This is a genomic window from Mesorhizobium sp. B2-4-2 (genome assembly GCF_006442845.1).
Taxonomy (GTDB): domain Bacteria; phylum Pseudomonadota; class Alphaproteobacteria; order Rhizobiales; family Rhizobiaceae; genus Mesorhizobium.
On sequence record NZ_VFVM01000002.1, the window covers coordinates 1 to 56,666 of the forward strand.

Annotated in this window: 52 protein-coding genes and 1 pseudogene (1 of these 53 running past the window's edge); 30 read left to right on the top strand and 23 right to left on the bottom strand. The window is 63.7% G+C overall.

What is annotated here, in order from left to right; translation table 11 throughout:
- Positions 1–426: 426 nt before the first annotated feature.
- The 11 genes and pseudogenes from phnE (FJ942_RS03650) to phnG all read right to left on the bottom strand — a co-directional run bounded on the left by phnE (FJ942_RS03650) (position 427) and on the right by phnG (position 10,227).
- Positions 427–1,785, bottom strand: a complete 1,359-nt coding sequence (gene phnE / locus FJ942_RS03650; protein WP_140513797.1) for a phosphonate ABC transporter, permease protein PhnE — start codon at positions 1,783–1,785, stop codon at positions 427–429.
- Positions 1,786–1,787: 2 nt separating this feature from the next.
- The gene (gene phnE, locus FJ942_RS03655; protein ID WP_140558348.1) at positions 1,788–2,744 is read right to left on the bottom strand and encodes a phosphonate ABC transporter, permease protein PhnE; all 957 of its coding nucleotides are present in this window, start codon (positions 2,742–2,744) and stop codon (positions 1,788–1,790) included.
- A gap of 58 nt (positions 2,745–2,802) precedes the next feature.
- Positions 2,803–3,711 carry a phosphonate ABC transporter substrate-binding protein gene (gene phnD, locus FJ942_RS03660; protein WP_140500369.1) on the bottom strand — a complete coding sequence of 303 codons (909 nt, stop codon included), beginning with the start codon at positions 3,709–3,711 and terminating at the stop codon, positions 2,803–2,805.
- Positions 3,712–3,802: 91 nt separating this feature from the next.
- The gene (gene phnC, locus FJ942_RS03665) at positions 3,803–4,651 is read right to left on the bottom strand and encodes a phosphonate ABC transporter ATP-binding protein (RefSeq protein ID WP_140500368.1); all 849 of its coding nucleotides are present in this window, start codon (positions 4,649–4,651) and stop codon (positions 3,803–3,805) included.
- Positions 4,652–4,912: 261 nt separating this feature from the next.
- A complete protein-coding gene (locus tag FJ942_RS03670; RefSeq protein ID WP_140522574.1) occupies positions 4,913–5,530 on the bottom strand; it encodes a DapH/DapD/GlmU-related protein in 618 nt (205 codons plus the stop codon).
- On the bottom strand, positions 5,527–6,234 hold the full coding sequence (gene phnL / locus FJ942_RS03675) for a phosphonate C-P lyase system protein PhnL (RefSeq protein ID WP_140566017.1): 708 nt from the start codon (positions 6,232–6,234) through the stop codon (positions 5,527–5,529). Before phnL ends, FJ942_RS03670 begins: the two co-directional genes overlap by 4 nt.
- 65 nt (positions 6,235–6,299) lie before the next feature.
- Positions 6,300–7,076: a phosphonate C-P lyase system protein PhnK gene (phnK, locus tag FJ942_RS03680; RefSeq protein WP_056577906.1), complete on the bottom strand. Its 777-nt coding sequence runs from the start codon at positions 7,074–7,076 to the stop codon at positions 6,300–6,302.
- A gap of 128 nt (positions 7,077–7,204) precedes the next feature.
- Positions 7,205–8,044, bottom strand: a pseudogene (locus FJ942_RS03685) (alpha-D-ribose 1-methylphosphonate 5-phosphate C-P-lyase PhnJ); the annotation flags it as partial.
- Positions 8,041–9,153: a carbon-phosphorus lyase complex subunit PhnI gene (locus FJ942_RS03690; protein WP_140522570.1), complete on the bottom strand. Its 1,113-nt coding sequence runs from the start codon at positions 9,151–9,153 to the stop codon at positions 8,041–8,043. The pseudogene FJ942_RS03685 and the gene FJ942_RS03690, both read right to left, overlap by 4 nt.
- Before the next feature lies 1 nt (position 9,154).
- Positions 9,155–9,766, bottom strand: a complete 612-nt coding sequence (phnH, locus tag FJ942_RS03695; protein WP_140500314.1) for a phosphonate C-P lyase system protein PhnH — start codon at positions 9,764–9,766, stop codon at positions 9,155–9,157.
- Positions 9,766–10,227 carry a phosphonate C-P lyase system protein PhnG gene (phnG, locus tag FJ942_RS03700; RefSeq protein ID WP_140566022.1) on the bottom strand — a complete coding sequence of 154 codons (462 nt, stop codon included), beginning with the start codon at positions 10,225–10,227 and terminating at the stop codon, positions 9,766–9,768. Before phnG ends, phnH begins: the two co-directional genes overlap by 1 nt.
- Positions 10,228–10,343: 116 nt before the next feature.
- On the opposite strand from phnG, the gene phnF reads away from it, so the two are divergent.
- On the top strand, positions 10,344–11,093 hold the full coding sequence (phnF, locus tag FJ942_RS03705; protein ID WP_140897237.1) for a phosphonate metabolism transcriptional regulator PhnF: 750 nt from the start codon (positions 10,344–10,346) through the stop codon (positions 11,091–11,093).
- Positions 11,094–11,216: 123 nt separating this feature from the next.
- Here phnF and FJ942_RS03710 read toward each other — a convergent pair whose 3' ends face one another.
- From FJ942_RS03710 to FJ942_RS03735, 6 genes are all read right to left on the bottom strand, one after another.
- Positions 11,217–12,236 (bottom strand): zinc-binding alcohol dehydrogenase family protein, encoded by a 1,020-nt coding sequence (locus tag FJ942_RS03710; RefSeq protein WP_140897238.1) that lies wholly within the window; start codon positions 12,234–12,236, stop codon positions 11,217–11,219.
- A 61-nt stretch (positions 12,237–12,297) separates the two neighbouring features.
- Positions 12,298–13,266: an ABC transporter permease gene (locus tag FJ942_RS03715; RefSeq protein WP_140500307.1), complete on the bottom strand. Its 969-nt coding sequence runs from the start codon at positions 13,264–13,266 to the stop codon at positions 12,298–12,300.
- Complete coding sequence (locus FJ942_RS03720; RefSeq protein ID WP_140657254.1) at positions 13,263–14,816, bottom strand: sugar ABC transporter ATP-binding protein; 1,554 nt, start codon at positions 14,814–14,816, stop codon at positions 13,263–13,265. The genes FJ942_RS03715 and FJ942_RS03720 overlap by 4 nt, the downstream gene beginning before the upstream one ends.
- Before the next feature lie 62 nt (positions 14,817–14,878).
- Positions 14,879–15,874: an ABC transporter substrate-binding protein gene (locus FJ942_RS03725; protein ID WP_140513786.1), complete on the bottom strand. Its 996-nt coding sequence runs from the start codon at positions 15,872–15,874 to the stop codon at positions 14,879–14,881.
- A 336-nt stretch (positions 15,875–16,210) separates the two neighbouring features.
- A complete protein-coding gene (locus tag FJ942_RS03730; RefSeq protein ID WP_140522562.1) occupies positions 16,211–17,209 on the bottom strand; it encodes an aldo/keto reductase in 999 nt (332 codons plus the stop codon).
- A gap of 112 nt (positions 17,210–17,321) precedes the next feature.
- Positions 17,322–18,827 carry an altronate dehydratase family protein gene (locus tag FJ942_RS03735; RefSeq protein ID WP_140584124.1) on the bottom strand — a complete coding sequence of 502 codons (1,506 nt, stop codon included), beginning with the start codon at positions 18,825–18,827 and terminating at the stop codon, positions 17,322–17,324.
- A 253-nt stretch (positions 18,828–19,080) separates the two neighbouring features.
- Here FJ942_RS03735 and FJ942_RS03740 point away from each other — a divergent pair, with 253 nt between their 5' ends.
- The 6 genes from FJ942_RS03740 to gndA all read left to right on the top strand — a co-directional run bounded on the left by FJ942_RS03740 (position 19,081) and on the right by gndA (position 24,932).
- The gene (locus tag FJ942_RS03740) at positions 19,081–19,983 is read left to right on the top strand and encodes a GntR family transcriptional regulator (RefSeq protein WP_140513783.1); all 903 of its coding nucleotides are present in this window, start codon (positions 19,081–19,083) and stop codon (positions 19,981–19,983) included.
- A gap of 138 nt (positions 19,984–20,121) precedes the next feature.
- Complete coding sequence (locus FJ942_RS03745; RefSeq protein WP_140549462.1) at positions 20,122–20,478, top strand: DUF2946 family protein; 357 nt, start codon at positions 20,122–20,124, stop codon at positions 20,476–20,478.
- Between the two features lie 102 nt (positions 20,479–20,580).
- Entirely contained in the window at positions 20,581–21,123 is a 543-nt protein-coding gene (locus tag FJ942_RS03750) for a copper chaperone PCu(A)C (RefSeq protein ID WP_140816805.1), read from the top strand.
- A 38-nt stretch (positions 21,124–21,161) separates the two neighbouring features.
- The gene (locus tag FJ942_RS03755; RefSeq protein WP_140897239.1) at positions 21,162–21,680 is read left to right on the top strand and encodes a YcnI family protein; all 519 of its coding nucleotides are present in this window, start codon (positions 21,162–21,164) and stop codon (positions 21,678–21,680) included.
- 53 nt (positions 21,681–21,733) lie between these two features.
- Positions 21,734–23,368 (top strand): copper resistance CopC/CopD family protein, encoded by a 1,635-nt coding sequence (locus FJ942_RS03760; protein ID WP_140897240.1) that lies wholly within the window; start codon positions 21,734–21,736, stop codon positions 23,366–23,368.
- A gap of 115 nt (positions 23,369–23,483) precedes the next feature.
- On the top strand, positions 23,484–24,932 hold the full coding sequence (gndA, locus tag FJ942_RS03765; RefSeq protein WP_281405950.1) for an NADP-dependent phosphogluconate dehydrogenase: 1,449 nt from the start codon (positions 23,484–23,486) through the stop codon (positions 24,930–24,932).
- A gap of 102 nt (positions 24,933–25,034) precedes the next feature.
- Here gndA and FJ942_RS03770 read toward each other — a convergent pair whose 3' ends face one another.
- The gene (locus FJ942_RS03770) at positions 25,035–26,078 is read right to left on the bottom strand and encodes a LacI family transcriptional regulator (RefSeq protein ID WP_140500287.1); all 1,044 of its coding nucleotides are present in this window, start codon (positions 26,076–26,078) and stop codon (positions 25,035–25,037) included.
- A gap of 403 nt (positions 26,079–26,481) precedes the next feature.
- Here FJ942_RS03770 and FJ942_RS03775 point away from each other — a divergent pair, with 403 nt between their 5' ends.
- From FJ942_RS03775 to FJ942_RS03810, 8 genes are all read left to right on the top strand, one after another.
- The gene (locus FJ942_RS03775) at positions 26,482–27,720 is read left to right on the top strand and encodes an ABC transporter substrate-binding protein (RefSeq protein WP_140558365.1); all 1,239 of its coding nucleotides are present in this window, start codon (positions 26,482–26,484) and stop codon (positions 27,718–27,720) included.
- 94 nt (positions 27,721–27,814) lie between these two features.
- On the top strand, positions 27,815–28,708 hold the full coding sequence (locus FJ942_RS03780; protein ID WP_140500283.1) for a sugar ABC transporter permease: 894 nt from the start codon (positions 27,815–27,817) through the stop codon (positions 28,706–28,708).
- Positions 28,701–29,636, top strand: coding sequence for a carbohydrate ABC transporter permease (locus tag FJ942_RS03785; RefSeq protein ID WP_140897241.1), 936 nt, complete (start codon positions 28,701–28,703; stop codon positions 29,634–29,636). Before FJ942_RS03780 ends, FJ942_RS03785 begins: the two co-directional genes overlap by 8 nt.
- Complete coding sequence (gene ugpC / locus FJ942_RS03790; protein ID WP_181169805.1) at positions 29,636–30,736, top strand: sn-glycerol-3-phosphate ABC transporter ATP-binding protein UgpC; 1,101 nt, start codon at positions 29,636–29,638, stop codon at positions 30,734–30,736. Before FJ942_RS03785 ends, ugpC begins: the two co-directional genes overlap by 1 nt.
- Positions 30,737–30,775: 39 nt before the next feature.
- Positions 30,776–31,522, top strand: a complete 747-nt coding sequence (locus FJ942_RS03795) for a sugar phosphate isomerase/epimerase (protein ID WP_140584132.1) — start codon at positions 30,776–30,778, stop codon at positions 31,520–31,522.
- A gap of 11 nt (positions 31,523–31,533) precedes the next feature.
- On the top strand, positions 31,534–32,676 hold the full coding sequence (locus FJ942_RS03800) for a Gfo/Idh/MocA family oxidoreductase (protein ID WP_140897242.1): 1,143 nt from the start codon (positions 31,534–31,536) through the stop codon (positions 32,674–32,676).
- 134 nt (positions 32,677–32,810) lie between these two features.
- Complete coding sequence (gene mgrA, locus FJ942_RS03805) at positions 32,811–33,857, top strand: L-glyceraldehyde 3-phosphate reductase (protein WP_140657272.1); 1,047 nt, start codon at positions 32,811–32,813, stop codon at positions 33,855–33,857.
- Positions 33,858–34,040: 183 nt separating this feature from the next.
- Positions 34,041–34,445, top strand: a complete 405-nt coding sequence (locus tag FJ942_RS03810) for a Fur family transcriptional regulator (RefSeq protein ID WP_140500273.1) — start codon at positions 34,041–34,043, stop codon at positions 34,443–34,445.
- A 39-nt stretch (positions 34,446–34,484) separates the two neighbouring features.
- Here FJ942_RS03810 and polA read toward each other — a convergent pair whose 3' ends face one another.
- The gene (polA, locus tag FJ942_RS03815; RefSeq protein ID WP_181169822.1) at positions 34,485–37,436 is read right to left on the bottom strand and encodes a DNA polymerase I; all 2,952 of its coding nucleotides are present in this window, start codon (positions 37,434–37,436) and stop codon (positions 34,485–34,487) included.
- Between the two features lie 474 nt (positions 37,437–37,910).
- Between polA and FJ942_RS03820 the strand changes: the two genes are divergently transcribed.
- The 8 genes from FJ942_RS03820 to FJ942_RS03855 all read left to right on the top strand — a co-directional run bounded on the left by FJ942_RS03820 (position 37,911) and on the right by FJ942_RS03855 (position 45,433).
- Positions 37,911–39,293 (top strand): M20/M25/M40 family metallo-hydrolase, encoded by a 1,383-nt coding sequence (locus tag FJ942_RS03820; protein WP_140897244.1) that lies wholly within the window; start codon positions 37,911–37,913, stop codon positions 39,291–39,293.
- A gap of 148 nt (positions 39,294–39,441) precedes the next feature.
- Positions 39,442–40,062 carry a ribonuclease D gene (locus tag FJ942_RS03825; RefSeq protein ID WP_140500266.1) on the top strand — a complete coding sequence of 207 codons (621 nt, stop codon included), beginning with the start codon at positions 39,442–39,444 and terminating at the stop codon, positions 40,060–40,062.
- A gap of 83 nt (positions 40,063–40,145) precedes the next feature.
- Positions 40,146–40,349: a hypothetical protein gene (locus FJ942_RS03830; RefSeq protein ID WP_140522542.1), complete on the top strand. Its 204-nt coding sequence runs from the start codon at positions 40,146–40,148 to the stop codon at positions 40,347–40,349.
- 110 nt (positions 40,350–40,459) lie between these two features.
- On the top strand, positions 40,460–40,714 hold the full coding sequence (locus FJ942_RS03835; protein WP_140500262.1) for a GlsB/YeaQ/YmgE family stress response membrane protein: 255 nt from the start codon (positions 40,460–40,462) through the stop codon (positions 40,712–40,714).
- A gap of 23 nt (positions 40,715–40,737) precedes the next feature.
- Entirely contained in the window at positions 40,738–40,884 is a 147-nt protein-coding gene (locus FJ942_RS03840) for a hypothetical protein (RefSeq protein ID WP_140500260.1), read from the top strand.
- Positions 40,885–41,069: 185 nt separating this feature from the next.
- Positions 41,070–42,146, top strand: coding sequence for a type I restriction enzyme HsdR N-terminal domain-containing protein (locus FJ942_RS03845; protein ID WP_140558373.1), 1,077 nt, complete (start codon positions 41,070–41,072; stop codon positions 42,144–42,146).
- A 219-nt stretch (positions 42,147–42,365) separates the two neighbouring features.
- On the top strand, positions 42,366–44,630 hold the full coding sequence (locus FJ942_RS03850) for a transglycosylase domain-containing protein (protein ID WP_140897245.1): 2,265 nt from the start codon (positions 42,366–42,368) through the stop codon (positions 44,628–44,630).
- A 50-nt stretch (positions 44,631–44,680) separates the two neighbouring features.
- The gene (locus tag FJ942_RS03855) at positions 44,681–45,433 is read left to right on the top strand and encodes an SDR family oxidoreductase (RefSeq protein WP_140500256.1); all 753 of its coding nucleotides are present in this window, start codon (positions 44,681–44,683) and stop codon (positions 45,431–45,433) included.
- 27 nt (positions 45,434–45,460) lie between these two features.
- Here FJ942_RS03855 and FJ942_RS03860 read toward each other — a convergent pair whose 3' ends face one another.
- The gene (locus FJ942_RS03860) at positions 45,461–46,381 is read right to left on the bottom strand and encodes a zinc-binding dehydrogenase (protein WP_140897246.1); all 921 of its coding nucleotides are present in this window, start codon (positions 46,379–46,381) and stop codon (positions 45,461–45,463) included.
- Between the two features lie 143 nt (positions 46,382–46,524).
- Between FJ942_RS03860 and FJ942_RS03865 the strand changes: the two genes are divergently transcribed.
- Positions 46,525–47,334 carry a helix-turn-helix transcriptional regulator gene (locus FJ942_RS03865; RefSeq protein ID WP_140897247.1) on the top strand — a complete coding sequence of 270 codons (810 nt, stop codon included), beginning with the start codon at positions 46,525–46,527 and terminating at the stop codon, positions 47,332–47,334.
- 90 nt (positions 47,335–47,424) lie between these two features.
- Positions 47,425–47,862 (top strand): VOC family protein, encoded by a 438-nt coding sequence (locus tag FJ942_RS03870; protein WP_140657282.1) that lies wholly within the window; start codon positions 47,425–47,427, stop codon positions 47,860–47,862.
- A gap of 134 nt (positions 47,863–47,996) precedes the next feature.
- Here FJ942_RS03870 and FJ942_RS03875 read toward each other — a convergent pair whose 3' ends face one another.
- Together FJ942_RS03875 and FJ942_RS03880 are read right to left on the bottom strand one after the other, a co-directional pair.
- Positions 47,997–49,781, bottom strand: coding sequence for a cation:proton antiporter (locus FJ942_RS03875; protein WP_140897248.1), 1,785 nt, complete (start codon positions 49,779–49,781; stop codon positions 47,997–47,999).
- 215 nt (positions 49,782–49,996) lie between these two features.
- Positions 49,997–50,446 (bottom strand): host attachment family protein, encoded by a 450-nt coding sequence (locus FJ942_RS03880; RefSeq protein WP_140513765.1) that lies wholly within the window; start codon positions 50,444–50,446, stop codon positions 49,997–49,999.
- A 432-nt stretch (positions 50,447–50,878) separates the two neighbouring features.
- On the opposite strand from FJ942_RS03880, the gene cysG reads away from it, so the two are divergent.
- The 5 genes from cysG (at position 50,879) to FJ942_RS03905 (ending at position 55,767) form a co-directional block, all read left to right on the top strand.
- Positions 50,879–52,324: a siroheme synthase CysG gene (gene cysG, locus FJ942_RS03885; RefSeq protein WP_140897249.1), complete on the top strand. Its 1,446-nt coding sequence runs from the start codon at positions 50,879–50,881 to the stop codon at positions 52,322–52,324.
- Complete coding sequence (locus FJ942_RS03890; protein ID WP_140500242.1) at positions 52,321–52,614, top strand: DUF2849 domain-containing protein; 294 nt, start codon at positions 52,321–52,323, stop codon at positions 52,612–52,614. Before cysG ends, FJ942_RS03890 begins: the two co-directional genes overlap by 4 nt.
- A 48-nt stretch (positions 52,615–52,662) precedes the next feature.
- The gene (locus FJ942_RS03895) at positions 52,663–54,333 is read left to right on the top strand and encodes a nitrite/sulfite reductase (RefSeq protein WP_140513763.1); all 1,671 of its coding nucleotides are present in this window, start codon (positions 52,663–52,665) and stop codon (positions 54,331–54,333) included.
- Positions 54,308–55,072 carry a phosphoadenylyl-sulfate reductase gene (locus FJ942_RS03900; protein WP_140500238.1) on the top strand — a complete coding sequence of 255 codons (765 nt, stop codon included), beginning with the start codon at positions 54,308–54,310 and terminating at the stop codon, positions 55,070–55,072. The genes FJ942_RS03895 and FJ942_RS03900 overlap by 26 nt, the downstream gene beginning before the upstream one ends.
- Positions 55,073–55,233: 161 nt before the next feature.
- The gene (locus FJ942_RS03905) at positions 55,234–55,767 is read left to right on the top strand and encodes a DUF934 domain-containing protein (RefSeq protein ID WP_140500236.1); all 534 of its coding nucleotides are present in this window, start codon (positions 55,234–55,236) and stop codon (positions 55,765–55,767) included.
- A 107-nt stretch (positions 55,768–55,874) separates the two neighbouring features.
- On the opposite strand, the gene FJ942_RS03910 is transcribed toward FJ942_RS03905, so the two are convergent.
- A protein-coding gene (locus FJ942_RS03910; RefSeq protein ID WP_140897250.1) for a fatty acid desaturase crosses the window boundary here: on the bottom strand, positions 55,875–56,666 show its 3' portion. It continues 231 nt past the right edge of the window; 792 of the gene's 1,023 nt are visible here — the last part of the coding sequence; its start codon lies beyond the right edge, outside the window; its stop codon occupies positions 55,875–55,877.

Here is a 56,666-nt window from a genome sequence, read left to right on the forward strand (position 1 = left end):
ATCCAGCCAGCATCTTGAATCACAAACATCCGGTTTTGGGAATCCTACGATTCTCCCAAAATAGGAAATGCTCTAGGTGCCTTGGTCGGGCGATAGTGACGCGAACAAGACCTGCGTCGGCGACCCTTGGCGCAAGGCGAGACGATGATTGCGCCTGGCCCATTTTCCATACGTTCGCGGCGGTTGCCAGGTGGTTCCCCCACTCCGTCTCGGCTTCGCCGAGCCACCTCTTCCCCCTCCGGAGGGAGAGGAAAGGGCCCCGGTGGCTCGGGATAGAAAGAAGCCTCCGCCTAGGATCGGCCAGGACGGCCTGGCGCCATTCCTCTCCCCCGTCGATCGGGGGAGAGGTGTCGAGCGCAGCTCGACGGAGTGGGGGTCGATCCTTGGCGCGGCACCATACGATGCCCGTGCTTATGCGTCACAAGGTTAGCCCTGCTCGGCCTGCAACCTGTTGTAGTCGTGAATCGTCCGGCTCAGCCTGCGGCGCAGGAAATTGGAAATGTTGTCGAAGATGAAGACCACGACCAGCGTCAGCAGCACCATGTAGAAGACGTTGGCCCAGTTCGAATTGGTGCGCATCGCTTCCCACAGTTTCAGACCGATGCCGCCGGCGCCGACGGCGCCGATAATGGTTGCGCCCCTGGTGTTGGATTCCCACTGATAGAGCGTCTGGCTGATGAACACCGGCACCACTTCCGGCAGTACGCCGTAGCGCTGCACCAGAAGACGGTTGGCGCCTGTCGACACAACACCTTCGCGCGGCTTGTCATCGATGTTCTCCAGCGCCTCGGAATAGGTTTTGCCGAGCGTGCCGATCTCGGTGAAGAAGATCGCGGCGCTGCCGGCCAGCGGACCCGGTCCGAAGGCGCGCGTGAAGAACAGTGCCCAGATCAGCATATCGATGGAGCGCATGAAGTCGAAGAAGCGCTTGAGCAGCTGATTTACCAGCCGGTTGGGGGTGATGTTGCGGGCGGCGAAGAAGGCGAGCGGGAAGGCGACGATGCCGCCGAGCGCGGTGCCGAGAAAGGCCATGACGATGGTCTGCAACAGCTTTGTCCAGACATCGCCATGCTGCCACTGCGCATTGTTCCAGATGTTGTTGCCGGCGAGCGCCAGATTGGAGGTACCCGCTTTCAGCTCGGGGCCCGACGTGATCAGTGACACCACCTCGCCGGCGGATTTTCCGAAGAAGGGCGAGCGTGTGTCGAAGACGAAGTTCGCCCAGCCGAGAAAGCGCTTGCGGATCCTGACGCGATCGGGGGCGACGCGGACCTCGCCGGCGAAGCCCATGTCGGCGACGACCTCATCCTCATGCACGGTGACCCAGTCGGGAACAGGTCCCGAGACCAGCGGCTTGCCGCTGTCCAGCGCCACCGCCACGCTCGTCCCAGCGGCGACGATCGTTGCTCGTGCCTTGTCGAAGGTGACCGACTTCGCCGTGCCGTCGATCAGGACCGTCACCGAACCGTCGGCGTTGGTCTTGACCCAATCCGGGTGGGGATTGGGGCCGAGTACAGAAAAGCGGGGGTATTTGGCCGTTATCTGCGGCTCGTCGAGGCGGAAGATCGGCTGCACGTCGTAACTGATCCACTGGGTCAGGAACAGCGGCAGCCGCTCCCAATGCGATTCCCGCAGCACTTGCGGCAGATTGAAGAACCACAGCGCGTAGAGCAGGTAGAGCAAGATGCCGCCAAGCAGCAGCAGCGGCCCGAAACGCTTGTGGAACGGCCGGCGGAACACTTGCGGGAAGCGTTCCTCGATCGACTGGATTTCGGCGGCGGTCATGATCAGGCGCTCATCACAAAGGCCTGTTCGCCGACCAGCTTGCGGCGCAGCCAGGCGGAGAACTGGTCGACGATGAAGATGGTCGTGAACAGGAGCAGCACCAAGGCTATCGTCTTGGCGCCGAAGCCGCGCGAGATCGACAGCTTCAGCTCCTCGCCGATGCCGCCGCCGCCGACCGCGCCCATGATGGTGGAGATGCGCACGTTGATCTCGATCCTGAGCAGCGTATAGGACATGAAATTGGGCAGCACCTGCGGCAGGCCGGCAAAGCGTACCCGTTCGAACCAGTTGGCGCCGACGGCCCGCAGGCCTTCCTCGGCGCGCATGTCGATGTTCTCGTTGATCTCATAGAACAGCTTGCCCAACGCGCCGATCGAATGCAGACCGATGGCGATGATGGCGGCGATCGGACCTATCGAGACGATGGCCGCGAACAGGCCGGCGATGACGATCTCGGGAAAAGCCCGCAGCAGTTCCATGAAGCGCTTGACGACAAGCCGCAGCAGCGGATGCGGCGTCAGGTTGCGCGCCGCGATGAAGGAGAACGGCACGGCGAAGACGAAACCAATTGATGTCGAGACCAGCGCCACGTTAAGCGTGGTCAGCATCAGCTCGAAATATTCGGGGATGTAGAAGCCGCCCCAGACATAGGCGCGGCCGAGCGGAAAGTTGAATTCCTGCGTGCCGGTGTCATGCGGGGAGGCGATGTCGAACAGCGCCCGCCAGACATCGTTCCAGTCCTTGGGAACGAGCCAGCTCAGGAAATCCAGTATGTGCGGAAGCCGGTCGAAGAAGTGTCCGGCATTGGCATCGTCGGCGAACCACATGGTGCCGCCGAGTGCGACCAACAGCAGGCCGACGCCGATGGCGGTGTAGAGCCGGCGCAAGGAGGTCTGGCGACGCCAGGCGTCGGCCATCTGGTGCGTGGCGCCGGAAGGAGCTGTCAGGGAAAGGGTCATGGTCGGAGATGCAAGAAGGGCGGCGTTTTCTCGACGCCGCCCTTCCTGACTTCTGCCTTTAGCCGCCGATGGCTGCCTTACGGGCTTCGACGATGACGTTATAGAAATCCGCCTTCACCGGAACGTAGCCGGTAAAATCACCGCCTTCGACGCCTTCGAAGCAAGCCTTGTCCTTCTTGGGCAGGTCGGTGAAGAAGGCCGCCAGCTTGGCCGTCATCTCGTCGCCGAGCGCCGTGCGCACGACCAGCGGACCGTTCGGGATCAGGCCCGAGCGCCAGACCTCGACGAAGTCGTTGGGGTCGACGGCGCCCTTGGCGACTTCCTTGTGGAAGGTGCCGGAGGTGTAGCCGTCCTTGAAGTCGCCGATGCCGGAGGAATCGTCCACGGCCACGTCGACCTTGCCGTCTCGCACGGCGAGCACATTGTTCTCATGGCCGCCATTGAACTGGGTCGAGGCGAAGAAGGTCTCGTTCGACGCGCCCGTGTCCTTCGGAATCTGCGTCAGCGGGATCAGGTAGCCGGAGGTCGAATCCGGATCGGCGTAACCGAGCTTCTTGCCCTTGGCCGACTTGATGTCGGTGATGCCGGAGGACTTCAGCGCCAGGCCGATCGAATAGTAGCCGGTCGCGCCGTCGGTCTGCTGGGTGGTGAGGATCGGGGTTACCGCCTTGGGATCCTTGAGGACGACGCTGGCATAGCCGGAAGCGCCGAGTTCGGCAAAGTCGAGCGTGCCGCCGAGCAGGCCCTGGATGACGCCGTCATAGTCGGCGGCCGGGAACAGCGAGACCTTCTCGAAGCCGAATTCAGCCTTCAGGTGATCGGCCAGGCACTGGTAGTTGCGCAGCCGGTCGGTTTCGTTCTCGCCGCCGAGGATGCCGACGCGGAATTCCTTCATATCGGCGGCATGCGCCGCGCCGGTGGCCATTGCAAGCACCGAAACGGCGCTGAAAACCATTTTCCTGAACATCTGATTTCTCTCCTGTAGGTTCCGGCCCCGCGCCGGCGGCGTTGGTGATTTTGACGGGTGCCCTGACGCGGGCTGGCGATCCAGGTCGCTCTCAGTAACCCGGGAATGCGGGTTCGAGCGGTCCGGCGGATGCGGCGATCTTTTGCTTGAAGGCAACGCTGGTCGAGGTGATGGCCTCGGATATCTCGCCGCCATTGCTGTCGGCGCCATAGACGAGACGGACGGCCTCGCGGTTAAGCTCCTCCGGCGGCCCGTCGAACACGACCTTGCCCGCGGCCATGCCGATGATGCGGTTGCAATAGGTGCGGGCGGTGTCCAGCGTGTGCAGGTTGGTGACCACGGTGATGCCCTCGCGCAAATTGATGTCCTGCAGCGAATCCATCACCACCTTGGCATTGAGCGGGTCGAGCGAAGCGATCGGTTCGTCGGCCAGGATCACCCGGGGCTGCTGCATCATGGCGCGGGCAATGGCGACACGCTGCTGCTGGCCGCCCGACAAGGTGCCGGCGGGCTGCAGCGCGGTACGGGCGATGTCGAGCCGCTCGAGGGCCGCGACCGCCTGCGCACATTCGGTTCGCGAGAACATGCCGAAAAGGTTCGACAGGGTCGGACGATGGTTCAGCCGGCCGAGCAGCACATTGGTCAGCACGTCGAGGCGCGGCACAAGGTTGAATTGCTGGAAGATCATGGCGCAGTCGCGCTGCCAGCGCCTGAGCGGCGAACCGCGCAATTGCGAGACCTCGGCTCCGTCGAAGAAAATCGATCCATGGCTGGGATCGATGAGGCGGTTGATCATACGCAGAAGGGTCGACTTGCCGGCGCCGGAACGGCCGATGACGCCGACCATCTGACCCTGCGGGATCGAGATGCTGACATCGTTAACGGCGGTGTTCTTGCCAAATCGTCGGGTGACGCCGCGGATTTCGAGCGTGGCTGACATGGTGCGTTCCCGTCCAGTCGCGGTTGAAGGTCCTGTTGACCCTCGCTAGCGCAGCGCCATGAACCTGCGGTGTCGGATTGATGTCAGTTTTGTTACCACCCACAGCCGTGTCGTGCGCGATCAGGCCAGGACCAATCAGTTCCTCGAAGTGCTTCCATGTCCCTGAAGCTGCGGAAGGCAGGCGGCTCGAGAAGACAGCCCCCTGCCCGAACTCTGTGTAAGGGATGCGAATAGTGAGCAGCCCTATTCCATTCACCACCGTCATCCACCGTATTTTTCCAGGAAAGCTTCGGCCTCGAGCTGACGGAAATCGTCGAGTGCGGCGCGCAGCCTCGCATGGTCCCAATCCCACCAGGCCAGCGCCTGGTAGCGCTCGGCGGTGCGGCGGTCGAAGCGCTCGCGGACCGGCTTTGCCGGCACGCCGGCGACGATGGTGTAGGGAGCGACATCCTTCGATACCACCGCTCCGGCGCCGACGGCGGCGCCATCGCCGACGGTGATGCCGGGCAGGACTGTCGAGCCATGGCCAAGCCATGTGTCGTGGCCGATTGTGACGCGCCTGGCGCGGCGCTCAGCGAAAAATTCGCTCTCGTGTTCGGCATCGTCCCAATAGTCCGATGCGCGGTAGGTGAAGTGGTGCAGCGTCGGTCGCCAGGTCGGGTGGTTGGTGGCGTTGATGCGCACGCTTGCCGCGATGTTGGAGAATTTGCCGATCGTCGCACACCAGACGGCGCAGTCCTGCATCATGTAGGAATAGTCGCCGAGTTCGCTTTCCGAAACCCGACAGCGGTCGGCGATTTCGGTCCACCGGCCAAGCGTCGAATTCTCCACATCCGCCGTCGGGTGGACCAGCGGCGTCTCCGACAATTTCCTGCTCATGCGGCGAGCTTTCCCGGGGCGAAGGCGGTGACGTCGATGATGCGGTCGGCCACCGCTTCGCGCACATCATGGTCGTGGAAGATGCCGAGCAGGGCGACGCCTGCCGCCTTCTTGGCGGCGATGAGTTCGATCACCACCTCGCGGTTCCTGGCATCGAGCGAAGCTGTCGGCTCGTCGAGCAGCAGGATCGGGTGCCCGGTGATGAAGCCGCGCGCGATGTTGACGCGCTGCTGCTCGCCGCCGGAGAAGGTCGCCGGCGGCAATGCCCAGAGTTTTTCCGGCAGATTAAGCTGCGCCAGCAGGGCGCGCGCCTTGCTTCTTGCTGCTTCGCGATCCTCGCCGCGCTCCACCAGCGGCTCAGCGACGACGTCGAGCGCCGATACGCGGGGCACGGTGCGCAGGAACTGGCTGACATAGCCGATGGTCTGGCGGCGCACGGCAAGCACGGTGCGCGGGCTGGCGCTGGCGAGATCGATGAGCCCGTCTTCGTGCGTGACGATGATCTGGCCTTCGTCGACGGCGTAATTGCCGTAGAGCATCTTCAGGATCGAGCTCTTGCCGGCCCCGGACGGGCCGCCGAGCACGGTGCATTCACCGGCGCGGATCGAGAAGGAGACACCGGCGACGACAGGCAGTTTGATGCCGTCGCGCAGATGCATGGTGAAGCTCTTGGCGAGATCGGAGACAACGAGAGGCGTCGGCATCAGAAGGTACTCCAATCGTTATTCGTTTGCGGGCAGGACAGAGGGGGGGTGACTTGGCGCCATCGTCAAACCTGCAGAATCGAGGAAACAAGCAATTGCGTGTACGGCGCGCGCGGGTCGTCGAGCACACGGTCGGTGAGGCCGCTTTCGACGACGCGGCCGTCTTTCATCACCATCATGCGCTGGGACAAAAGCCGCGCCACCGCGAGGTCGTGGGTGACGACGATGGCGGCGAGGCCGAGATCGGTGACGAGGCCGCGCAAGAGATCGAGCAGGCGCGCCTGCACCGAGACGTCGAGGCCGCCTGTCGGTTCATCCATGAACACCAGCCGCGGGCCGGTGACGAGGTTGCGGGCAATCTGCAGGCGCTGGCGCATGCCGCCGGAAAAGGCGCGGGGCTCGTCGTCGATGCGATCTTCCTCGATCTCGACGCGCGACAGCCAGTCGACGGCGGTGGCGCGGATCTTGCCGTAGTGGCGGTCGCCCACCGCCATCAAGCGTTCGCCGACATTGGCGCCGGCCGACACCGTCATGCGCAAGCCGTCGGCCGGATTCTGGTGGACAAAGCCCCAGTCGGTGCGCATCAGGAAGCGGCGCTCGGCCTCGCTCATGCGGTAGAGTTCGCGGAACTGGCCGTCGCGCATGCGGTAGCTGGCGGTGCCGGATGAGGGCAGCAGCCGCGTCGACAGGCAGTTGAGCAATGTCGTCTTGCCGGAGCCGGATTCGCCCACGACAGCCAGGACTTCGCCCGGCCACAGATCGAAGGTGACGTTGTCGCAGCCGACGCGCGAGCCGTAGAATTTCGAGAGCGCCGAAACGCGCAGCAAGGGTTCGTCGGTCATTGTATCTCCTTACCCTCCCCCTTGTGGGGAGGGTCGGCGCGCAGCGCCGGGGTGGGGGCTGCCGATGGGTCGCTACCCCCACCCGCGCCTTCGGCGCGACCTCCCCACAAGGGGGAGGTAGGGGTGCTGCGCCGCTTCTCGCAGTGGTCGGTGTCGGAGCAGACGAACATGTGGCCGCCGTGATCATCGAGGATGACCTCGTCGAGATAGACGTTCTCGGCTCCGCATAGCGCGCAGGGCTGGTCGAAGGTCTGCACCTCGAACGGATGATCCTCGAAGTCGAGGCTGACCACATCAGTGAAGGGCGGCAGCGCATAGATGCGCTTCTCGCGGCCGGCGCCGAACAGCTGCAAAGCCGGCGAGCGGTGCATCTTGGGATTGTCGAATTTCGGCGTCGGCGACGGGTCCATCACATAGCGGCCCTCAACCTTCACCGGATAGGCGTAGGTGGTGGCGATGCGGCCGTGCTTGGCGATGTCCTCGTAGAGCTTCACATGCATGAGGCCGTATTCCTCCAGCGCATGCATCTTGCGCGTTTCGGTCTCGCGCGGCTCGAGGAAGCGCAGGGGCTCGGGGATCGGCACCTGATAGACCAGCACCTGGCCCGCGGCGAGCGGATGTTCGGGAATGCGATGGCGGGTCTGGATGATGCTGGCGCTGGCCGTGTCGGTCGTCACCGCGACATTGGCGACCTTCTTGAAGAAGGCGCGGATCGAGACCGCATTGGTGGTGTCGTCGGCGCCCTGGTCGATGACCTTCAGCACATCGTCGGGGCCGATGATCGAAGCGGTAACCTGGACGCCGCCGGTGCCCCAGCCATAGGGCATCGGCATTTCGCGCGAGGCGAACGGCACCTGATAGCCGGGAATGGCGATGCCCTTGAGGATCGCGCGGCGGATCATCCGCTTGGTCTGTTCGTCGAGATAAGCGAAGTTATAGGCGGCGATGTCGGTCGGTTGCGCGCTCATTCCGCGGCCTCTTTCTTCTCTTCAATCTTGCTGGGATTTTCGCGAGCGTCGTACTCGGCGCGCATGCGGCGCACGAGGTCGAGTTCGGCCTGGAAGTCGACATAATGCGGCAGCTTCAGATGTTCGACGAAGCCGGTCGCCTGGACGTTGTCGGAGTGCGAGATGACGAATTCCTCGTCCTGGGCGGCGGCGACAATGTCCTCGCCGAGTTCGCTTGCACGAAGAGCGCGGTCGCAGAGTGCCATGGCCATCGCCTTGCGCTCGCTCTGGCCGAAGACCAGGCCATAGCCGCGGGTGAATTGCGGTGGTGCCTTTGCCGAGCCCTTGAACTGATTGACCATCTGGCATTCGGTGACGCGCACCGTGCCGAGCGGCACGGCGAAAGGCAGTTCGGGCACGTCGAGCTCCAGCTCGACCTCGCCGATGCGGATCTCGCCGACGAAGGGATGGTTGCGGGCATAGCCGCGCTGCGTGGAATAGCCGAGCGCCAGCAGGAACCCCTCGTCGCCGCGCGACAGCGCCTGCAGGCGGATGTCGCGAGCCATCGGGAACTCCAGCGGCTCGCGGGTGATGTCGCCGGGGACATGGTCCTGAGGCATGTCTCCGTCCGGCTCGATCAGCCCATCGCGAGCGAGGATCGCCGAGACGCGCGGCATTGCCTGCGCTTCCGTCTCGCGCCGCAAGGGCGCGGCGACATCGGCGCCGGCGGCAAGCTCGGGATCGAGCAGCCGGTGCGTGTAGTCGAAGGTGGGCCCAAGCAACTGGCCGCCGGGCAGGTCCTTGTAGGTCGCCGAAACGCGGCGTTCGACCAGCATGGTGGCGGTGTCGATGGCATTTGTATAGCCAAAGCGCGGCAGCGTGGTGCGGTAGGCCCGCACCAGGAAGATCGCCTCGATCATGTCGCCGCGCGCCTGCACGATAGCGAGTGCGGCGAGTTCGCGATCGTAAAGCGAGCCTTCGCTCATCACCCGGTCGACGCCGAGCGCCAGCTGTTCGACGATCTGGTCGAGGCGCAGTGCCGGTACCGAGCGGTCACCGCGCCGACGGTCGGCGAGCAGGCTGTGGGCGTTGGCGATTGCAGCTTCGCCGCCTTTTACCGCGACATACATGCTAGGCCTCCGTCGTCTTGATGCGTGTCGTACGCGGCAGGCAGGCGAGGCTGTCATGTGCCGCCAGGATGATGTCGACGCCGCGCGGAAAGCGGTTGATGTTCTGCTTCCACTGCTCGATGAAATGACGCGGCATGCGGGCCGGCGCGATCGTCGCCGTCTTCTCGATGCCAGGACCTTCGAGCAGCAGCGGCGTGCCTGACGTGAGATCGCCGACCTGCAGGATCAATGTGGTCGAGCGGTCGGGATAGTCCTGCGTGCCTTGCGAGAAACCGTCGAGCGCCATCATCTCGGCCGGCGAGGCCACAAACGCGAAATGCGCGTCGGCCGGGGTGTTGGCCAGCGGCGCACCGCTGTGAAAGCCGAGCCAGGACATGACCGCTGCCGAGGCATGCAGGGCCGGGTCGAGCCAGAGCGGCGTGTCATTGTCGCACAATGCCAGCGCAACCGCGCCCGATGTCGCCGAAAGCGGCGCCGGCGGGCGGGCCAGGGCCGGCAAGGGTTGCACGCTGCCCGGCCGCGCCATTGCGTCCATGACGGCGCGAAACACCGTCTGGGCGTTGAACACCGGATCGGCGAACCCGCCCTCGATCGATTGCGCTGCGATATCCATCAATCTTCTCCGCGAACCATGGTGAAGAAATCCACCTTCGTTGCCGCCGTTTCGGCGCGGCGCCTTTCTCGTGCCGTGGTCAAGGCAGCCCGCAGCGGCGCGAGAAGGCCCGTTTCGACCGCCTCTCGGTGGGCGGGGTCCTGCCACAGCGCGTCGGCGATGGCCGCCAGCTTCGCCTTCTGCTTGTCGCGGCCGAGCGCATAGCAATGGCCGACCTGTCCGGACGGCAGGCGCACTGTGGCGCGGGTCACGGTGGCCTCGCCGACATTGAACGGCGCGCCGCCGCCGCCGATGCGGCCGCGCATGGTAACCAGGCCGGTCTCGGGACCGCGCAGCAGTTCGACCTCGGCAGGCAGGCCGGATTCGTTCCAGAGGCGAACGATGTCGTCGCCGCTGGACTGCGCCAGGGTTGCCATGGCCGCCTTGCGTTCGGCCTGGTCGCGCGCTTCCTGTCCTCGCATGAGCAACATCCTTGCTTCTAATTTGTCTATTGATATAGACAACCATACGAATTATACCCATTACCTAACGCGAGTCCATGACGGGTGCGTGACAGGGGCCGGCCAGGGGCGAAACCGTGAACGGAAAACACGTAGCTGACGGTATCGAGCGGCGCAGCGGCGTCTCGTTGTGGCGCCAGATCGCCGACCGAATCCTGCAATCGATCGCTGCCGGCGATTTTGCCGAGAATGCCGCGCTGCCGCCGGAGGTGGCGCTGGCCGAGCGCTATGGCGTCAACCGTCACACGGTGCGCAGCGCCATCGCGGCGCTCGTGCAAGACGGGGTACTGCGGGCCGAGCAGGGGCGCGGCACTTTCGTGCTGTCGCGCAAGCGGCTGTCCTATCCGATCGGCGCGCGCACGCGATTTTCAACCGGCTTGCAGGGCCAGGCGTCGGAGCGGCATATCGTGCTGCTGGCCTCATCGGTCGAGCCCGCCAGCCGGCGCGTCGCCGAAGCCCTGGGCGTTGCCAGGGGATCGGATGTGATTCGCCTGGAGACGCGCGGCGAGGCCGATGGGAAGCCGGTGTCGCGCGCTTCCGGCTGGTTCGACGCCAGGCGCTTCGCCGGCATCGATGTGGCCATGGCCGAGACCGGGTCGATCACCGCATCGCTCAAGCGTTTCGGCATAGACGATTATCTCAGGCAATCGACGGTGCTGTCGGCGCGTCACGCCGATGCTTCCGAGCTTGCCGACCTCGATCTGCAGCCGGGCGGCATCGTGCTGGTCACGGTGGCCGTCAACATGACGCCGGACGGCCGGCCGATCCAATTCGCCGAGGCGCGCTTCCCGGCGGAGCGGGTGGAGCTGAAACTGTCGGCGCTGTAGGCGTGTCGGCCTAACGCTGGAATCAGACCAGCCCGGTCGCGCGCACTTGTCAGCGGCTTGGCGTTTGGGGGTCGACCTGCGCGGGGGTGTGGTCAATTCGGGCCGGGTTCACGGCCTGCCATGTTATGCCCCTACCTCGATCACGGCCTTGATCAGCCCGGATTTCTCATGCGCCCAGCGGGCGAGGTCACGTGGCGTGTGGGCAAGCGTGGTGCGGTGGGTGACGAGCTTGGCCAGCGGCACCGCGCCATCGCGGATCGAAGCGGCGACGTGGTCGAAATCGGCCCACAAGGCATTGCGGCTGCCGACAAGCGTCATCTCGCGCTTGTGGAATTCGGGGTCGGAAAAGGCGATGTCGTCCTTGACGACGCTGACCAGCACCAATGTCCCGCCATGCGCGACATGAGCGAAGGCCGACTGCACCGAGCCGGTGTTGCCGGTGGCGTCGAAGACCACGTCGAAGCCTTCGCCTGATGTCGCTTCGCTGACCAGATCGGATGCCGCGCCGCGCGACCCGTCGAGGGTCTTGAAGCCGAGTTCATTGGCGGCGAAGCCGAGCCTTTCGCTGATCATGTCGAGCAGCGTCACGTCGAGCCCGGCGATGCGGGCGAAGATGGCGGTGCCGAGCCCGATCGGTCCGGCGCCGATGACGAGCGTCCGTGCGCCGGGATCGGCACGCGAGCGCCGCACCGCATGGGCGCCGATGGCCAGGAATTCGACGGCCGCGGCATCGGCCAACGACAGGCCGTTGGCTGGATAGAGGTTTTGTTCCGGGACAAGGATCTGTTCGCACATGGCGCCGTCGCGATGCACGCCGAGCACTTCGATCCGGACACAGCAATTGGGTTTACCGTGCCGGCAGGCGATGCATTTGCCGCACGCCAGATAGGGATTGATGATGACCGGCTCGCCCGTGGCAAGACCAACGCCTTCGCCCGCCTCGACGATGGTCCCCGACACTTCATGGCCCATGATGCGGGGGTAGGCGAGGAAGGGATGCTTGCCCTCGAAGATGTGGTAGTCGGTGCCGCAGATGCCGACATGGCTGACCGCCACCAGCGCCCAGCCGGGAGGCGGCGAGCCAGCCGCGGGACGGTCTTCCACGACAAGGTCGCCGGGCGAACGGCAGACAACGGCTTTCATGCTTCAATCCAGTCGGTTCATGGAATCGCCGGCCGATTTTCGACCCGGCCGGCGATCGATTTTACTTGCCACCTCGGCGGCGCAGGCCGTCGAAGTAGACGATGACGATGATCAACATGCCGGTGATGACGCGCTGCCAGAACGTGTTGACGTTGAGCAGGTTGGCGCCGTTGTTGATGGTGGAGAGGATGAACGAGCCGATCAGCGGCCCGTGCACCGAACCGATGGCGCCGAATAGCGACGTGCCGCCGATCACCGACGAGGCGATGGCCTGCAGCTCGTAGGTGTCGCCCTGCGTCGGATTGCCGATGCCGATGCGGGACGCGAGCAGCACACCGACGAAGGCCGCGCACAGGCCGGACAGCACATAGGCCATGTAGATCGTGCGCGGCACGTTGACGCCGGAGAGGCGCGCGGCTTCCGCGTTCGAGCCGACGGAGAAGAGATAGCGTCCCCATCGCGTGTGATGCAGGAAGACGTAGGAGGGCAGGGCAACCACGATCACCATCCAGAACAGATAGGGGATCCCCAGCAGCGAACCGCGCGAAAACGCCTGGAACGCGTCGCTGTTGATCGATATCGAATTGCCATTGGTCATCAGGAGACCGATGCCGCGCAGCGAAGTCATGGTCGCCAGCGTGATGATGAAGGGCGGCAGGCCCATCCTGACGATGCCGAAACCGTGGAACAGGCCAATGGCGACTCCGACCAGCAGCGTCGCCAGTACCGCGATCCAGACCGGCCAGCCGGCATTGATCAGCAGCGCGACGATGACGGTGGCGAAGCCGACGATGGCGCCGACGGAAAGGTCGATGCCGCCGGTGATGATGACGAAGGTCTGGCCGACGGCCAGGATGGCGATCAGGGAACCCTGGCGCAGCAGGTTGGTGATGTTGAGCGCCGAGGCGAAGGACGGCGTCGCGACCGCCAGGATGACCCACATCAGAAGCAGCAGGCCAAGCAGCGTCAGCCCGAACAGGGCATTGTAGTTGCGCTTCGGCTTTTCGGCAGGGATCGCCTCGGTGCTCATGTCTGTCCTCCCGTCTTTTCTTGTTTCTCGGCCAGGGCCTGGCTCAGAATGTCCTCGTGATCGGCGGTGCGGAAACCATGCGTGGCCACCAGCTTGCCGCGCCTGAACACATGCAGCGTGTCAGCCAGTTCGTAGACCTCAGGCAGATAGGACGAGATCAGGATGATGCCCGCGCCCTTGGACAACAGCACACTGAACAGCCGGTAGATCTCGGCCTTGGTGCCGACATCGACGCCCACCGTCGGCTCGTCGAAGATGAACAGTTTGGCGCCGTGCGCCAGCCACTTGCCGATGACGATCTTCTGCTGGTTGCCGCCGGACAGGCTGGAGGCCAGCGCGCCGCGCGTCGGCGTCTTGATCCTGAGGTCGGCGATCTGCCGGTCCGCCTCGGCCTTCTCCTGCGCAGACGAGATCAGCAGATTTTTCGATATGCGCTTGTAGATCGGCAAATTGAGGTTCAATGCGACCGGCAGGTTGAGGCACAGGCCCTGGTCGCGGCGGCTTTCCGGTGCCAGCGCCATGCCGAGCTTGATGGCGTCGTGCTCGGAGTTGACCTGCACCTCCTTGCCTTCCCACAACACTTGGCCGGCCGATTTGCGGTGGCGGCCGTAGAGGGTGGTGACGAATTCGCTGCGGCCGGCTCCGATCAGGCCGTAGAGCCCGACGATCTCGCCCGCGCGCACCGACAGAGAGACATTCTCGAAACCCTTGCCGGACAGATTCCGCGCCTCGGCGATGACGGCGCCCGGCGTGAAATGCTCCTTGTGATAGATCTGCTCGATCGAGCGGTTGATCATCAGCTTGACCAGCTCCGGCTCATTGGTCTCGGCGATGTTGCGGGTGCCGACCAGCGTGCCGTCACGCAGCACCGAGACGCGGTCGGCGAGCTCGAACACCTCCTCCATGCGATGGCTGATGTAGATGATGGTGACGCCTTCACCCTTCAGGCGGCGGATCAGCGTGAACAGCTGGTCGGCCTCCTTGCGGGTGAGGTACGCGGTGGGCTCGTCGAAAATCAGGAATTTGGTGCCGCGCACGGTGGCGCGGGCGGCGGCGATCAGCTGCTGCTGGCCGATGGTGAGATCGCCGAGCACGACATGCGCCGGCAGGTCGAAGCCGAGACCGTCGATGATCTTCTGCGCTTCCCTGACCATGGCTCGTTGCTGGAGGATGCCGAAGCGCGAGTTCTCCTCGCCGAGGAACATGTTGGCGGCGACGGTCAGGTGCCGGCAGAGCACGACTTCCTGGTGCACGGCGTTGATGCCGAGCGCCATGGCTTCGTGCGGCGTCGCCAGGGCAGCCGGCTTGCCTTCCCACACAACCTCTCCGGAGGTGCGCGGGATGACGCCGGTCAGAAGTTTGATCAGGGTCGACTTGCCGGCACCGTTCTCGCCGACGATGGCGTGGATCTCTCCCGCCTTGAAGGCCAGGGTCACAGGCTTCAGCGCATGCGTGCCGGGATAGCGCTTTTCCAGACCCTGCAGCTCGAGGATGGTCCTACCGGGCTCCAGCACGGGGGCCGGATGCAGTTCCTGCGCGGTCGGCGTCATGGCAATCCTCCCTGTTGTTTCCGGGGCGCAGAGGCCCCGGAAACAGTTGCGCGTGCCGATGCTCAGTTGAGCTTCGGGTTGAGCAGCGCGTCGATCTTGGGATCCTTCATGTTGGCCTTGGTGACCAGGTTGGCGCCGGTGTCGACATTGGTCTCGACCTTTTCGCCCTTGGAGGCGGCAAGTGCGGTCTTGATGCCGTCATAGCCCATCCGGTAGGGATCCTGGACGACGAGGGCGGAAATGACGCCGTCGTTGAGGAACTTGATCAGCTTCTCGTCGCTGTCGAAGCCGACCAGCGCCAGCTTGCCGCCGAGGCTGTTTTCGGCGACAGCCTGCCCGACGCCCTGCGCCATGATCAGGTTGGAAGCGAAAATTCCCTTGAGGTTCGGATTGGCCGTGATCAGGTCGGTGGCGATATTGAGGCCGGTGGTGGCCTGGCCGTCGGCATATTTGTCGGCGACCAGCTTCAGGCCTGGATACTTCGCCTTGAGCTGTTCGATGAAGCCCTGCTTGCGCTGTTCGAGCGAGCCGGCACCAGGCGTGTTGGTGATCAGGGCAACGTCGCCCTCGATCTTGCCGCCATTGGCTTCGCCGATGGCCGCTGCGAGGCCGTCAGCGGCAACGCGGCCGCCCTGGACGTTGTCGGTGGTCAGGAAGGAGGTGAAGGCCTTGGAGTCGGCGCCGGAATCGATGCCGATAACCTTGACCTTGGCGGCGGCTTCGTCGATCGGCTTGCCGAGCGCCTTGAACTCGGTCGGCGAGATGACGATCGCCGCCGGATTGCTGGCGACGGCGTTTTCGAGGATCGAGATCTGGCCGTTGACGTCAGTTTCTGCCTGGGCGCCGAGCTCCGGCACGTTGACGCCGAGATCCTTGCCGGCCTTGCGGGCCCCGGCCAGAACGATCTGCCAGTAGAAGGACGTGGTATCCTTGACGATGATCGGAATGGTCACGTCCGCCGCCGAAACCGGCGCCGAGTGCATGACGCCGGCAAGCATCGACGCGGCCGCCAGCGCCATGACTGCGCGGCGATTGAGAATGCTGGTCACGAATTTCATGGAATTCCTCCCTAGGTCGCCCGGTGAACGATACGGAAGCTCGGTTCGGATAGGCGTAGCCAAACAGAACTTTATCAATAAAAAACAGTTGCAGCATTTTGATAGTGCATCGATCCGGTCGATGCAAGCGGTGTTTATGCCATCCTCGGGGCACGGCGGTCATGACCGCACTGGCGCCTTGCTCTCCCCACGCTGCCCGACGCTTCCGTTTCGCGTGACTAACGTATGGAATATTAATTCCATAAATTAGTCAACATAGAATGCCCGTTCCTTCTTCGGTTCGCGGGATCGTGAAGCCCCGCGATCGCACGCCTTCGCCCGGGCGGATCGGGCACTTCATGCCAATTCCTGCACTACGGTGTAGGGGCGGTATCTGGCGTAGTCCGCCTGAGGCACGTCGACATCAAGCAGTTCGAGATTGCGGGTCAGGTTCGCCAGCTTGGCGGTGCCGGTCAGCACGGTGGCGACCGAGGATTCCTGGAGGGGGAACTGGAACGCGGCGGCGGCGAGCGGGTAACCACCTTCGGCGGCGATCCGCTCCATCGCGCCGACGCGGTCGAGCACGTCACCGCTGGCGGGCTTGTAGTCGAAATGGGCGCCCTGCACCGGTCCGGTCGCCAATATGCCGGAGTTGAACACACCGCCGATGACCAGCGAAGTCTGTCGGGCGCGGCAGAGCGGCAAAAGTTCGGCTTCGGCGCTGCGATCGAGCAAGGAATAGCGGCTGGCGAGCAGGATACAATCGAGCGGCGCGCGACGCATCACGTCGAGACATATCCGGACTTCGTTGACGCCGAGCCCGTAGGCGGAAATGACGCCGGAGTTTTTCAGTTCTTCGAGCGCCTTGAGCCCACCGTCCATCAACTGGCGAAAGTGCATTTTGGTCTTCTCGACGCCATGCGTGTACACGCCGATGTCGTGCACAAACAGGATGTCTATCCTGTTTAGACCAAGCCGCGCATAGCTGAAGTCGACCGAGCGCATGATGCCGTCATAGGAATAGTCGTAGTCGAGCGCGAAGGGCAGCGGATCGACATAGGAGTGATCGGGAACCTGATCCTCCGGAACGGGCCGGAACAGGCGCCCGACCTTGGTCGACAGCACATAGGAATCGCGCGGCTTATAGCGCAGGAAGTCGCCGAAACGCCGCTCCGACAGGCCGAAACCATAGAAGGGCGCGGTGTCGAAATAGCGCAGGCCCGCCTCCCACGCGCCTTGCAACGTTTCCATCGCCGCCTCGCGCGAACAGGCGCGGTAGAGCCCGCCGATCGCGGCACCGCCGAAGCTTACTTCGGTGACCTCGAGCGCCGTCTGGCCGATGCGGCGTTTTTCCATGCACAACCTCCCCGTTGCCCGCCATTATCCGGCGCGGCAGATTCCAAGACCTCAAGCCGCAGCATTCCAGGAAAGTTCGCGGCCACTTTCCGGACTGCGCGACTTCAAAGAGTTAGAGCGTCGCGCCGAGATGCCAGGGCACGAACTCGTTGTCGCCGTAGCCGAAATCCTCGCTCTTGGTCTTGCGACCGGAGGCCGTCTCGACGATCAGTTCGAAGATCTCGCGGCCCATGCCGGCGATGGTCTTCTCGCCGGAGGCGATGACGCCGCAATTGACGTCCATGTCCTCTTCCATCTGATGATACATGGTCGAGTTGGTGGCGACCTTGATCGACGGCGTCGGCCGGCAGCCGAAGCAGGAGCCGCGGCCGGTGGTGAAGACGATGATGTTGGCGCCGCCCGCCACCTGGCCGGTGGCGGAAACCGGGTCATAGCCGGGCGTATCCATGAACACCAGCCCGCTGCCGGTGACCTTTTCGGCATAGCCGAAGACGCCGTTGAGCGGCGTCTGGCCGCCCTTGGCGACCGCGCCCAGCGATTTCTCCAGGATGGTGGTGAGGCCGCCGCGCTTGTTGCCGGGCGAGGGGTTGTTGTCGATCGAGGCGCCGTGCTTGGCGACGTGGTCCTCCCACCACTTGACGTAGCCGTCGAGTTTCTTGGCGATCTCGGGCGTCGCGGCGCGATAGGCGAGCAGATGTTCGGCGCCGTAGATTTCCGTCGTCTCGGAGAGAATACCGATGCCGCCGACGCCGGCGAGGATATCGACCGCGGCACCTAGAGCAGGATTGGCTGTGATGCCCGACATGCCGTCGGAGCCGCCGCATTGCAGGCCGACGACGATTTCGCTTACCGGGATGGGTTCGCGCTTGAGCTGGCCGACTTCCTCGGCGATCTCGGCCAGCACGCCCATCGCCTTTTCGACCGATTTGCGCGACCCGCCGGCATCCTGGATGTTGAAATGGCGTTTACCGGCGGCCGCACCCTTCTGGCCGTACAGCGTGAGCTGGTTGACCTCGCAGCCGAGCCCAACCATCAGCACGCCGCCGAAATTGGGATGGCGGGCATAGCCGGCCAATGTGCGGTGCAGCACCATCATGCCGTCGCCGGTGGCGCTCATGCCGCAGCCCTGGCCGTGGACGATCGGGACGAAGCCGTCGATGCCGGGATATTTTGGCAGCAGCGTGCGGTTGGCCGCGTCGGCGATGGCGTGGCAGACGGTCGCCGAACAGTTGACGCTGGCGATGATGCCGATGAAGTTGCGCGTGCCGGCGCGGCCGTCGGCGCGGCGATAACCCATGAAGGTGCGGGCGCGGTCAGCCTCGGTCGCATGTTCGGCCTCGCTTGGCGGCACCACCGGCAGGCGGCCGGCCTCAAACACCAGATTGTGCGAATGGACATGTTCGCCGGGCGCGATGTCCTGCGTGGCGCGGCCGATTGCCTGGGCATATTTGACCACGGCGGACCCGGCGGGAATCGGCTTGATCGCCACCTTGTGGCCGGGCTCGATGATAGCGGCGGCAAGCGCTCCGCCGGGCAGCGCGGTGCCGGTCTCGATGCGGCCATTGGCGACCGCGACATTGTCGGCTGGGGACAGAAGAATTGAGTTGGAGGCGTTCACGGGCGTTTCCTGGGGTGATCCTGGGAGGCGCGGATTGACACGCGCTTGTTAAGAGTTAATGTCTTTTATCGTGAAAAAACAGTTTTACGTCAATTGTTTTTTCCGGCAGTTCCTGTGCGCCTGGATGAGTAGCGGCGCTGCAACCGGTAAGCGAGCCCCTCGGCAAAGCGATTCCGCTTTCGAGGGCGATAGGAACGTCATATTTGCGCTTCAAGCCGGCCGCCGCAAGCGCCGGCCAGCGATGGGTCAGGGCATGTCGAAGAGCAACAACGTTTACAAGGATGCCTATAACAGGTGCCTCAGGCTGCTCGACGAGACGCGCAGCCTGCCTTCGGAACCGGAACTGGGTACGCTGCTCGGCGTCAGCCGCACCACGGTGCGCAGCATCCTTGGGCGCATGGAAGAAACCGGACTGATCGCCTGGAACAAGCGCGCCAAGACGGTGCTGCGCGAAACGCGCCCCGATGATTTCTTTCCCGAGGAAGAGACCGACACGCTGGCCGAGATCATCGAGCGGTCGTTCATGCGCAGGCTGCTCGCCGGCGGCGCCGAGGCCGGCATGCAGATCAACGAGCTCGAACTGGCGCGCGAGATCGGCGTCGGCACCACCAGCGTGCGCGAGTTCCTGATCCGCTTCTCCCGCTTCGGCCTGATCGAGAAGCGCCGTAACAGCCATTGGGTGCTGAAGGGTTTCACCCGCGCCTTCGCGCTGGAGTTGACGGAAATCCGCGAGATGTTCGAGCTGCGCTCGGCATCGGCGTTCACCGCACTGCCGCAGGACAGCGCGGTGTGGGTCGATCTCGACAATCTCGAAGAGGAACACCGCGGCCTCGCCCGTGACATCGCCACGCGCTTCAACGAGTTCTCGGAGCTCGACGAGCGCTTCCATCGGCTGATCCACCGCGCCTCGCACAACCGCTTCATCGTCGATTTCTATGATGTCATCGCCATGATCTTCCATTACCACTACCAGTGGAACAAGGCGCAGGAGCGCGAGCGCAACGAAATCGCGATCGGCGAGCATCTGGCTTATATCGCGGCGCTCAAATCACGCGACCTGGGCAAGGTCGATGCCGCCTGCCGCAAGCATTTGAAGTCGGCGCGCCAGACGCTGCTGACCTCGATCCCCGAGAGCCGGCACCCACAGAGGCCCTGATCGCGCCGCGTTGCCGCAGCACCGATTTGCCGATTTTCCGTCTCTTGCTGCCGTGGTAGACATCTTCCGGTGATCGCTTGAAGATGCAGATGGTTTGAACAGGCAAGTCATTTGACCAAAAAGGGGAGACGGTGGAGCATTCCGGTCGCGCTTGTCGCGGCCTACCTGCTGCTGCTTCAGTCGACGCTGAGCGCATTCGCCTTCGCCACCGGACCGGCCGCCTCGCAAATCGACGCCTTCGGCAACGTCATCTGCACCCACGAGGGCACTGCCCAGCTTCCCGATGGCGGCCCGCATCCGTCGCATCTGCCGGCATGCTGCATGCTGGGCTGCAGCATGGTTTCAGCGGCCTTTGCGCCGCCACCCGATGCCGGGCTTGCGCTGGCCTCGCTTTCGTTCGAAGCCGTCGTTTTCATCTTTCCGGCGGCCACGCATCTCGATTTCGCGCGCCAACGCTCGCCGTCGAATCCGCGCGCGCCGCCGCTTTCGGCCTGAGCCTGCTGTACGCCCGGCGGAACCTTCCGCCGGTGCTTTCATCCAAATAACGAATCGTTCGCGACCGGCCAACGGCGCGATCCCCTATTCATGGAGCAAACCATGTCCCAAGCTTTTCATATCGCGGCGCCTCCTTCGGGCGGCCGCACCAAATTCCCGCGCCGTTTCAATGAACGTGTCGGCCTTGCCGTGCTGGCGTTTGTGCTCTTGTTCTTCGGTGCCCAGGCCGTCTGCGCGCATGAATTCAAGGCCGGCGATCTCGAGATCGAGCATCCCTGGTCGCGCGCGACACCCACAGGCGCCAAGGTGGCCGGCGGCTATTTCACCATCACCAACAAGGGCAATGCACCCGACCGGCTGCTGTCGATTTCCTCCGACGTCTCCGAAAAAGCAGAGCTGCATGAAATGGGCGTCAAGGACGGCGTCATGACCATGCGGCCGGTGACGGGCGGCCTGGAAATCCCGGCCGGCGGCAAGGTGGCGCTAGCACCCGGCGGCTATCACCTGATGTTCATAGGCCTGAAGCGGCAACCCAAGCAGGGCGAAGAATTCGCAGCCACGCTGACCTTCGAAAAGGCTGGCGCCGTCAACGTCGAGTTCGCTGTCGAAGGCATGGGCGGTGGCATGGACGACCACGCCAATTGACCGCGCCATCCACAACTATTGAATTCAGAGGGACCATCATGAACAAGTATCTTTTGTCGGCCGGCGCGCTTCTGGCGCTGGGAACCAGTGCCGCCTTCGCGCATGTCACGCTCGAAACACAGGAAGCGGCGGTCGGTTCGACCTACAAGGCCATCCTGCGGGTGCCGCATGGCTGTGACGGCAAGGCGACGACCGCCGTGCGCGTGCAGATCCCGGAAGGGGTGATCGCGGTGAAGCCGATGCCGAAGCCCGGCTGGACGCTGCAGACCAAGAAGGGCAAGTACGAGAAATCCTACCAGCTCTACGGCCAGGCGGTGGCCGACGGCGTCAAGGAGGTCGATTGGAGCGGCGGCAATCTGCCGGACGAATTCTACGACGAGTTCGTCTTCCGTGCGATGCTGACGGCAGACCTCCCGGCGGGTCAGAAACTCTATTTCCCGGTGGTGCAGGAGTGCGGTGGCGCCGCCGACCGCTGGATCGAAATCCCGGCGGCCGCGCAGGACGAAGACGCCCTGGAGAACCCCGCGCCCGGCATCGAGCTCACGCCGAAAAAGTAAGCTCTCGCGATGCGCTCCATTGTCAGGAGCGCGCCGCATTTCATGGCAATGACATGACGGTGATATTCCCTTCCAGGACGGTTCGCGCGACCGGCAAGCTCATCGGCCGAGCTGCCATAGGGCTGCTGACCTTGGCCATGCTGATTGCCGTGGCCACGACAAATCAGGCCTTTGCGCACGCCGCGCTGATCAAGACCGATCCGACCGACGGCGCCGTGCTGTCGCAGGCCCCGGCGCAATTCGCGCTGACTTTCAGCGAACCGGTCTCGCCACTGGTGCTGACGCTGGTGAAGCCCGACGGCACGCCCGTTCCGCTGACGTCCTTCCGCCTCAGCGACCAGACCGTCGTGATCGACGATCCGCAGGCACTTGGATCGGGCACGCATGTGCTGAGCTGGCGAGTGATTTCCGCCGACGGTCATCCGGTCGGCGGCTCTCTGCTGTTTTCCATCGGCGCGGCGAGCCAGCCGCCGGCTGTTTCCGAAGCCGTCGACTGGCAATTGCGCTCGGCGATCTGGATCGGCAAGGTCTGCCTCTATATCGGCCTGTTCCTCGGCGTCGGCGGCGCCTTCGCTCTCGCATGGCTGGCGCGGAGTGGCCGCGCCGGACAGCGCTTCGTCGCCGCCGCAATCCTGTGCGGGCTGGTCGCGGCACCCCTGTCGCTTGGCTTGCAAGGGCTGGATGCGCTCGGCGCGCCGCTCTCGCATATGGCGCAGCCGGCCATCTGGACCGCCGGTCTCGGTACCAGCTTCGGCTGGACGGCGTTGATCGCGTTGATCGCGCTGGGGCTCGGTCTTTTGTCGCTGGCCGGGCCGCGCGCGGCCGCCAGGCCCCTCGCGCTCGCCGGCCTGGCCGGAACGGGTCTCGCGCTCGCCGCCAGCGGCCACGCAAGTGCCGCCGAGCCGCAATGGCTGACGCGGCCGATGGTGTTCCTGCATGGCGCGGGCATTGCCTTCTGGGCCGGCGCGCTGGCGCCGCTCGGACTCGCGCTGAAACGGCAGGATGCCGAAGCCGTCACGTTCCTTCGCCGGTTCTCCGCCGCTATCATGCCGGTGGTGGCCTTGCTTGCCGCCGCCGGCGTGGTGCTGGCCGTCATCCAGGTGCAAACACCCGCAGCGCTGGTCAACACCGCCTATGGCCGGCTGCTGCTGGTCAAGCTTGCGCTGCTGGTCTTCCTGTTCACGCTCGCCGCCGTCAACCGCTGGAGGTTGACGGCAATGGCCGAGGCGGGGGCGACGGAAGTGCGGCGCAGGCTCACCCGTTCGATCGGCGTCGAAATACTGATCGTACTCGCCATCTTCGGTGTTGCCGCCGGCTGGCGCTTCACGCCGCCGCCACGGGCGCTGGCGATTGCCGCGGCGCAGCCGGTGTCGGTTCATATCCACGCGCTGAAGGCGATGGCCGACCTCAGCATCACGCCCGGCCATGCCGGGCCGGTCGCCGCCTCGATGATCATCATGACCGGCGATTTCGGGCCGCTCGACGCCAAGGAGGTGACGCTGGTGCTGTCGAAGCCGGACTCCGGCATCGAGCCGCTGAAGCGGGCCGCGACAAAGCCCGGCGACGGCAGCTGGCGTGTCGACGATCTCGTCATCCCGGTCCCTGGCCGGTGGACGGCGCGCATCGACATACTGGTCTCCGACTTCGAGATGGTGAAGATCGAGGCGCCGGTAGACATCAGGCCGTGATGGCTGTCCAACACAATTCGGCGAGGCGGTTGACGCGAGCCTGAAGGCCCGTCAATCATCCTGGCAGGATGCATCTTGGCAAAAACCCGGGCAATCGCGGGCTCGAACAAACAAGATCCGAAAGCAGGGAAGAAACATGGAAAAAGCCGAAATCGGCCTGATCGGCCTTGGCACGATGGGCTCCAACCTGGCGCTCAACATCGCCGAGCACGGGCACCGCATCGCTGTTTTCAATCGCACCAAGGCGCGTACGGATGCCTTTGTCGAGAATGCCGGCGCGCTCAGGGATATGGTTGTCCCCTGCTACAGCCTGGAAGAACTTGCCGCCGCGATCCGGCCGCCGCGTCCGATCATCATCATGGTGCTGGCCGGCAAGCCGGTCGATGAACAGATCGCCGCATTGCGCGGCGTGCTGTCCCATAATGACATCGTCATCGATGCCGGCAACGCCAATTTCCGCGACACGATGCGGCGCTTTTCCGAGCTGGCGGGCTCCGGCCTCACCTTCATCGGCATGGGCGTGTCCGGCGGCGAGGAGGGTGCGCGCCACGGGCCGTCGATCATGGTCGGCGGCACCGAAGAGTCCTGGAAGCGCGTCGAGAAGGTGCTGACGGCAATCTCCGCCAAGTTCAAGGACGAGCCATGCGCGGCCTGGCTCGGCACCGACGGCGCCGGCCATTTCGTCAAGACCATTCACAACGGCATCGAATATGCCGACATGCAGATGATCGGCGAGATCTACGGCATCCTGCGCGACGGCCTGGGCATGGGGCCGAAGGAGATCGGCGCCGTATTCGCCGGCTGGAACAAGGGCCGGCTCAACTCCTACCTGATCGAGATCACCGCCAAGGTGCTGGCGTCAGATGATCCCAAGACCGGCAAGCCGGTGGTCGACATCATCCTCGACCGCGCCGGCCAGAAGGGCACCGGCAAATGGTCGGTCATCGAGGCACAGCAACTCGGCATTCCGGCGACCGCCATCGAGGCGGCGGTGGCGGCACGCGTCCTGTCATCGATCAAGGACGAGCGGCTTGCGGCGGAAAAAGCCTATGGCAACATCGGCGTCACCAGGATTTCGGGCGACAAGGCAGACCTGCTCAAGGATCTGGAACTGGCGCTGTTCGCCGGCAAGATATCAGCCTACGCGCAAGGCTTCGCCGTGATGAGCGGCGCTTCGAAGGCGTTCAACTGGAACCTGCCGATGCCGACCATCGCCAAGATCTGGCGTGCCGGCTGCATCATCCGATCGCAGATGCTCGACACCATGGCCGAAGCCTTCGGCCGCGGCGGCGCTTCGACCAATCTCCTGATGGCGCCGGCCTTCATCACCATGATGCAGGAGGCGCATCCGTCACTGCGGCGCGTCGTGGCCAGGGCTTCCGAAGCCGGATCGCCGGTGCCGGCGCTGTCTTCGGCCCTTGCCTATTTCGACAGCTATCGCCAGGGCCGCGGGACCTCGAACCTGATCCAGGCACAGCGTGATTTCTTCGGTGCGCATGGCTTCGAGCGTATCGATGACAAGGGCGCCTTCCATGGACCCTGGGGGAGCGGCGCCGCCGGCTAGCGGTTCAGCGTTTCGCGGAACGGCGTACCGCTCTATCTCTTTGTTTTTTGGGCAATGCCTTAGGAAAGCTACGCGGGAATTGCTCTGGCGGCGGGGCTTCAATCAGCCGCGATAGGCCACAACTTCGCCCGGCGCGCTGAGCGACTGCAGCGAGCCGGGGGCCGCGCCGCCGATCCAGCCGAGCACGGCGCGGGCGAGCTCGGAACCGGCCAGCCGGAAGTTCTCGTTGACGATCAGCAGTTCCCGGCGGAACAGATGCAGCAATTCCGACGACTGCTTCGACACCACGTCGATGTCGCGGCCGAGTTTCAACCCGGCGTCCTCGATGCCGGCAACAATGGCAAGCGTGGCGGCCGCGGCGCTGCTGACGATGCCGTCCGGCCTGATGTCGCGCCGCATCAGCTGCGCGGTCCTCATCCTGATCTGCTCGATCGAGTGGTCGATCGAAACGGTGTTGAACGGCACCTCCGAGGCGCCGACTTCGCTCAGCGCGTCGGCAAAGCCGTTCACGGTGTGGCCGTGATAGGTCAGGCCTACCGGCGGCGTCACCAGGGCCAGCCGACGCCGGCCCAGGCCGGCCAGATGGCGCACCGCCTCGGCCGCGAAGGCGTAATTGTCGAAATCATGATAGGGGTGCACGAGCCCCATATCGGTGCGGCCGTGCGTTGCAAAAGGTATGCCGCGCTCCAGCATGTAGCGGGCCCTTGGATCGTTGGGCTGGGTGCGCGAAATGATGACGCCATCGGCGGAGCCGGTCTCCACCAGATAACGCACCGGATCCAGCGGATCCTGCGAGCGCGAGTAGGGCGTGACGATCAGATGGTAGGGCGTATCGGCGATGACTTCGGTGACGCCGTAGATGATGTCTGAGACAAAGCTCATGATCTCGTGCTCGGTGTTGAGCACGAGGCTGATGACGTTGGTCTTGCCGGTTCGCAGGCGCACGCCGGCGCGGTTCGGCCGGTAACCGATCTGCTTGGCCACGAGCTGGACGCGGCGCCTGGTCTCGGCGCCGATCTCCGGCGCGTCCTTCAGCGCCCGCGACACGGTGGTGACGCCGAGCCCGGTCATGAAGGCAAGCGTCTTCAGCGTCGGCCGCTCCCTGGCCGACGTCTCGTCATCGCTGTCCGTGCGCCGTCTGTCCATTCGTCCCGCCCCGTCAGGCGCTTAGCAGCCGCCGGCCAGGCCGGCAATGCCGCCGTCGCTCCCATGGCGCGTCTCCTTAGCTGAACAAGCCTATACTGAAACGTTACAGATTGTCACGACCGGTGTTCGACCAGGCTGTGGCCGAGGTCGAAAGTCCGCATGGGCTCGCCGCCGAAAAGCGTTGGGAATCAGCAGGAAAGGCATTGGGAGCAAGCTTCTTGCGAGCTTTCTGTCTTGCCATGTGCGATTCTTGCGTATTGCGCTGCACAACGGGCTCCATCCCGAAAGGATTTTGTTCGCGGCTCGAAAAATATCGAACTGACTTTCAAGGGAAGGGTTGCGCATATCTTGCAATTGCCGTATCGAAAATCTGTAACGTTTCAGATTCTGGGAGGAAACCGAAATGCGATACAAATTCCTGACCGCCGCGCTTGCGGCGACGGTGGCGTTGAATTTTGCCGGGCCGGCGGCCGCAACCGATCTGGAAGTCACCCATTGGTGGACATCCGGCGGCGAGGCCGCGGCGGTCGCCGAACTCGCCAAGGCCTTCGACGCAACCGGCAACCACTGGGTCGACGGCGCCATCGCCGGGTCCGGCGGCACGGCGCGGCCGATCATGATCAGCCGCATCACCGGCGGCGACCCGATGGGCGCCACCCAGTTCAATCACGGCCGGCAGGCGGAAGAGCTGGTGCAGGCAGGCCTGATGCGCGACCTCACCGATGTCGCCACCAAGGGCAAGTGGACCGAGGTCGTGCGGCCGAAGAGCCTGCTCGACGGTTGCACCATCGACGGCAAGATCTATTGCGTGCCGGTCAATATTCACTCCTGGCAGTGGCTGTGGCTGTCGAACGCGGCCTTCGAGAAGGCGGGCGTGCCGGTGCCGAAGAACTGGAACGAATATGTCGCCGCCGCCCCGGCGCTGGAAAAGGCCGGCATCGTCCCGCTCGCGGTCGGCGGGCAGGCCTGGCAGGCGTCGGGCGCATTCGACGTGCTGCTCGCCGCGGTGGGCGGCACCGACACCTTCCTCAAGGTCTACAAGGACAAGGATGCGACGTTCGCCGCCGGTCCTGAAGTCGCCAAGGTCTTCAAGGCCGCCGACGATGCGCGCAAGATGGCCAAGAACACCAATGTGCAGGACTGGAACCAGGCGACCAACATGGTCATCACCGGCAAGGCCGGCGGCCAGATCATGGGCGACTGGGCGCAAGGCGAATTCCAGGTCGCCGGCAAGACAGCCGGCAAGGATTATACCTGCCTTCCCGGGCTTGGCCTGAACGAGGTCATCGCCACCGGCGGCGACGCCTTCTACTTCCCGCTGCTCAAGGACGCCGACAAGTCCAAGGCGCAGGAAGTGCTGGCCGAGACCTTGCTCGATCCCAAGACCCAGGTCGCCTTCAATCTCAAGAAAGGCTCGCTGCCGGTGCGCGGCGACGTCGACCTCAACGCTGCCAACGATTGCATGAAGAAGGGGCTCGACATCCTGGCCAAGGGCGCCGTCATTCCCTGGACGGACCAACTGCTCTCGCAGGACAGCCAGAAGCAGAAGGAGGACCTGTTCTCGGAGTTCTTCGCCAAGCCCGACATGACGCTCGAAGAAGCGCAAAAGCGCTTCGCCGACATCATCGCCTCGGCCGATTGACCGCCGACAAGCCGCCTCGCTCCCGGCCACCTCAGGGCCGGGAGCGAGGCGTGCCGACCTTGTCGCCCTTACCCGATCCAGCATGGCTGCACCGATGAGCAAGAGCGAACGCCCGAGCCAACTCTTCCGCAACCTCAATGCGAAGGTCGCCTCGATCCCGATGATCCTCACCGCGCTGGTGGTGTTTGTCGGCGGCACGGCCTGGACGGTGCTTTATTCCTTCACCAATTCGAAGCTTCTGCCGCGGCTGCATTTCGTCGGGCTCGACCAGTACTACCGACTGTGGGCGACGCCGCGCTGGCTCGTCTCGATCGAGAATCTCTTGATCTACGGCGTGCTGTCGCTCGTCTTCTCGCTGGTAATCGGCTTCCTGCTCGCCGCCCTGCTCGACCAGAAGATCCGTTTCGAGGACACGTTCCGCACCATCTTTCTCTATCCCTTCGCGCTTTCCTTCATCGTCACCGGCCTCGTCTGGCAATGGCTGCTCAATCCCGATTTCGGCATTCAGGGAGTGGTTCGCGACCTCGGCTGGACAAGCTTCAATTTCGATCCGCTCTACAATTCGAGCATCGTCATCTACGGCATATTGATCGCCGCGCTGTGGCAAGGCACCGGGCTGATCATGTGCCTGATGCTGGCCGGCCTGCGCGGCATCGACGAGGACATCTGGAAGGCCGCGCGGGTGGACGGCATCCCCACCTGGAAGACGTATCTCTTCATCATCATCCCGATGATGCGACCGGTCTTCATAACCACGCTGGTGATCATCGCGTCGGGCATCGTCAAGGTCTACGACCTCGTCGTCGCGCAGACCAGCGGCGGTCCCGGCATTTCCTCTGAAGTGCCAGCCAAATATGTCTACGACTACATGTTCTTCGCCCAGAACCTCGGCCAGGGTTTTGCCGCCTCGACCATGATGCTCTTGTCGGTGATGATCGTCATCGTGCCGTGGGCCTATCTCGAATTCGGGGGCCGCAAGCGTGTCTGATCATGCCGTCTCCCTGGCCGCGTCCCCCGCCGCCATTCGCGCCGATGCCTCGGGGCCGAGCGGACCGAAGCCCCGGCACATGTTGTCGAGCCGCAACATCTTCCTGTACGGCACGCTCATCGTGGTGGCGCTCTACTACCTGCTGCCGCTCTATGTGATGGTTGTCACCTCGCTCAAGGGCATGCCGGAAATTCGTCTCGGCAACATCTTCTCGCCGCCGGTCGAGATCACGTTCGAGCCGTGGGTCAAGGCATGGTCGCAGGCCTGCACCGGTCTTAACTGCGACGGTCTCTCTCGCGGCTTCTGGAACTCGGTGCGCATCACCGTCCCCTCGGTGATCCTGTCGATCGCCATCGCCTCGGTGAACGGCTACGCGCTGGCCAACTGGCGCTTCAAGGGCGCCGACACGTTCTTCGTCATCCTGATCGTCGGGGCCTTCATCCCCTATCAGGTGATGATCTATCCGATCGTCATCATCCTGCGCGAGATCGGCCTCTATGGCAGCCTGAGCGGCCTGGTGATCGTGCATTCCATTTTCGGCATGCCAATCCTGACGCTCTTGTTCCGCAACTATTTCACCTCCATGCCGGAGGAACTGTTCAGGGCTGCGCGCGTCGATGGCGCCGGCTTCTGGGGCATTTATCTGCGCATCATATTGCCGATGTCGCTGCCGATCTTCGTCGTCGCCGTCATCCTGCAGGTGACCGGCATCTGGAACGACTTCCTGTTCGGCGTCGTCTATACGCGCCCCGACACCTATCCGATGACGGTGCAGCTCAACAACATCGTCAACTCGGTGCAGGGGGTGAAGGAATACAATGTCAACATGGCCGCCACCATCCTGACCGGGCTGGTGCCGCTGGTCGTCTACTTCATTTCCGGCAAATTGTTCGTGCGCGGCATTGCCGCCGGCGCGGTGAAAGGGTGATGTCGATGGCGGCAAACGGCACCAGCGTTTCGATCCAGGACCTGTCGCTGAACTTCGGCTTGGTCTCGGTGCTGCAGACGCTCAACCTCGACGTCGCCGAGGGCGAGTTCATAGTGCTGCTCGGACCCTCGGGCTGCGGCAAGTCGACCTTGCTCAACTGCATCGCCGGACTGCTCGACATTTCGGACGGCCGCATCTTCATCAAGGGCAAGAACGTCACCTGGGAAGAGCCCAAGGACCGCGGCATCGGCATGGTGTTCCAGTCCTACGCACTCTATCCGCAGATGACGGTGGAGAAGAACTTATCCTTCGGGCTGCGCGTCGCGGGCGTGCCCAAGGACGAAATCGCGAAGCGCATAGCGCGCGCCGCCGAGATCCTGCAGATCGAACCGTTGTTGCAGCGCAAGCCCGCGGCGCTCTCCGGCGGCCAGCGCCAACGCGTGGCGATCGGGCGCGCGCTGGTGCGCGACGTCGACGTGTTCCTGTTCGACGAGCCACTGTCGAACCTGGACGCCAAGCTGCGCTCCGAACTGCGCGTCGAGATCAAGCTTTTGCACCGCAAATTGCAGAATACCATGATCTACGTCACGCATGACCAGATCGAGGCGATGACGCTGGCAGACCGTATAGCGGTCATGCGCGGCGGCGTCATCCAGCAGCTCGACGCGCCGCAGACCATCTATAACAAGCCGGTCAACCGCTTCGTCGCCGGCTTCCTCGGTTCGCCGGCGATGAACTTCATTGACGGCAGGCTCGAGAAAGACGCTGGCGACTGGTTTTTCGTGGCCGACAATCTCAAGGTTCCACTCGGCACCTATCATTTCGACAAGCAACCGGAAGCGGGCCCTGCCGTGTTCGGCATCAGGCCCGAGCATGTCAGCCTGAACAGCGGCACGGGCTGGCCGTTCTCGACGGCGGCCAATGTCGAGGTGGTCGAACCGATGGGGTCCGACACGCTGGTGTGGCTGAAGCTTGCAAAGCAGAATTTCAGCGTCCGGGTCACCTCGGAACGGACGCCCAAAAACGATGAGGCGGTGACGGTGGGCTTCGACCCGATGCGCGCTTCGCTCTTCGATGCCCAAACCGGCAGCCGCATCTAAAGCCCGATAACCATCCCCCAAGCAGAACGGACAAAGACGATGAACTGGTCATTCCAACTTTACAGCGCGCGCAATTTTCAGCCCTGGGAAGGCGTGCTCGAGATGCTCGGCAAGCTCGGCTACACAGAGGTCGAAGGCTTCGGCGGCGTCTATGACGATCCCAAGGCCTTCCGGGCCGAACTCGACAAAAACGGCCTTGCCATGCCGACCGGGCATTTCTCCATCGATGCGCTGGAGAAGGATTTCGACGGCGTGCGCAGGATAGCTGAAGCGCTCGGCATCAAGCTTTTGATCTGCCCCTATCTCATGCCTGAGTCCAGGCCGTCGGACGCTGCCGGCTGGCGCGGCTTCGGCGAACGCCTTGCCAAGGTCGGCGAGACGGCGAAGAAGGCCGGCTACGGCTTTGCCTGGCACAATCATGATTTCGAGTTCAAGAAACTCGCAGACGGCTCGCTGCCGCAGGATCACATCCTGGCTTCAGCGCCCGACATCGGCTGGGAAATGGACGTCGCCTGGGTGGTGCGCGGCGGCGCCGATCCGCTGCCCTGGATCGAAAAGCACGGCAAGCGCATCGTTGCCGTTCACGTCAAGGACATGGCAAGGCGGGGCGAGGGGCTGGACGAGGACGGCTGGTCGGATGTCGGTCACGGCACGATCGACTGGGCCGGCCTGATCAAGGCGCTGCGGGCCAAGAGCGCGGCCAAATACTTCGTCATGGAGCAGGACAATCCCAATGACATCGAGCGCTTCGCCCGCCGTTCGATCGCAACCGTAAAGGCCTATTAGGAACAAGCATCATGGCAAACAAACTTGGCGTCGGCGTCATCGGCTGCGGCAACATCTCGAAGGCATATTTCTCGCTGGCGCCGCTGTTTCGCGGCATCAGGATGCGGGCTTGCGCCGATATCAACATGGACGCCGCGAAAGCGCGGGCGAAGGAGTTCAAGCTGCGCGCCGAGACGGTCGAGGACCTGCTCAAGGCCGACGACATCGAGATCATCGTCAACCTGACCATTCCGGCCGTGCACTATGAAGTGTCGAAACAGGTGCTCGACGCGGGCAAGCATGTCTATTCGGAAAAGCCGTTCGTGCTTTCGGTCAAGGAGGGGCTCGACTTGAAGAAGCGGGCGGAGAAGAAGGGACTTCGCATCGGCTCGGCACCCGACACCTTCTTCGGCGGCGCGCATCAGCTGGTGCGCAACCTGATCGACACCGGCAAGCTCGGCAGGATCACCAGCGGCACCTGCCATGTCATGGGGCACGGCATGGAGCACTGGCACCCCAATCCGGACTTCTTCTTCCAGCCGGGTGCCGGCCCCGTGCTCGACATCGGGCCGTATTACATCACCAATCTGATCCAGCTGATCGGACCGGTGAAGCAGGTGGCGGCCTTCGCCACAACCCCGGCCAAGGAACGCACGATCAGTTCGAAGCCGCGCGCGGGCGAAAGGATCCCGGTGAACACGCCGACCACCATCCACGGCCTGCTGGAGTTCGAGAACGGAGCCGTGATCACACTCAACACCAGCTGGGACGTCTGGAGCCACGGCCATGCGCCGATGGAGCTCTATGGCGAGATGGGGAGCGTATTCGTGCCGGATCCGAACTTCTTCGGCGGCGACGTGCGCTTCACCGAAGCGGCCAAGCCGGTCAAGAAGCTGCCGAAATGGCAGCATCCGTTCGGCGTGCCCAATGAGATGCATTCGCAGGGCATGATGGCCAATTATCGCACCGCCGGCCTCGCCGACATGGCGATTGCGATCTCCGAGGGCAGGCCGCACCGCTGCTCGATGGAGCTGGCGCTGCACGCCGTCGATGTCATGACGGGAATCCTGCGCTCGGGCGAAACCGGCAAATTCGTCGCCATGCAGACCACCTGCGAACGTCCAGCCGCGCTCGGCATCAAGGAAGCCAAGGCGCTGATGGCGAAGAAGAGCTAGATCGCGGATTATCGATAATTTTGATGAACCCTCTCCCCGTTTTCGCGGGGAGAGGGTAAGGGTTGGTGCGCAGGGCCTGCGCGTCGCGTTCGCGATGACAGTGCCCAGTCCATCCAGCTTCGAGGATTTTCCCCATGCCCTATCTCGCCGCCGAAAACCGCTACGAAAAAATGGTCTATAACCGCTGCGGGCGGTCCGGCCTGAAGCTGCCGGCGATCTCGCTGGGGCTGTGGCACAATTTCGGCAACGACACGCCGCACACGACCAAGCAGGCGATCGTGCGCAAGGCCTTCGACCTCGGCATCACGCATTTCGACCTCGCCAACAATTACGGGCCGCCGCCCGGCTCGGCCGAAATTGCGTTCGGTGAGATACTGCGCACCGACTTTGCCGCCTACCGCGACGAACTCATCATCTCGACCAAGGCCGGCTACGAGATGTGGGCGGGGCCCTATGGCCAATGGGGCGGACGCAAATATTTGCTGGCCAGCCTCGACCAGAGCCTGAAGCGGATGGGGCTCGACTATGTCGACATCTTCTATTCGCACCGCTTCGATCCGGATACGCCGCTGGAGGAAACGATGGGCGCGCTCGACCATGCGGTGCGCGCGGGCAAGGCACTCTATGTCGGCATCTCATCCTACAATTCGCAGCGCACGCGCGAGGCGGCCGATATACTGAAGCGGCTCGGCACGCCTTGCGTAATCCATCAGCCGAGTTATTCGATGCTGAACCGCTGGGTCGAGGACGATGGCCTGCTCGATACGCTCGATGGGCTGGGCGTCGGCTCCATCGTGTTCTCGCCGCTGGCACAGGGCATGCTGACCGACAAATATCTCGGCGGCATCCCCGAGGGCAGCCGTGCCTCCCAGGGCAAGTCGCTGCGGCCGGCCTTCATCAACGACAAGACCATCGCCAACATACAGGCATTGAACGCGATCGCGGGCCGCCGCGGCCAGACGTTGGCGCAGATGGCGCTGGCGTGGGTGCTGCGCAAGGGCAAGGTGACATCGGCGCTGATCGGCGCCAGCCGGCCGGAGCAGGTGGAGGACTGTGTCGGCGCGCTGGAGGCGCCCGACTTCAGCGACGCCGAGCTTGCCGAGATCGACAATTATGCGCGCGAGTCCGACATCAATCTGTGGGCAGCCTCGGCCGAGCGCAATGGCCCGCCGAGGAAGTAGGCATCGGAGCCGGCAAACGACAACGGTGGGAGCCCTCCCGCCGGTATCGTTTGCGGAATGCCGCGCCAGCGCGTTTCAACAGAGGAGTAGCAAAGACAGCGGTTCGTCGCTATCTGAATGGGACGGGCCGTTTGCATATGGAAACGGCCTGTATGTGACACAAGGCAGGTCGGAAACAGGATCATGGCGGCAAGGGATGTGCTGACGAAGAACCAGCTGTGCGTGCTCGAGAAACTCGAGGCCGCCAGCGGGCCGCTCAGCGCCTACACCTTGCTTGACCAGCTGCGCGAGCGGGGTTTCCGCGCGCCGCTGCAGGTCTACCGCGCGCTCGACACGCTGGTGAAGTCCGGCTTCGTGCATCGGCTGGAAAGCCTCAATTCATTCGTCGCCTGCGTCGAACCGCACGATCACAGCCATTCCATGACCGCTTTCGCCATCTGCGACACATGTGGCCAGGTGAGCGAAATGTCCGACCATGATGTCGGCCACCGGCTGGACGAATGGGTGCGCTCCACCGGCTTTGCCGCCAAGAAGGCGGTGATCGAGTTCCGCGGGACATGTGCCAAGTGCCGGGCGCAAGCTGCCTAGTCTAAGGTGTATCGATATTCAGGTGATGCCGGCCTGGCGCTAGTGCGCCTCGTCCCAATTGTTCGCCGCTCGAGCGTCCACATGCAGCGGCACCGACATCGACACCGCCGGCATGGCCGCGTTCTCCATGACATGGCGCACGACGGGGATCGTCGCCTCCACTTCCGCCTCGATCGTCTCGAAGATCAGCTCGTCATGCACCTGCAAGAGCATGCGGGCCGAAAGCCTGGCCTTCTCCAGCGCCTCGTCCATGCGCACCATGGCGCGGCGGATGATGTCGGCGGCGGTGCCTTGCAGGCGCGCGTTGATCGAGGCGCGCTCGTTGAAGGCGCGGATCGAGGGATTGGAAGACCGGATCTCGGGGTAGTGGATGCGGCGGCCGAAGATGGTTTCGACGAAACCGTGCTCGCGGGCATAGGCCTTGGTCTCTTCGATATAGTCGCGGATGCCGGGGAAGCGCTCGAAATATTTTTTGATGTAGTTGCTGGCCTCCTCGCGCGGGATCGACAGCTGGTTGGCAAGGCCGAAAGCCGAGATGCCGTAGATGATGCCGAAATTGATCGCCTTGGCGCGGCGGCGCACTTCCGAAGGCATGCCCTCCACGGGCACGTTGAACATTTCCGAGGCCGTGATGGCGTGGATGTCGGCGCCGTCGGCGAAGGCCTGCCGCAATTGCGGGATCTCGGCGACATGGGCGAGCACGCGCAATTCGATCTGGCTGTAGTCGGCCGAAACCAGGCGGTTGCCCTTGTCGGCGATGAAGGCCGTTCTGATCCTGCGCCCCTCGGCGGTGCGCACCGGGATATTCTGCAGGTTCGGGTCGGAGGATGACAGCCGCCCCGTCGTCGTCGCGGCGAGCGCGTAAGAGGTGTGGACGCGCTTGGTGTCCGGGTTGACGAAGCCGGGCAGCGCATCGGTGTAGGTCGATTTCAGCTTGGTCAGCTGGCGCCAGTCGACGATCTTGCGCGGCAGTTCGTGGCCTTCGGCGGCGAGGTCTTCCAGAAGCTGCGCCGAGGTCGACCATTGGCCGGTCTTGGTCTTGGAGCCGCCGGGCAGACCCATGCGGCCGAACAGGATGTCGCCGAGCTGCTTGGGCGAGCCGATGTTGATGCGCTCGCCGACGAGCTGGTAGATTTCTTCCTCGAGCCGGGCTGCGCCCTGCGCCAGTTCGCCCGACAGCCGCGACAGGATCTGCCGGTCGACCGAGATGCCGCGCTGTTCCATGCGCGCCAGCACCGGCACCAGCGGCCGTTCCAGCCGTTCATAGACCGACACCAGGCCCTTGGCGGCGAGCCGCGGCTTCAGCACCAGCCAGAGCCTGAGCGTCACATCGGCGTCCTCGGCCGCGTGGGCGGTCGCCTTGTCGACGTCGACCTGGTCGAAGCCGACGGAATTTTTCCCGGAGCCGGTCACGTCCTTGAGCTGAAGCGGACTATGGCCCAGCCATTTCTCGGCAAGCGCGTCCATGCCGTGGCCATGCGAGGTGCCGGCATCGAGCACGTAGGAGATCAGCATGGTATCGTCGAAGGGGCCTACGTCGATACCGTAGCGGCTCATGATGACGAGATCGTATTTCAGGTTCTGCGCGATCTTGAGGACAGACTTGTCCTCGAGCAGCGGTTTCAGCACGGCCAGCGCCTCGCGCAGCGGGATCTGGTTGTCGATCGGACCACCGCCGAGCAGGTCGCCATTTCCGCTCCTGTGGGCGAACGGCACATAGGCGGCGCGACCTGGCGCCGTCGCCAGCGACAAGCCGATCAGTTCGGCCTGCATCGGATCGGGCGACGTCGCGCGGGCATCGAAGGCGACGATGCCGGTCTCCAGCGCCTCGGCGACCCAGGCCTTCAGGCTGGCGACGTCGCGGATGCATTGATAGGCCGAAATGTCGATCTTGCGGGCGGTGGCGGCCTCCAGGCGAAGCGCCGACAGAAGCGAGGGGGTGTTGCCCTCCTTGGTGCCGCCGGCTGCGGCCAGGGCCGTCTCGCCGTCCTGCTTCGCCTCGGCGCTGGGCGCGACCGGCGCGCCGGCGCCGACATCCGGCCCATGCGCGGAGTCGGCGCGTTCGACCGTCACAGCGATCGCCTGGACGTCGCTTGCCTCGGTTCCCGTGGTTTCCGCCACGCGGCGGGTCAGCGAAGAGAATTCCATGGTCTTGAGGAAGCCGATCAGCTTCGGCCCGTCCGGCGCGTGCAGGACGAATTCGTCCAGCCCCTCGGCCACCGGCACATCGTTCTTCAACGTCACCAGCTGGCGCGAGATGCGCGCCTTGTCGGCATTGGCGATGATGGATTCGCGTCGTTTCTCCTGCTTGATCTCGCCGGCGCGCTCAAGCAGTCCGTCTAGGTCACCGAACTGTTCGAGCAATTGCGCCGCAGTCTTCGGTCCGATGCCCGGCACGCCGGGAACATTGTCGACGGAATCGCCGGTCAATGCCTGCAGGTCGATCATCTTCTCCGGCGGCACGCCCCATTTCTCGATGACCTCGGGAATGCCGATCTGGCGATCCTTCATCGGATCGTACATGCTCACCGTCGGGCCGACCAACTGCATCAGGTCCTTGTCGGAGGAGATAATGGTGGTGTCGCCGCCGGCCTCGCAGGCCAGACGGCAATAGGTGGCGATGAGGTCGTCGGCCTCGAACCCTTCCATCTCAAGGCAGGGCAGGTTGAACGCCCTGGTCGCCTGACGGATGAGGCCGAATTGCGGGATCAGGTCTTCCGGCGGCGCCGAACGGTTGGCCTTGTATTCGGGATAGAGGTCGTTGCGGAAGGTTTTCGACGAATAGTCGAAAATGACCGCGAAATGCGTCGGCACGATGCCGACATCGGTGTTGCGCGCATCCTGCATCAGCTTCCACAGCATGTTGCAGAAGCCGGACACGGCGCCGACCGGCAGGCCGTCGGACTTGCGGGTCAGCGGCGGCAGCGCATGATAGGCACGGAAGATGTAGCCGGAGCCGTCGACAAGAAAGAGATGATCGCCTTTTTTCATGCCGGCAGGGATAGCGCGGCGCGGCGGCTTGGTCCATGCCAAAGGCACCGCTTCCAGCAACACCCTGACAGGCAGGCGACAGGTTGGTTGGAAAGAGCTGAAATCGGCATTATTTTCGCCCGCGGGACGGCTTGGTCCCGCCTGTCCAACGGCTGCTCACGGCCATGTTACAAAAGTGTAATATTCGTGCCCTTGAATCGCCACGTTCGAGGACACAGATAAATGGCATCGGCAATTTTCGCCGACGTCCGGAGCAAGGCCCGTCCCCCGCCTATCCCGGACACCTGCGGCAGCCTATCCCCCCTCTCCGGGCTGCCGCATCGTTTCGAGTAGAAGGGCCGCCGTGGTTCCCCCTCCACCACGGCGGTCTTTTTTGTTCGAATACGCGCTTGGAGCCCGTGGTCCAATGGTCCCGGGCTTTTCGTTTGTCCGCTCTGCCTTTAGGGTTCCGGCACTGAATCGAAAGGCTCATCAATGTCAATTTCCCCCGTTCTCGACCGTCTCGACAAGAATCTCGACCAGAGCCTGGAGCGCCTGTTCGGTCTGCTCCGGATCAGGTCGATCTCCACCGATCCGGCCTATGCCGCCGATTGCCGCAAGGCGGCCGAATGGCTGGTGGAAGAACTCAAGGTGATCGGCTTCGACGCCAGCGTCCGCGACACGCCCGGCCACCCGATGGTGGTTGCGCATCATGATGGGCCGGCCGGTTCACCGCATGTGCTGTTCTATGGCCACTATGACGTACAGCCGGTCGATCCGATCGAGCTTTGGGAAAACGACCCGTTCGCGCCGGCGGTCAAGGAGATCGAGCCCGGCCACAAGGTGATCACCGGGCGCGGCTCGGCCGACGACAAGGGTCAGTTGATGACCTTCGTCGAGGCTTGCCGGGCCTGGAAGCAGGTGCATGGCAATCTGCCGTGCCGCATTACCATCCTGTTCGAGGGAGAGGAGGAGTCGGGCTCGCCGTCGCTGAAGCCCTTCCTCGAGGCCAATGCCGATGAACTCAAGGCCGATTTCGCGCTGGTCTGCGATACCAGCATGTGGGACCGCGACACGCCGTCGATCTGCGTGGGGCTGCGCGGGCTGGTTGGCGAGGAGATCATCGTGAAGGCCGCCGACCGCGACCTGCATTCGGGTCTCTATGGCGGCGCCGCTGCCAACCCGATCCGCATCCTGGCAAAGGTGCTGGCCGACATTCACGACAAGGACGGCCATATCACTATCCCGGGCTTCTATGACGGCGTCGAGGAAACGCCCTCGCAGATCCTGAAATCATGGGAAACGCTGGGCGAAACGGCCGAGACGTTCCTTGGCCCCGTCGGCCTGTCGATCCCGTCGGGCGAAAAGGGCCGCTCGCTGCTGGAACTCACCTGGGCACGGCCGACGGCCGAGTTCAACGGCATCACCGGCGGCTATACCGGCAAGGGCTTCAAGACGGTGATCGCGGCGCAGGCCTCGGCGAAAGTATCTTTCCGCCTCGTCCACAAGCAGGATCCCAAGAAGATCCGCGCCGCCTTCCAGCAATTCGTCAAGGAGCGCATTCCGGCCGACTGTTCGGTGGGGTTCCACCCGCATGGCGGCTCGCCGGCAATCCAGCTTTCCTACGACTCGCCGTTCCTGGCCAAGGCCAAGACGGCGCTGTCGGACGAATGGCCGAAGCCGGCGGTGACGATCGGCAGCGGCGGCTCGATCCCCGTGGTCGGCGATTTCCAGACCTATCTCGGCATGGAATCGCTGCTGGTCGGTTTCGGCCTCGACGACGACCGCATCCACTCGCCCAACGAAAAGTATGAGTTGAGTTCGTTCCACAAGGGCCAGCGCTCCTGGGCACGCATTCTGGACGCGCTGACGCGCTGAGCCGGGAACTCACGAAGGGCGGGAAAATCAAGTTTATGTTGATTTTTCCACCGATCACGGCAAGGACGGGTTGCCAGCGCAACGTGCTGGAGTGCGCGCGTCCGCTCGATGGATGCGCGATGCCGAAAGCGCGACCCCGGAGAAGACGATGAGCGATATCCGTTTCCACAAAAACGATCTGCCCGACCTGTCCCGCTACAATGTCGGGGCGGTTGCCATCGATACGGAAACGCTGGGACTGAACCCGCATCGCGACCGGTTGTGCGTGGTGCAGATTTCACCCGGCGACGGCAGCGCCGACGTCATCCAGATCGCGCCGGGCCAAAAGGAAGCGCCGAACCTCGTCAAGCTCTTGGGAAACCACAGCGTGACCAAGCTGTTCCACTATGGGCGCTTCGACCTTGCCGTGCTCTACCATGCGTTCGGTGTGATGCCCGAGCCGGTATTCTGCACCAAGATCGCCTCGCGGCTGACCCGCACCTACACCGACCGGCATGGTCTCAAAGACATCTGCTTCGAGCTTCTGGGCGTCGGCCTGTCCAAGGCGCAGCAATCGTCGGACTGGGCGGCCGAAACGCTGTCGCCCGAACAACTCGAATACGCCGCATCCGACGTGCTCTATCTGCACCGGCTGCGCGACGTGCTGGCGGCGCGGCTGGCGCGCGAGGATCGCACGAAAGAGGCCGACGCCTGTTTCCGCTTCCTGCCGACACGCGCCAAGCTTGACCTCATGGGCTGGGACGAAGAGGATATTTTCGCTCATAGCTGACGGCGTCGCGGCGCTGCCGCCGATGTTCCGTCCGGGACCAGATGCCGGCCGTCGTGTTCCGTCGGCTCGAAAAGAGGGATGACATGACGGACAGGAAGCCCATATCGACCGCGCCCACCGACGGTTCCAAGGTCACCGTGACCTGGAAGGACGGCGACGGCGTGCTCAACGAATCCATCGCGCAATACCGGGACGGCGGCTGGTGGGTCTACATCGACAGCGATACGCAGAAGAAGGTCGAGCCGACGAGCTGGCGGCCCGCCGCGAGCGACGACGGCGACCAATGAGCAGGCCGCTGGCGAGGCCGGCCGCTTTCGCATAGCCTGAAGCCGTTGATATCGAGGCCGATTCGGGGCTTTCCGCTCCGCGCTCGCCTCTTGCTCGGAGGGAAATCGCCATGGGCGTCGAAAGCCTGCTCGTCTTTATCATCATCGGTGCCATCGCCGGCTGGCTCGCCGGTCTCATCGTCTCCGGTTTCGGCTTCGGCCTGATCGGCAACATCATCGTCGGCATCATCGGCGCGTTCATCGCGGGCTGGCTGTTCCCGCGGATCGGCTTGTCCATCGGCGGCGGCATCCTCGCCTCGATCATCCACGCCACGATCGGCGCCATCATCCTGCTGATCCTGGTCAGGGTCCTGAAGCGAGCCTGAGGCCGGGCACCGAGGAGCGCGCCATGAAACAGAATACGCTTTATCTCGTCATTGGCGCGCTCGTCGTCGTGGTCATCGCGCTCGGCGTCTACGTCTACCGCGAACAGACCAAGCCGAAAGGCGTGGAGCTCAAGATCGACGACAAGGGCATCTCGATCCAGCAGAACTGAACGGTTCCTCGCCATGCTGCCACGGGGGGCGCCACCGGAACACCCTAGTTGTTCCTGGCCTCGGCTTCAAAAAATGCATGGCAAAATCTGAGCCCGTGGCGACTGCCAGCCTGAAGTTCGATCGTCTGCCATCTTGCGTCTTTATTATTTTTGCGTGATCCTCCTTGAATACTTGGGAGGGGACAATGAGCGTTGAAGAAAAACTGCGTGTACTGGCGGACCGGATCAGAACCCATTCGAGCGCAATGCTCACGGAGGAAGCACTCAAAACGGCGATTATCCTGCCATTCTTATCTGCCCTCGATTATGATGTTTTCAATCCGGACGAGGTAATCCCTGAATTTTGCGCAGATGCTGTTGGGAAAAAAGGGGAAAAAGTCGACTATGCAATCAAGTTAGACGGAGAGATCCGGATACTTATTGAATGCAAACCTATATCTATGACGCTTGAAAAGGTCCATCTAGCTCAGCTCTATCGCTACTTTTCAGTGACGAACGCAAAATTTGCAATTCTCACAAACGGTCGAACGTTCCATTTCCATACCGATTTGGTTGCGCCCAATCGCCTCGATGATCGACCGTTTCTCACCTTCGACTTGTCCGACATGCAGGGGCAACTCGTTACCGAGCTGAAAAAATTCGCCAAAGCTGAATTCAATATCGACGGGATTCTTCAGTCGGCACATAGGCTGAAATACACGTCTGCAATCAAGAAAGAGATCGCGAACGTCATGGAGAACCCTCCCGAGGACTTTGTTCGGATGGTGACGGGAGGACTCTACCAAGGTCGCTTTACGAGCCAGGTGAAAGAACAGTTCACACCTATGGTGAAGGCCGCGTTTCGTGAAATTGTGAGGGAGTCTGTTCAGTCAAGATTGTCAACGGCGTTAGCGGAAACGGAGGTTTCCGAGATCGGCGTCGAGGGAGAAGAGGCCGAGGAGGTCGTTACAACGGAGGAGGAGCGCGAGGGATTCATGATCATAAGAGCGATCGTGCGAGACACCTTGAAGCCTGCCCGTGTAGTGATGAGGGATCAGAAAAGCTATTGCGGCATCTTGATCGATAATAACAATCGTAAACCACTCGCGCGGTTGTGGTTCAATCGCTCCATAAAATATTTGGGACTCTTTGATGGTGAAAAAGAGAATAAAGTGAAGATCGACACGCTTGACGAGATCTATGATTATTCAGATCGCCTGAGGGCTACCGCGAAGGAATACACAGCGCCTGTACATGTTTTGGCGCCGGAAGTTATTTCGTAGGGGTAGTACAGGGGGCCTCTCTGAAAAAAACTATGCCGAGGGTCGTGGTTCGACAAGTCCGCCGAATGTAGGCGTGAGATGTGACAGGCACTGCGGTGGGAGAGCTCTCGCCACCTGATATGGCTTTTGCGCAGAAGCGGGTGACTTAACCCGCCTTTAAACCGCCGCATCTACTCTGCAACCCGAACGCCATAGGCATCGGGATATCAAGCGCAGCGCATGGCGAACCGCAGAGACAGCCGCATCGAACCCAGTTTCGAGGGACCGCCACAAGCGAGATTCCAGACAGGTCTTTCGGTGAGCGAGGAGGACCGCGTCGTGCCCAGCAACCGCAAAGCCTCCGCCAAACGCAAATCGCCGAAGGCAAAGTCATCGCGTGCCGGGCGCGGCAGGAGCCGGCGCGGCCTGCTCGGCGTGCTCGGCCGGCTGGTCTACTGGTGCTTCGTGCTGGCCATCTGGGGCGGCATCGCGGTGGCCGGAGTCGTCGTCTACTACGGCGCCAAGATGCCGGCGGCCACGACCTGGTCGATCCCCGATCGCGCGCCCAACATCAAGATCGTCTCCGCCGACGGCCAGCTGCTCGCCAATCGCGGCATGAGCGGCGGCGAGGCGGTCGGCCTGCACGAAATGTCGCCCTACATCCCCGAGGCGGTCATCGCCATCGAGGACCGCCGCTTCTATTCGCATTTCGGCGTCGATCCGATCGGCCTGTCGCGCGCCATGGTCGCCAACCTCGCCGGCGGGCATTTCTCGCAAGGCGGTTCGACGCTGACGCAGCAATTGGCCAAGAACCTGTTCCTGACGCCGGACCGCACGTTGGAGCGCAAGGTGCAGGAGGTGCTGCTGGCGCTATGGCTGGAGCACAAGCACACCAAGGACCAGATCCTCGAAATGTACCTCAACCGGGTCTATTTCGGCTCGGGCGCCTATGGCGTCGAAGCGGCCTCGCGCCGTTATTTCGGCAAGAGCGCGCGCGATGTCACCTTGTCGGAGGCGGCGCTGCTTGCCGGTCTCCTGAAGGCGCCGTCGCGACTGTCGCCGGCGCGCGATCCCAAGGCCGCCGAGGACCGCGCGCAGCTGGTGCTCGCCGCTATGCGCGACGAAGGCAAGATCAGCGCCAAGGAACTGACCACGGCGATGAGCGCGCCGGCGACGCGCGCGCCGTCCTACTGGACAGGCTCGGAAAACTACGTCGCCGACACCATCATGGAAGAACTGCCCGATCTGATCGGCGACGTGCGCGGCGACATCGTCATCGATTCCACCGTCGACCTGAACCTGCAGAAGCTCGCGGAACAATCGATCCGCCGGCTGATCGACGAAAGCGGCAAGAAGCTCAACGTCACCCAGGGCGCGCTGGTGTCGATCGACGATTCGGGCGCGGTGCGTGCCATGGTCGGCGGCTATGATTATTCGACCAGCCAGTTCGACCGCGCCTCGGAAGCGCGCCGGCAGCCCGGTTCGGCGTTCAAGCCGTTCGTCTACATGGCCGCCCTCGAGGCCGGCCGCACGCCCGACAGCGTGCGCAACGATGCGCCGATCAAGATCGGCAAATGGACACCCGACAATTACGGCGGCAAGTATTTCGGGAAGGTGACGCTGGCAACCGCCTTGGCGAAGTCGCTGAACTCGGTGGCGGCCCAGCTGACCATGGAAGTGGGGCCGGACGCAGTGGTCGAGGCGGCGCATCGCATGGGCATCCAGTCCGATTTGCAGGCCAACACCTCGATCGCGCTCGGCACGTCGGAAGTGACGCCGCTGGAGCTGACCTCGGCCTATGTGCCTTTCGCCAATGGCGGCTACAAGCCGGACATCCATTTCATCCGCCGCGTGACATCAGCCGAGGGCAAGGTGCTGTACGACGCCGGCAGCGGCAGCGCGCCGCGCGTGGTGAAGCCCGAGATCGTCGGAATGATGAACTCGATGATGACCGGGACGGTGGAGATTGGCACGGCCAGGAAGGCGGCCTTCACCTGGCCGTCGGCCGGCAAGACCGGCACCAGCCAGAATTCGCGCGACGCCTGGTTCGTCGGCTATACCGCCAATCTCACCACCGGCGTATGGTTCGGCAATGACGACGGCAGCCCGATGAAGAAGGTCACCGGCGGCGCGCTGCCGGCGCAGGCCTGGCACGAGTTCATGGTCGCCGCGCATGAGGGCGTGCCCGTGCGGCCGCTGCCTGGTACCTGGAAGTCGACGCCGGCCGATAGGATCGTGCCGGACGAAATCCCGTCGGCCGATGCGACACAGCCGGCTCCGAAGCCGCAAGCGCCTGTCGGCCAGTCGGCGCCCGCTGCCGTCGCGGCGCAGCCAGCGCCGGTTCGCGCGCCCCGCCCGGCCCAGACCGTCGACGCCGACGGTTTCGATATGCCGGGCGATTCCGGAACCACCGCGTCGGTCAGACATCCGGTGCCGCCGGGCAGCGTCGGCGGTCCGCTCAAGAAGCGGCAGACCTCGATCCTCGACATTCTCGGCGGAGGCTAGCGGCAACTCGCCTCTCGCCAGCGCCACACCGTTCGGCTACACCTCCCGACATGGCTGAGATCGACACCAGGAAGACCATTGTGCTGACCGGCGCCAGCCGTGGCATCGGCCATGCCACGGTCAAGCGTTTCTCGCGCGAGGGCTGGCGCGTCATCACCTGCTCGCGCCAGGCATTTGCCGAGGATTGCCCGTGGCCGGCCGGGCCCGAGGACCACATCAAGGTCGATCTCGCCGACCAGGAGGATGTCGGCATCGCCGTCTCCGAAATCCGCCACCGGCTCGAGGCGCATGGCGGGCAGCTGCACGCGCTGGTCAACAATGCCGGCATTTCGCCAAAGCTCAAGGACGGCAACAGCCGCATGAACTCCATCGACACGCCGATGCATGTCTGGCGCGACGTGTTCCAGGTCAATTTCTTCGCGCCGATCATGCTGGCGCGCGGGCTGTTCAAGGAACTGGCATCGGCGAAAGGGTCGATCGTCAACGTCACCTCGATCGCCGGCACCCGGGTGCACCCCTTCGCCGGCACCGCCTATGCGACATCGAAGGCGGCGCTCGGCTCGCTGACGCGCGAGATGGCGCATGATTTCGGCCCGCACGGGATCCGCGTCAACGCCATTGCGCCGGGCGAAATCGACACCGCGATCCTGTCGCCGGGCACGGACAAGATCGTCGAGACCATTCCGCTCAGGCGGCTGGGCACCACGGCCGAGGTCGCCGACATCATCTTCTTCCTGTGCTCCGGGCAGGCGTCTTATGTGACCGGCTCGGAAATCCACATTAATGGCGGCCAGCACGTGTGATGGGGCAGGTCTCAGCCTAGGGATCGTTCATCCGGTCATGGTGAGAACGGCCTTGCCGCTGAAGCTGCGCTGTCGCAGAGCGTCCAGGGCTTGGGCGATGTCGGTCCATGGCATGGTCAGGGCGACGCGGGTTTCCAGCCGGCCGGCCGCAACGAGAGCGAGCAGCGAGGCGATGTCCGAGCCAATGCCCGCGCCAGACGTGTAGTAGGCGAAAGTCTGAAGCCTCGCCCCCTCGTGACCCGGAACGAACTGGCGGAACCCAATTGGCGTGAGTTCGCCACTGCTCGAGCCGAACATGACGATCGTCCCGCCAGGAGCGACGCGTTCGATCGCGTGGGCGAGGCTTTGGCCGCCGACCGACTCGGTGATCAGCGAGAACGCCCCCTCAGCCAGTTCGATCGACTCGACGACTTGCCCGGCACCCAGGCGGCGGAGATCCTCGCCATGCCGGGAGGCCGCGACCGCGGTCACGCTCGCGCCCTGTTCGCGCGCGATCTGGAGCTGGAAACGGCCGACCGCACCGCTTGCGCCGGTGATCAGGACCCGCTGGCCGGCAAGGTCGCCGCCATGGTGCAAAGTCCTGAGCGCGGTCGTGCCCGCGACCGGAAGCGTGGCCGCGGAAACGAAGCTGACGTCATCCGGCAGGACGGCGAGGCGGTCGGTCGAAACCGCGACGCGTTCGGCCCAGCCCGCCTGGTCGACCAGAGCCGCGACCCGGGCGCCCACGGCTGGCCCGGAGCCGTCGGCCGCTGGCCGTTCGACGATCCCGACGATGTCCTGGCCGGGTATCCAGCCGTCCGGGCGTATGGTGAGCAGGCGCAATTCGCCGCGATTCAACGAGGTTGTGTGGACCGAGACAAGCGCCTCGTTTGCGAGAGGCCGTGGGTCCTCGACCTCGGCAAGCGTCAGTCCGGCGGGGCTGTCGGAAGATATGGCTAGGGCGAGCATGAGACGTACCTTCCTGCTGGTTTGTGGATGCAAAGCGCGGTGGCATCCTGATCAACCGGGTGCATGGGCAAGCTGGAACCTATCGACTTCCCAGCTTGAAGAATTTAGCTATCGTGGCGTTTAATCGCTAAAAGCCGTCAATCATGAGACAACCTCTTCGTTACCCATGGCTCAATTTCAATGTGGATGACGTCCTCGCACCGGCAATCGCCGTGCGCGTCGACGTTACCGAAACCAGGGCCGAAGTCCCCTCCCATCGGCATCGCAAAGGCCAACTCGTCTTCGCGCTCGGCGGTGGCGTCACATGCCGCGTCCCGAGCGGCCTGTGGATGGTGCCGCCGCATTGCGGGGTGTGGATTCCCGGCGACATGGAGCACAGCAATATCGCGACCGCCAACGCCCGGATCTTCTTCGTCTACATCGAGCCGGGAGCCGCCGAATTGCCGGACCGGTGCTGCACCCTTTCGGTCTCGCCGCTGCTGCGCGAACTGATCATCGAACTGTCCGATGGCGTGGGGGATGATGAGGCGAGGGATGCGCTTTTGATCAGGATGCTGCTTGCCGAGCTGCCGCGCATGCCTGTCCAGCGGCTGCATCTGCCGATCTCATCCGAGCCACGATTGAGGCGGATCGCCGAAGCGTTGGCGCAGGATCCCGCCGACCGCAGCACATTGTCGCAATGGGCCAGCCGGGTTGCGCTCAGCGAGAGCAGTCTCGCCCGTCTCGTCGTGAAGGAGACTGGCTTAAGCTTCGGACGCTGGCGCCAGCAGTTGCATCTGATCGTCGCAATTCGAGAACTTGCCTCCGGTGCGAGCGTGCAGCAGGTCTCCGGCGATCTCGGCTATGATTCCGTCACCGCCTTCATCACCATGTTCAAGAAGGCGCTTGGCAAGCCGCCGGCAAAATACCTCGGCAGCGTCGCGCAAAATGGCGGCTCTGCCTTCGTGGCGTGATCAACCTGGCTGCAGGCGGAGCACCTCGAGCATCCATTGTTGGACCAGGCGACGCCTTGTAGATTCAAACGACACCTTGGAGATGGAAACATGGCGCTCAAGCGGATGGACAACGTAGGAATCGTCGTCGAAGACCTCGGAGAGGCGGTTGATTTCTTTCGCGAACTCGGCCTCGAGCTCGAAGGACGGGCCACGATCGAAGGAGAATGGGCCGGACGTGTCACCGGACTGGGCGATCAGCATGTCGAGATTGCCATGATGCGCACACCGGACGGCCATAGCCGGCTCGAGCTCTCCCGCTTCCTCATGCCGCCTGTCGTCGCAGATCACCGGAACGCCCCGGTCAACGCCCTGGGGTACCTGCGCGTCATGTTCACCGTGGATGACATCGACGAGACGCTTGAAAGGCTCCGCACGCGCGGCGCGCAGCTCGTAGGCGAAGTAGTCCAGTATAAAGACGTGTATCGGCTCTGCTACATCCGTGGGCCTGAGGGGTTGCTCATCGGACTCGCCCAAGAACTCGGTTGAGCGCAATACGAAGAAATGGCAGGAGTGGCCGATGTCAGCGGGCGCGTCCAAGGCCGCCCCACCTGTTCGAGGTCCAGCCCTCCACGGTCGGCCGCGTTCTCGCTAAGCACGGATTAGGTCCGTGCAGGATCGGCTCAGGCGGCGGACGGTTCAGCCGCCCGCGGCTTGTGACCAAGCACCTCTTCCACGATGCCGCGCGCGATCTCGCGTTCGCCCATGATCACCGTATCGGCGCCGAGCCCTTTGAGATGCTCGACCTCGGCATCGGAATGGGCGCGGGCGACGACGTTGATGGCGGGATTGGCGGCGCGCGCACGCAGAACGATCTGACCGGCCTCGAAGGCATTGGGGATGGCCAGGATCAGCCGTTTCGCGCCTTCGGGATTGGCGGCTGCAAACACTTCGGCATTGGCGGCGTTGCCCGCCACTGTCTCGGTGCCCTCGGCCTTGAGCTTCACCAGTGTCTTGTCGGCATCCTCGACCACCAGGAAGGGCAGGGCGGCTTCCTTCAACGCAGCGCCGACGAGACTGCCGACACGGCCGTAGCCGATCAGGATCGCGTGGCCGCTAAGGGCTGTTCTTGGCGGCGGCCCATCTTCCTGCTTCGCCGCCGAGGCGACGGAAGCCACCTGGCCGGGCTCCGTCGCCGGGCCGACCGGTTTGGGCTCCACAGGCGGCGCCGTCCTGGCGGCGCGGGCCTCGAGCCATGGCTTCATCCAGTCGATGACCAGGAACATCACCGGGTTGAGCACGATCGACAGGATGGCGCCCGCCAGGATGAGGTCGCGCCCCTGTTCGGGCAGCAGTTTCAGCCCGACGCCGAGTTCGGCCAGGATGAAGGAGAACTCGCCGATCTGGGCAAGGCTCGCCGAAATCATCAGCGCCGTCGCCAGGGGATAACCGAAGGCGACGACGATGAGGAAGGCCGCCAGCGACTTGCCGACGACGATGATGGCGAGCGTTGCCAGAATCGGCAAGCCGTTGCTGAACAGGCTGAACGGGTCGAACAGCATACCGACCGAGACGAAGAACAGCACCGAGAAGGCATCGCGCAACGGCAGCGATTCCTCCGCGGCACGGTGGCTGAGTTCGGACTCGCTCATGATCATGCCGGCGAAGAAAGCGCCCAGTGCCAGCGAGACGCCGAACAGCTTGGCCGCGCCGAAGGCGACGCCAAGCGCTACCGCCAGCACCGAAAGCCGAAACAGCTCGCGCGAGCCGGTATGGGCGACATAGTGCAGGATCCAGGGAATGACGCGGCGGCCTACCACCAGCATGACGATGACGAAGGCGGCGACCTTGGCCAGCGTGATGCCGACGACACCCCAGATGCCGTAGCTCGCGGGCAGCGACAGCAGGCCGCTCGCATGGGCATCCGCCTGCTCCTGGCCGCCAAGCACGCCGGCAAGCGCTGGCAAAAGCACCAGGGCCAGCACCATGGCCAGGTCCTCGACGATCAGCCAGCCGACGGCAATGCGGCCGCGCTCGGTCTCGATCAGGCGGCGCTCCTGCAGGGCGCGCAGCAGCACCACGGTCGAGGCCACCGACAGCGCCAGGCCAAAGACCAGTCCTGCTCCCGCCGACCAGCCGAGCATCCAGGAAAGCCCCGCGCCGAGTGCCGTGGCAAAGCCGATCTGGACGATGGCGCCGGGCACGGCAATGGCGCGGACCGACAGGAGATCCTTCAGCGAAAAATGCAGGCCGACGCCGAACATCAACAGGATGACGCCGATTTCGGCGAGCTCATTGGCAAGGCCGGCGTCAGCGACGAAACCGGGCGTGTTCGGCCCAACCAGCACGCCGGCCACGAGATAGCCGACCAGCGGCGGAATGCGGAAGCGGTTGGCGAGAGCGCCGAAGACGAAAGCGAGCCCCAGACCGGCTACGATGGTGGCGATAAGGGGAGTGTCATGCGGCATTGTCTATGGAGCGCCTTTCAAGCCAGCGATGCAGGATATGCGCCGCCCGAAGCCGCCGCCTGTTTGCAATATGGTGGATTGAGTGTCGGCCACGCAACCCCGCAAAACCGGGAATTGCCGGTGAAGCGACAAATACCTCGCCGGTGGGCAAGCAAGCCGGAATTCGAGGTCAGCCGAAATCATGCGCCGCAACGGCGGCGCTCGATCGCCAACGATCAAGCTGCCCGCAACAGGGCCTCGATCTCGAATACCGCGTGGTTGGTCAGCGTCTTGGGAATTTCCGCGCTGACCTTGTCGCTGACTTCCTTGTGCAGGATCTTGCGCATCGCGCCGAGCACGAGCGGCGGCGCGATGAGGATGATTTCGTCAAAAGAGCCTCGATGAGCCAGCTTGTAGAGCCGTTCGGCGAGTTCGTCGGCAAAGCGCTCCTTGCCGATCCGATGCCAATCCGTCTCCTCGACCGCGCTGCGATGAACCGAGGGGCCGTCATTGTAGCGACCGGGACTGTCGCTGCCTTGCTCGCGCGTTGGCGGGTTGTCCTGCCTCATTTCCTGCACCACTTCGAGGTTCGGAAATTTGGTGTCACCTGCATTTCTGAGGAAGAGCGCTTTTTCTCCGTCGGCCACCATGATCCAGATGCCGTGCTTCAACTTGATCGCGCTCATGACGCCGGGCTCCTTCCTTCGCTGCCGCCACGCTTGGCTTCACGCCGCGGCCAGGTATGATTTTGAATTGCGCATGCGGAAGGAACGCGCCTCGATCCGGTAATGTTCCAGCCAAAAAGCCAGGTCATACGGACGCTCCGTCGAGGTGGAGGCGCGCGCACGACCGCCAGGCAGCTTTAATCTACTAAATTAGTAGAATTTAGAAAAAACGGTTTTGTCATAAAGCGCGTTCGGCCCAAAAAAGAGGAGAAATCAAGGCCCGCGACAGCGGCTTGATGCCGGTCTCCGCAACAAGGTGGAATATTTTTCTCTTGGCCGCGGCCCTTTAGAAAAAGCGATTGCATCCCGGAAGGTGATGCGCGAGTGGGTTTCTTCAGCTTTTTCGCGCCCACGCGTAGAAGTGAAGACCAGATCAGGATTCCGTTCGTATCCATGCCGCAGCCCGCCCCCAAGCTCAATGCCTTCCCCGTCTTCGTACGGGTCGAGGACGAAGCCGTAACGATCGTCGGCGGCGGCGACGAAGCGTTGGCCAAGGCACGATTGCTTGGGCAGTCCAGCGCTACGCTGCGCATCGTCGCGGAGAGCGCCTCACCGGACATGCTCGGCTTCATCGCGCAGAGTGGCGCCACCCACATCGCGGCCTATGAGGCGAGCCGGCTGGAAGGCTCGGTGATGGTGTTCGCTGCCAGCGGCGATGAGGCGCTCGACCGGCGCGTTGTCCAGGATGCGCGCCGGCTCGGCATCCCCGTCAATGCGGTGGACCGGCCGGAGCTTTGCGATTTTTTCACCCCGGCGCTGGTCAATCGCGCACCGGTCGCGATCGCCATCGGCACGGAAGGCGCTGGGCCGGTGCTGGCGCAGATGCTGCGTGCCCGCATCGACCGCATGCTGTCGCCTTCGTTGGGCAGGCTGGCGGCTCTCGCCGCGTCGTTCCGGGCCGCCGCTGAAAGCCTGCCCAGGGGCAATTCGCGCCGCCGGTTCTGGAGCGAGTTCTTCGGCGGTGCGCCGGCGCGCGCCGTCGAAGCTGGCAAGCTTTCGCAGGCGCATGACGCAGCCGCCGATCTTCTGCGTTCGGCTGCATCCGCTTCAGGCCATATCGCCCTGGTTGGCGCGGGCCCCGGTGCCGAGGACCTTTTGACGCTGCGTGCGCATCGCCTGCTGATGGAGGCCGATGTCATCGTCCACGACGCGCTGGTGCCGGAGGCTGTCGTCGCCGTGGGCCGACGCGACGCCGAGCGGCTGGCGGTCGGCAAACGCAAGGGCTGTCACACCAAGAGCCAGGCCGAGATCAACGCGCTGCTGGTCGAGCTTGGCCGCGAAGGCAAGCGTGTGGTGCGGCTGAAGTCGGGCGATCCCCTGGTGTTCGGCCGGGCCGGCGAGGAGATGGCGGCGCTGCGTGATGCGGGCGTGGCCTATGAGGTGGTTCCGGGCGTCACCGCTGCTTTCGCCGCCGCCGCCGATTTCGAATTGCCGCTGACGCTGCGCGGGGTTTCCTCCTCGATGGTGTTCACCACCGGTCATGATCTCAAGGGCAATTCGCTGCCCGACTGGGCCAAGCTTGCCATTTCGGGTGCCACCGTTGCTGTCTATATGGGCCGCTCGGTGGCCGCAGAGGTTGCCGGCCGGCTGATCGAGGCCGGGCTTTCGCCCGATACGGCGGTAGCCGTGGTCGAGAATGCCAGCCTCGGCAATCGCCGCCGTTTCCACGGCACGCTTGCCGACCTGCCGTCGTTGGAAGCGCGCGCCGATCTCTCAGGTCCGGTCATGACCATCATCGGCGATGCGGTCGCCGGCGCCAATTTCGAACGGTCCGAACCGCTCGCGGCACACAGGCATGAAGGTGCGCCCATAGCTGCCACCGAGGGAGTTCAGCAATGAAGATACTGACCGCCAACCGGCTCGCCGACGGCATCGCCGTCTGGTACGCAGACGGCGGCTGGGCCGAGAGGGCGGACCATGCCGACCTCGCCCATGACAAGGCGGCCGAGGATCGCCTGGAAGCGATCGGTGCCAAGGCCCACGCCGACAACGAAGTCCTCGACGTCAACCTCATCGATGCCGAAATCGTGAACGGCGTTGTCGAGCCGGTGCGGTTGCGCGAGAAGATCCGCGCCGCGGGCCCGACCATCCGCAACGATCTTGGCAAGCAGGCCTCCCGGGCGGCGTAAGCCCAGACCGGAAGTGAACACGGGCGGACGCGCCCTGAAAGACGAAGCATGTACCGCTACGATGAGTTCGATCACGATTTTGTCCAGGCCCGCGTCGCCGAGTTCAGCGACCAGGTCCAGCGCCGGCTCGCCGGCGAGATCACCGAGGACCAGTTCCGGCCGCTCAGGCTGATGAACGGCGTCTACCTGCAATTGCACGCCTATATGCTGCGCATCGCGGTGCCCTATGGCACGCTGAACGGCAAGCAGTTGCGCATGCTCGGCCACATCGCGCGCAAATACGACAAGGGCTACGGCCATTTCACCACGCGCCAGAACATCCAGTTCCACTGGCCGGCGCTGTCCGACATTCCTGCGATCCTGGCCGATCTGGCGAGTGTCGAGATGCACGCCATCCAGACCAGCGGCAATTGTATCCGCAACGTCACCGCGGACCATTTCGCGGGTGCGGCGGCCGACGAGGTCGCCGATCCGCGTCCCTATGCGGAAATCCTGCGCCAGTGGTCATCTGTTCATCCGGAGTTTTCCTACCTGCCGCGCAAGTTCAAGATCGCGGTAACCGGCGCGGAGCGCGACCGCGCCGCCATCCAGACCCACGACATCGGCCTGCACCTGAAGAAGAACGCGGCCGGCGAGCTCGGCTTCGCCGTCTATGTCGGCGGCGGCCAGGGGCGCACGCCGATGGTCGCCAGGAAGATCCGCGATTTCCTGCCGGAAGCCGACCTTTTGTCCTACTGCACGGCGATCCTGCGCGTTTACAACCTGCATGGCCGCCGCGACAATAAGTTCAAGGCGCGCATCAAAATCCTGGTCCACGAGACCGGCGTCGAGGAGATCACGCGCCAGGTCGAGGCGGAATGGCAGCAATTGAAGGACGCCGAGTTGAAGCTGCCGGAAGCAGACATCCGCGCCATCGACGCCTATTTCGCGCCACCAGCGCTGACCGCGCGGCCGGACGGCGACGAGGCTGTAAAGCTGGCACGCCTCGATTCCAAGGGCTTCTCGGATTGGCTCGACCAGAACGTGGTGACGCATCGCCACCCCGACTATGCGGCGGTGACCATCTCGCTGAAGGGTATCGGCGAAGTGCCGGGCGATGCGACCGACAGCCAGATGGAAGCGATTGCCGATATCGCCGAGAAGTATGGATACAACGAGTTGCGCGTCAGCCACGAGCAGAACCTGATCCTGCCGCATGTGGCGCGCGCCGACCTGAAGGCGGTCTATGACGCGCTGGTCGATATCGGCCTGGCGACCGCCAATTCGAACCTGATATCGGACATCATCTCGTGCCCGGGCCTCGACTATTGCGCGCTGGCCACAGCGCGTTCGATCCCGATCGCGCAGGAGATCTCGCGTCGCTTCGCCTCGCTGGAGCGGCAGCGCGAGATCGGCGAGTTGAAGCTGAAGATCTCCGGCTGCATCAATGCCTGCGGCCATCACCATGTCGGACACATCGGCATTCTCGGAGTCGAAAAGAAAGGCACCGAGCTGTACCAGGTGACGCTTGGCGGTTCGGCCGACGAGAACACTTCGGTGGGCGAGATCATCGGCCGCGGCTTCTCGTCGGAAGAGATCACCGACGCCATCGAGCAGATCGTCGAGACCTATCTCGGCCTTCGGCTCAACTCACAAGAGAAATTCATCGACGCCTACCGCCGTGTCGGTCCCGCGCCGTTCAAGGAGGCGCTCTATGCTGGCGAAGCCAAGGCCGCTTGACCCTATCGTCGACGCCGATGACGGCATCGCCGCCAAAGCGGCGGGGTTTGACGCGCTTTACGGCCACCTGAATCCGCTCGACATCATCGAACGCGCGGCAGGCGACCTGTTTCACGATGAGATTGCCGCGGTGTCTTCCTTCGGTGCCGATTCGGCCGTGCTACTGCACATGATTTCCGAAGTCGATCGCTCGCTGCCGGTCATCTTTCTCGATACTGGCAAGCATTTCGAGGAGACGCTCGGCTATCGCGACGCCCTGGTCGCCGATTTCGGGTTGACCAACATCCAGGTGATCAAGCCCGACGAGGCAGCACTCGAGCGGATCGATCCGACCGGCAATCTGCACCAGACCAACACCGACGCCTGCTGCGACGTGCGCAAGGTCGAGCCGCTGGCACGGGGCGTGGCGCCTTTCCGCGCCTGGTTCACCGGCCGCAAACGCTTCCAGGCCTCGACGCGCGCAGCACTTCCGGTGTTCGAGGCGGTCGGCCCACGTATCCGCATCAATCCGCTGGCGCACTGGACGACGTCGGACCAGGCGGACTACATGCGCGCGCATGCACTGCGGGAAAATCCGCTGGTCGCCTATGGCTATCTGTCGATCGGCTGCTTCCCGTGCACCCAGCCGGTGCAGCCGGGCGAGGACGCGCGCAGCGGCCGCTGGGCCGGCCATGCCAAGACCGAGTGCGGCATTCACCTGTCGGGACTGGAGAAGTCGCTGACCGACGCATCGTTATAGGGTATGCTGATATTCAGGTGAGGCCGGCCTGCAAACGGCGGCTTCGGGGGCTCACGTACTACAAGTACGCTCCGCTCCGGCTCTCGGAAGCTACCGTTTTCGACTCGGGCCTGCTTGAATCTCCACACCCCCTTGAGCTCTTTGAATTTTAGGAAATTTCGATGACTGAACCGACGATACCGGAGACCCGCCTCTGGACCCCGACGGGTTTTCGGGAGGATGAGTGGGCTCATGCCGAAGGCGCGGAAGCGCTGTCCGGCAATGGCCGCTTCATCCTGCCGCTGCAGGCGTTTCTCGATCTCGATCCGGAGGTGCGCCGGTCGGCCAAGGAAAGGATCGGTGTCGTGCTGCAACCCGGCGATCAGCTCGAAAGGATTGCTGGCCTGCTCGACCAACTGTCGCTGGTGGCGCTGGCTTTTCCGTCGTTCAGCGATGGCCGCTCCTTCTCAAAGGGCGAATTGCTGCGCAGCCGACATCATTTCGAAGGTGCCGTGCGCGCCACCGGCCAGGTGCTGGTCGACCAACTGCCGCATATGCTGCGGCTCGGTTTCGATGAATTCGAAATCTCCAATCCCGTGCTCTTGAAGCGGCTGGACGAAGGCCGCACCGGCGGATTGGGACTCTACTACCAGCCTGCCGCCGTGCCGAAGCCCAAGGGACCAAAATACTCCTGGCGTCGGCTGCGTGCCGGCTGACGTCACGACACTTCCAGCGACAGGTTTGCGGCCGCCTGTCCTCTCCCGTCACGACGACAGGAGGTGCCGCCGGCGGATCGGGGACAGCAGAGCCAGGCAGAAGATGGCTACGCCGCCATCCGTGCCTGGCGAAACGACACCAGCTTGCCGCTGTTTTCATCCCACAGCGCCAGCTTGACGCAGCGCAGGCTATCAAGAAGGGTGATGCGGCCTATGCCGCGCAGTTCCGGATAATCGCGCAGCACTTCCTGCAGGCGGTAGCCTGGCACCTTCGCGGAGAGGTGATGGACATGATGGACACCGATGTTGCCGGTGAACCAGTTCAGCACCGGCGGCAGGTCATAATAGGAGGATCCGTGCAAGGCGGCACGCTGGAACTCCCACTCATCGTCCTTCGCCCATTCGGTCTCCTCGAACTGGTGCTGGACATAGAACAGCCAGATGCCGGCGGATCCGGCAAGGATGACGATCGGCAGGTGGACGACCAGAAAAGCGCCAATACCGACGAACCATATCAGGATCGACGCTGCCAGAACGATGGCGAGGTTGGTGGCCATCGAGGATACCCAGGGCTTCAGGCCACCGCGCATCATCCCGACCGGCAGCCTTTGCTCGAAGATGAAGAGCCATATCGGCCCCAGTCCGAACATGACCAAGGGATGGCGATAGAGACGATAGGCGAGGCGACCTCTCCAGGACATCCGCCGGTACTCCGCGACCGTCAACGTCTTGATATCGCCAACGCCGCGCTCGTCGAGATTACCCGCGCTGGCATGATGGGTGGCATGAGCACTCCGCCAGCAATCATAAGGCGTCAGCGTAAGCACGCCCAGGACGCGGCCTATCCAGTCATCGGCGGTGCGGTTGGCGAAGAAAGATCCGTGCCCGCAATCGTGCTG

Excerpts from the sequence above, each read along its gene's own strand:
- FJ942_RS03855 (WP_140500256.1), top strand. The coding sequence starts at position 44,681 with ATGGCTGAGATCGACACCAGGAAGACCATTGTGCTGACCGGCGCCAGC.
- FJ942_RS03810 (WP_140500273.1), top strand. The coding sequence starts at position 34,041 with ATGGCGGCAAGGGATGTGCTGACGAAGAACCAGCTGTGCGTGCTCGAG.
- FJ942_RS03865 (WP_140897247.1), top strand. The coding sequence starts at position 46,525 with ATGAGACAACCTCTTCGTTACCCATGGCTCAATTTCAATGTGGATGAC.
- FJ942_RS03900 (WP_140500238.1), top strand. The coding sequence starts at position 54,308 with ATGCTGGCGAAGCCAAGGCCGCTTGACCCTATCGTCGACGCCGATGAC.
- FJ942_RS03830 (WP_140522542.1), top strand. The coding sequence starts at position 40,146 with ATGACGGACAGGAAGCCCATATCGACCGCGCCCACCGACGGTTCCAAG.
- FJ942_RS03875 (WP_140897248.1), bottom strand. The coding sequence starts at position 49,781 with ATGCCGCATGACACTCCCCTTATCGCCACCATCGTAGCCGGTCTGGGG.
- ugpC (WP_181169805.1), top strand. The coding sequence starts at position 29,636 with ATGTCGATGGCGGCAAACGGCACCAGCGTTTCGATCCAGGACCTGTCG.
- FJ942_RS03755 (WP_140897239.1), top strand. The coding sequence starts at position 21,162 with ATGAACAAGTATCTTTTGTCGGCCGGCGCGCTTCTGGCGCTGGGAACC.
- FJ942_RS03835 (WP_140500262.1), top strand. The coding sequence starts at position 40,460 with ATGGGCGTCGAAAGCCTGCTCGTCTTTATCATCATCGGTGCCATCGCC.
- FJ942_RS03800 (WP_140897242.1), top strand. The coding sequence starts at position 31,534 with ATGGCAAACAAACTTGGCGTCGGCGTCATCGGCTGCGGCAACATCTCG.
- FJ942_RS03840 (WP_140500260.1), top strand. The coding sequence starts at position 40,738 with ATGAAACAGAATACGCTTTATCTCGTCATTGGCGCGCTCGTCGTCGTG.
- FJ942_RS03845 (WP_140558373.1), top strand. The coding sequence starts at position 41,070 with ATGAGCGTTGAAGAAAAACTGCGTGTACTGGCGGACCGGATCAGAACC.
- FJ942_RS03720 (WP_140657254.1), bottom strand. The coding sequence starts at position 14,816 with ATGACGCCGACCGCGCAGGAACTGCATCCGGCCCCCGTGCTGGAGCCC.
- FJ942_RS03690 (WP_140522570.1), bottom strand. The coding sequence starts at position 9,153 with ATGTATGTCGCGGTAAAAGGCGGCGAAGCTGCAATCGCCAACGCCCAC.
- FJ942_RS03850 (WP_140897245.1), top strand. The coding sequence starts at position 42,366 with ATGGCGAACCGCAGAGACAGCCGCATCGAACCCAGTTTCGAGGGACCG.
- FJ942_RS03890 (WP_140500242.1), top strand. The coding sequence starts at position 52,321 with ATGAAGATACTGACCGCCAACCGGCTCGCCGACGGCATCGCCGTCTGG.
- FJ942_RS03880 (WP_140513765.1), bottom strand. The coding sequence starts at position 50,446 with ATGAGCGCGATCAAGTTGAAGCACGGCATCTGGATCATGGTGGCCGAC.
- cysG (WP_140897249.1), top strand. The coding sequence starts at position 50,879 with ATGCCGCAGCCCGCCCCCAAGCTCAATGCCTTCCCCGTCTTCGTACGG.
- phnE (WP_140513797.1), bottom strand. The coding sequence starts at position 1,785 with ATGACCGCCGCCGAAATCCAGTCGATCGAGGAACGCTTCCCGCAAGTG.
- FJ942_RS03905 (WP_140500236.1), top strand. The coding sequence starts at position 55,234 with ATGACTGAACCGACGATACCGGAGACCCGCCTCTGGACCCCGACGGGT.
- phnC (WP_140500368.1), bottom strand. The coding sequence starts at position 4,651 with ATGTCAGCCACGCTCGAAATCCGCGGCGTCACCCGACGATTTGGCAAG.
- phnE (WP_140558348.1), bottom strand. The coding sequence starts at position 2,744 with ATGACCCTTTCCCTGACAGCTCCTTCCGGCGCCACGCACCAGATGGCC.
- FJ942_RS03730 (WP_140522562.1), bottom strand. The coding sequence starts at position 17,209 with ATGGAAAAACGCCGCATCGGCCAGACGGCGCTCGAGGTCACCGAAGTA.
- FJ942_RS03780 (WP_140500283.1), top strand. The coding sequence starts at position 27,815 with ATGAGCAAGAGCGAACGCCCGAGCCAACTCTTCCGCAACCTCAATGCG.
- FJ942_RS03820 (WP_140897244.1), top strand. The coding sequence starts at position 37,911 with ATGTCAATTTCCCCCGTTCTCGACCGTCTCGACAAGAATCTCGACCAG.
- FJ942_RS03795 (WP_140584132.1), top strand. The coding sequence starts at position 30,776 with ATGAACTGGTCATTCCAACTTTACAGCGCGCGCAATTTTCAGCCCTGG.
- FJ942_RS03760 (WP_140897240.1), top strand. The coding sequence starts at position 21,734 with ATGACGGTGATATTCCCTTCCAGGACGGTTCGCGCGACCGGCAAGCTC.
- FJ942_RS03715 (WP_140500307.1), bottom strand. The coding sequence starts at position 13,266 with ATGAGCACCGAGGCGATCCCTGCCGAAAAGCCGAAGCGCAACTACAAT.
- FJ942_RS03775 (WP_140558365.1), top strand. The coding sequence starts at position 26,482 with ATGCGATACAAATTCCTGACCGCCGCGCTTGCGGCGACGGTGGCGTTG.
- phnK (WP_056577906.1), bottom strand. The coding sequence starts at position 7,076 with ATGACCGACGAACCCTTGCTGCGCGTTTCGGCGCTCTCGAAATTCTAC.
- FJ942_RS03870 (WP_140657282.1), top strand. The coding sequence starts at position 47,425 with ATGGCGCTCAAGCGGATGGACAACGTAGGAATCGTCGTCGAAGACCTC.
- FJ942_RS03670 (WP_140522574.1), bottom strand. The coding sequence starts at position 5,530 with ATGAGCAGGAAATTGTCGGAGACGCCGCTGGTCCACCCGACGGCGGAT.
- FJ942_RS03710 (WP_140897238.1), bottom strand. The coding sequence starts at position 12,236 with ATGAAAGCCGTTGTCTGCCGTTCGCCCGGCGACCTTGTCGTGGAAGAC.
- phnD (WP_140500369.1), bottom strand. The coding sequence starts at position 3,711 with ATGTTCAGGAAAATGGTTTTCAGCGCCGTTTCGGTGCTTGCAATGGCC.
- FJ942_RS03825 (WP_140500266.1), top strand. The coding sequence starts at position 39,442 with ATGAGCGATATCCGTTTCCACAAAAACGATCTGCCCGACCTGTCCCGC.
- FJ942_RS03750 (WP_140816805.1), top strand. The coding sequence starts at position 20,581 with ATGTCCCAAGCTTTTCATATCGCGGCGCCTCCTTCGGGCGGCCGCACC.
- phnL (WP_140566017.1), bottom strand. The coding sequence starts at position 6,234 with ATGCCGACGCCTCTCGTTGTCTCCGATCTCGCCAAGAGCTTCACCATG.
- phnG (WP_140566022.1), bottom strand. The coding sequence starts at position 10,227 with ATGCGAGGACAGGAAGCGCGCGACCAGGCCGAACGCAAGGCGGCCATG.
- FJ942_RS03895 (WP_140513763.1), top strand. The coding sequence starts at position 52,663 with ATGTACCGCTACGATGAGTTCGATCACGATTTTGTCCAGGCCCGCGTC.
- FJ942_RS03770 (WP_140500287.1), bottom strand. The coding sequence starts at position 26,078 with ATGGACAGACGGCGCACGGACAGCGATGACGAGACGTCGGCCAGGGAG.
- phnH (WP_140500314.1), bottom strand. The coding sequence starts at position 9,766 with ATGGATATCGCAGCGCAATCGATCGAGGGCGGGTTCGCCGATCCGGTG.
- FJ942_RS03740 (WP_140513783.1), top strand. The coding sequence starts at position 19,081 with ATGTCGAAGAGCAACAACGTTTACAAGGATGCCTATAACAGGTGCCTC.
- FJ942_RS03725 (WP_140513786.1), bottom strand. The coding sequence starts at position 15,874 with ATGAAATTCGTGACCAGCATTCTCAATCGCCGCGCAGTCATGGCGCTG.
- FJ942_RS03860 (WP_140897246.1), bottom strand. The coding sequence starts at position 46,381 with ATGCTCGCCCTAGCCATATCTTCCGACAGCCCCGCCGGACTGACGCTT.
- polA (WP_181169822.1), bottom strand. The coding sequence starts at position 37,436 with ATGAAAAAAGGCGATCATCTCTTTCTTGTCGACGGCTCCGGCTACATC.
- mgrA (WP_140657272.1), top strand. The coding sequence starts at position 32,811 with ATGCCCTATCTCGCCGCCGAAAACCGCTACGAAAAAATGGTCTATAAC.